The 55,714-nt window shown below is 43.2% G+C and carries 65 protein-coding genes and 4 tRNA genes (1 of these 69 cut by a window edge); 62 read left to right on the forward strand and 7 right to left on the reverse strand.

Translation table 11 applies throughout. The annotated features are described in order from the left end of the window. The coding region (locus tag FVR03_RS03870; RefSeq protein ID WP_147920457.1) for an adenosylhomocysteinase at positions 1-732 on the forward strand (732 nt) is incomplete at its 5' end. 157 nt (positions 733-889) lie between these two features. Here FVR03_RS03870 and FVR03_RS03875 read toward each other — a convergent pair. Together FVR03_RS03875 and FVR03_RS03880 are read right to left on the reverse strand one after the other, a co-directional pair. Then, positions 890-1,633 (reverse strand): LytR/AlgR family response regulator transcription factor, encoded by a 744-nt coding sequence (locus FVR03_RS03875; protein WP_147920458.1) that lies wholly within the window; start codon positions 1,631-1,633, stop codon positions 890-892. Between the two features lie 35 nt (positions 1,634-1,668). Further along, positions 1,669-4,662, reverse strand: a complete 2,994-nt coding sequence (locus FVR03_RS03880; RefSeq protein WP_147920459.1) for a ligand-binding sensor domain-containing protein — start codon at positions 4,660-4,662, stop codon at positions 1,669-1,671. A gap of 922 nt (positions 4,663-5,584) precedes the next feature. On the opposite strand from FVR03_RS03880, the gene FVR03_RS03885 reads away from it, so the two are divergent. The 8 genes from FVR03_RS03885 (at position 5,585) to FVR03_RS03920 (ending at position 11,287) form a co-directional block, all read left to right on the forward strand. Then, positions 5,585-6,346, forward strand: coding sequence for a glycosyltransferase family 2 protein (locus tag FVR03_RS03885; RefSeq protein ID WP_147920460.1), 762 nt, complete (start codon positions 5,585-5,587; stop codon positions 6,344-6,346). Beyond that, on the forward strand, positions 6,346-7,392 hold the full coding sequence (locus FVR03_RS03890) for a glycosyltransferase family 9 protein (RefSeq protein ID WP_147920461.1): 1,047 nt from the start codon (positions 6,346-6,348) through the stop codon (positions 7,390-7,392). Before FVR03_RS03885 ends, FVR03_RS03890 begins: the two co-directional genes overlap by 1 nt. 149 nt (positions 7,393-7,541) lie before the next feature. After that, on the forward strand, positions 7,542-8,135 hold the full coding sequence (locus FVR03_RS03895) for a sigma-70 family RNA polymerase sigma factor (protein ID WP_147920462.1): 594 nt from the start codon (positions 7,542-7,544) through the stop codon (positions 8,133-8,135). A 31-nt stretch (positions 8,136-8,166) separates the two neighbouring features. Then, positions 8,167-8,448, forward strand: a complete 282-nt coding sequence (locus FVR03_RS03900) for a zf-HC2 domain-containing protein (RefSeq protein ID WP_147920463.1) — start codon at positions 8,167-8,169, stop codon at positions 8,446-8,448. Positions 8,449-8,456: 8 nt separating this feature from the next. Next, complete coding sequence (gene gmk, locus FVR03_RS03905; protein ID WP_147920464.1) at positions 8,457-9,035, forward strand: guanylate kinase; 579 nt, start codon at positions 8,457-8,459, stop codon at positions 9,033-9,035. A gap of 1 nt (position 9,036) precedes the next feature. Further along, positions 9,037-9,612, forward strand: a complete 576-nt coding sequence (nadD, locus tag FVR03_RS03910; RefSeq protein ID WP_147920465.1) for a nicotinate (nicotinamide) nucleotide adenylyltransferase — start codon at positions 9,037-9,039, stop codon at positions 9,610-9,612. 463 nt (positions 9,613-10,075) lie between these two features. Then, a complete protein-coding gene (locus FVR03_RS03915) occupies positions 10,076-10,321 on the forward strand; it encodes a hypothetical protein (RefSeq protein WP_147920466.1) in 246 nt (81 codons plus the stop codon). Positions 10,322-10,618: 297 nt separating this feature from the next. After that, on the forward strand, positions 10,619-11,287 hold the full coding sequence (locus tag FVR03_RS03920) for an FkbM family methyltransferase (protein ID WP_147920467.1): 669 nt from the start codon (positions 10,619-10,621) through the stop codon (positions 11,285-11,287). Between the two features lie 66 nt (positions 11,288-11,353). Here FVR03_RS03920 and frr read toward each other — a convergent pair whose 3' ends face one another. The 3 genes from frr to FVR03_RS03935 form a co-directional block, all read right to left on the reverse strand. Continuing rightward, positions 11,354-11,917 (reverse strand): ribosome recycling factor, encoded by a 564-nt coding sequence (frr, locus tag FVR03_RS03925; protein ID WP_147920468.1) that lies wholly within the window; start codon positions 11,915-11,917, stop codon positions 11,354-11,356. Positions 11,918-12,034: 117 nt separating this feature from the next. Continuing rightward, entirely contained in the window at positions 12,035-12,754 is a 720-nt protein-coding gene (gene pyrH / locus FVR03_RS03930; protein WP_147920469.1) for a UMP kinase, read from the reverse strand. An 80-nt stretch (positions 12,755-12,834) separates the two neighbouring features. Beyond that, a complete protein-coding gene (locus FVR03_RS03935) occupies positions 12,835-13,332 on the reverse strand; it encodes an acyl-CoA carboxylase biotin carboxyl carrier protein subunit (RefSeq protein WP_147920470.1) in 498 nt (165 codons plus the stop codon). A gap of 85 nt (positions 13,333-13,417) precedes the next feature. On the opposite strand from FVR03_RS03935, the gene FVR03_RS03940 reads away from it, so the two are divergent. From FVR03_RS03940 to hscA, 52 genes are all read left to right on the forward strand, one after another. Then, positions 13,418-15,961, forward strand: coding sequence for a M1 family aminopeptidase (locus FVR03_RS03940; RefSeq protein WP_147920471.1), 2,544 nt, complete (start codon positions 13,418-13,420; stop codon positions 15,959-15,961). Positions 15,962-16,115: 154 nt separating this feature from the next. Further along, a tRNA-Tyr gene (locus tag FVR03_RS03945) sits at positions 16,116-16,198 on the forward strand. Positions 16,199-16,236: 38 nt separating this feature from the next. Next, positions 16,237-16,309, forward strand: a tRNA-Gly gene (locus FVR03_RS03950). 114 nt (positions 16,310-16,423) lie between these two features. Continuing rightward, positions 16,424-16,495 (forward strand) — tRNA-Thr (locus tag FVR03_RS03955). Positions 16,496-16,564: 69 nt separating this feature from the next. After that, on the forward strand, positions 16,565-17,752 hold the full coding sequence (tuf, locus tag FVR03_RS03960) for an elongation factor Tu (RefSeq protein WP_147920472.1): 1,188 nt from the start codon (positions 16,565-16,567) through the stop codon (positions 17,750-17,752). 104 nt (positions 17,753-17,856) lie between these two features. Continuing rightward, positions 17,857-17,929: transfer RNA gene (locus FVR03_RS03965), tRNA-Trp, on the forward strand. Between the two features lie 28 nt (positions 17,930-17,957). Further along, positions 17,958-18,149: a preprotein translocase subunit SecE gene (secE, locus tag FVR03_RS03970; RefSeq protein WP_147920473.1), complete on the forward strand. Its 192-nt coding sequence runs from the start codon at positions 17,958-17,960 to the stop codon at positions 18,147-18,149. 9 nt (positions 18,150-18,158) lie between these two features. Beyond that, positions 18,159-18,716 carry a transcription termination/antitermination protein NusG gene (gene nusG / locus FVR03_RS03975; RefSeq protein WP_147920474.1) on the forward strand — a complete coding sequence of 186 codons (558 nt, stop codon included), beginning with the start codon at positions 18,159-18,161 and terminating at the stop codon, positions 18,714-18,716. A gap of 13 nt (positions 18,717-18,729) precedes the next feature. Beyond that, the gene (rplK, locus tag FVR03_RS03980; protein WP_147920475.1) at positions 18,730-19,173 is read left to right on the forward strand and encodes a 50S ribosomal protein L11; all 444 of its coding nucleotides are present in this window, start codon (positions 18,730-18,732) and stop codon (positions 19,171-19,173) included. 16 nt (positions 19,174-19,189) lie between these two features. Further along, entirely contained in the window at positions 19,190-19,882 is a 693-nt protein-coding gene (gene rplA, locus FVR03_RS03985) for a 50S ribosomal protein L1 (protein WP_147920476.1), read from the forward strand. A 4-nt stretch (positions 19,883-19,886) separates the two neighbouring features. Beyond that, positions 19,887-20,411 carry a 50S ribosomal protein L10 gene (rplJ, locus tag FVR03_RS03990; protein WP_147920477.1) on the forward strand — a complete coding sequence of 175 codons (525 nt, stop codon included), beginning with the start codon at positions 19,887-19,889 and terminating at the stop codon, positions 20,409-20,411. Between the two features lie 42 nt (positions 20,412-20,453). Then, a complete protein-coding gene (gene rplL / locus FVR03_RS03995; protein ID WP_147920478.1) occupies positions 20,454-20,831 on the forward strand; it encodes a 50S ribosomal protein L7/L12 in 378 nt (125 codons plus the stop codon). A 152-nt stretch (positions 20,832-20,983) separates the two neighbouring features. Then, positions 20,984-24,862: a DNA-directed RNA polymerase subunit beta gene (gene rpoB, locus FVR03_RS04000; protein ID WP_147920479.1), complete on the forward strand. Its 3,879-nt coding sequence runs from the start codon at positions 20,984-20,986 to the stop codon at positions 24,860-24,862. 99 nt (positions 24,863-24,961) lie between these two features. After that, complete coding sequence (rpoC, locus tag FVR03_RS04005; protein ID WP_147920480.1) at positions 24,962-29,278, forward strand: DNA-directed RNA polymerase subunit beta'; 4,317 nt, start codon at positions 24,962-24,964, stop codon at positions 29,276-29,278. Between the two features lie 11 nt (positions 29,279-29,289). Further along, complete coding sequence (locus FVR03_RS04010; RefSeq protein ID WP_147920481.1) at positions 29,290-29,607, forward strand: DUF3467 domain-containing protein; 318 nt, start codon at positions 29,290-29,292, stop codon at positions 29,605-29,607. A 103-nt stretch (positions 29,608-29,710) separates the two neighbouring features. Beyond that, positions 29,711-30,127, forward strand: coding sequence for a 30S ribosomal protein S12 (gene rpsL, locus FVR03_RS04015; RefSeq protein ID WP_115565639.1), 417 nt, complete (start codon positions 29,711-29,713; stop codon positions 30,125-30,127). An 18-nt stretch (positions 30,128-30,145) separates the two neighbouring features. Further along, entirely contained in the window at positions 30,146-30,613 is a 468-nt protein-coding gene (gene rpsG, locus FVR03_RS04020; protein ID WP_147920482.1) for a 30S ribosomal protein S7, read from the forward strand. Between the two features lie 3 nt (positions 30,614-30,616). Continuing rightward, complete coding sequence (gene fusA, locus FVR03_RS04025; RefSeq protein WP_147920483.1) at positions 30,617-32,719, forward strand: elongation factor G; 2,103 nt, start codon at positions 30,617-30,619, stop codon at positions 32,717-32,719. Positions 32,720-32,730: 11 nt separating this feature from the next. Continuing rightward, positions 32,731-33,036: a 30S ribosomal protein S10 gene (gene rpsJ, locus FVR03_RS04030; RefSeq protein ID WP_007654312.1), complete on the forward strand. Its 306-nt coding sequence runs from the start codon at positions 32,731-32,733 to the stop codon at positions 33,034-33,036. Between the two features lie 180 nt (positions 33,037-33,216). After that, complete coding sequence (gene rplC / locus FVR03_RS04035; RefSeq protein WP_147920484.1) at positions 33,217-33,834, forward strand: 50S ribosomal protein L3; 618 nt, start codon at positions 33,217-33,219, stop codon at positions 33,832-33,834. Between the two features lies 1 nt (position 33,835). Further along, positions 33,836-34,465 (forward strand): 50S ribosomal protein L4, encoded by a 630-nt coding sequence (gene rplD / locus FVR03_RS04040; protein ID WP_147920485.1) that lies wholly within the window; start codon positions 33,836-33,838, stop codon positions 34,463-34,465. Then, positions 34,465-34,752 carry a 50S ribosomal protein L23 gene (rplW, locus tag FVR03_RS04045; RefSeq protein ID WP_147920486.1) on the forward strand — a complete coding sequence of 96 codons (288 nt, stop codon included), beginning with the start codon at positions 34,465-34,467 and terminating at the stop codon, positions 34,750-34,752. The genes rplD and rplW overlap by 1 nt, the downstream gene beginning before the upstream one ends. A gap of 12 nt (positions 34,753-34,764) precedes the next feature. Further along, the gene (rplB, locus tag FVR03_RS04050) at positions 34,765-35,592 is read left to right on the forward strand and encodes a 50S ribosomal protein L2 (protein WP_147920487.1); all 828 of its coding nucleotides are present in this window, start codon (positions 34,765-34,767) and stop codon (positions 35,590-35,592) included. Next, complete coding sequence (gene rpsS / locus FVR03_RS04055; protein ID WP_147920488.1) at positions 35,593-35,871, forward strand: 30S ribosomal protein S19; 279 nt, start codon at positions 35,593-35,595, stop codon at positions 35,869-35,871. Positions 35,872-35,873: 2 nt separating this feature from the next. Next, on the forward strand, positions 35,874-36,266 hold the full coding sequence (gene rplV / locus FVR03_RS04060) for a 50S ribosomal protein L22 (protein WP_147920489.1): 393 nt from the start codon (positions 35,874-35,876) through the stop codon (positions 36,264-36,266). A gap of 5 nt (positions 36,267-36,271) precedes the next feature. Further along, the gene (gene rpsC, locus FVR03_RS04065; protein WP_147920490.1) at positions 36,272-37,045 is read left to right on the forward strand and encodes a 30S ribosomal protein S3; all 774 of its coding nucleotides are present in this window, start codon (positions 36,272-36,274) and stop codon (positions 37,043-37,045) included. 29 nt (positions 37,046-37,074) lie between these two features. Beyond that, positions 37,075-37,497, forward strand: coding sequence for a 50S ribosomal protein L16 (rplP, locus tag FVR03_RS04070; RefSeq protein WP_147920491.1), 423 nt, complete (start codon positions 37,075-37,077; stop codon positions 37,495-37,497). A gap of 2 nt (positions 37,498-37,499) precedes the next feature. Further along, positions 37,500-37,700 (forward strand): 50S ribosomal protein L29, encoded by a 201-nt coding sequence (rpmC, locus tag FVR03_RS04075; protein ID WP_147920492.1) that lies wholly within the window; start codon positions 37,500-37,502, stop codon positions 37,698-37,700. A 14-nt stretch (positions 37,701-37,714) separates the two neighbouring features. After that, entirely contained in the window at positions 37,715-37,972 is a 258-nt protein-coding gene (gene rpsQ, locus FVR03_RS04080) for a 30S ribosomal protein S17 (protein WP_147920493.1), read from the forward strand. Position 37,973: 1 nt separating this feature from the next. Continuing rightward, positions 37,974-38,342: a 50S ribosomal protein L14 gene (gene rplN, locus FVR03_RS04085; RefSeq protein ID WP_147920494.1), complete on the forward strand. Its 369-nt coding sequence runs from the start codon at positions 37,974-37,976 to the stop codon at positions 38,340-38,342. A gap of 20 nt (positions 38,343-38,362) precedes the next feature. Beyond that, positions 38,363-38,686 carry a 50S ribosomal protein L24 gene (gene rplX, locus FVR03_RS04090; protein WP_147920495.1) on the forward strand — a complete coding sequence of 108 codons (324 nt, stop codon included), beginning with the start codon at positions 38,363-38,365 and terminating at the stop codon, positions 38,684-38,686. Between the two features lies 1 nt (position 38,687). Continuing rightward, positions 38,688-39,242, forward strand: a complete 555-nt coding sequence (gene rplE, locus FVR03_RS04095) for a 50S ribosomal protein L5 (protein WP_147920496.1) — start codon at positions 38,688-38,690, stop codon at positions 39,240-39,242. A 5-nt stretch (positions 39,243-39,247) separates the two neighbouring features. Further along, a complete protein-coding gene (rpsN, locus tag FVR03_RS04100) occupies positions 39,248-39,517 on the forward strand; it encodes a 30S ribosomal protein S14 (protein WP_147920497.1) in 270 nt (89 codons plus the stop codon). A gap of 79 nt (positions 39,518-39,596) precedes the next feature. Further along, positions 39,597-39,995 carry a 30S ribosomal protein S8 gene (rpsH, locus tag FVR03_RS04105; RefSeq protein ID WP_147920498.1) on the forward strand — a complete coding sequence of 133 codons (399 nt, stop codon included), beginning with the start codon at positions 39,597-39,599 and terminating at the stop codon, positions 39,993-39,995. A 16-nt stretch (positions 39,996-40,011) separates the two neighbouring features. Further along, the gene (gene rplF, locus FVR03_RS04110; RefSeq protein WP_147920499.1) at positions 40,012-40,566 is read left to right on the forward strand and encodes a 50S ribosomal protein L6; all 555 of its coding nucleotides are present in this window, start codon (positions 40,012-40,014) and stop codon (positions 40,564-40,566) included. A gap of 8 nt (positions 40,567-40,574) precedes the next feature. Then, on the forward strand, positions 40,575-40,925 hold the full coding sequence (rplR, locus tag FVR03_RS04115) for a 50S ribosomal protein L18 (RefSeq protein WP_147920500.1): 351 nt from the start codon (positions 40,575-40,577) through the stop codon (positions 40,923-40,925). Positions 40,926-40,931: 6 nt separating this feature from the next. Next, a complete protein-coding gene (gene rpsE, locus FVR03_RS04120) occupies positions 40,932-41,450 on the forward strand; it encodes a 30S ribosomal protein S5 (protein WP_147920501.1) in 519 nt (172 codons plus the stop codon). A 5-nt stretch (positions 41,451-41,455) separates the two neighbouring features. Next, on the forward strand, positions 41,456-41,635 hold the full coding sequence (gene rpmD, locus FVR03_RS04125) for a 50S ribosomal protein L30 (RefSeq protein ID WP_147920502.1): 180 nt from the start codon (positions 41,456-41,458) through the stop codon (positions 41,633-41,635). Between the two features lies 1 nt (position 41,636). Then, positions 41,637-42,083 carry a 50S ribosomal protein L15 gene (gene rplO, locus FVR03_RS04130; RefSeq protein ID WP_147920503.1) on the forward strand — a complete coding sequence of 149 codons (447 nt, stop codon included), beginning with the start codon at positions 41,637-41,639 and terminating at the stop codon, positions 42,081-42,083. Positions 42,084-42,090: 7 nt separating this feature from the next. Beyond that, positions 42,091-43,398 (forward strand): preprotein translocase subunit SecY, encoded by a 1,308-nt coding sequence (gene secY / locus FVR03_RS04135; RefSeq protein ID WP_147920504.1) that lies wholly within the window; start codon positions 42,091-42,093, stop codon positions 43,396-43,398. A gap of 3 nt (positions 43,399-43,401) precedes the next feature. Further along, positions 43,402-44,172 (forward strand): type I methionyl aminopeptidase, encoded by a 771-nt coding sequence (map, locus tag FVR03_RS04140; protein WP_147920505.1) that lies wholly within the window; start codon positions 43,402-43,404, stop codon positions 44,170-44,172. Between the two features lie 3 nt (positions 44,173-44,175). After that, on the forward strand, positions 44,176-44,394 hold the full coding sequence (infA, locus tag FVR03_RS04145; protein WP_025609076.1) for a translation initiation factor IF-1: 219 nt from the start codon (positions 44,176-44,178) through the stop codon (positions 44,392-44,394). 5 nt (positions 44,395-44,399) lie between these two features. Then, positions 44,400-44,516, forward strand: a complete 117-nt coding sequence (gene ykgO, locus FVR03_RS04150) for a type B 50S ribosomal protein L36 (RefSeq protein WP_034256541.1) — start codon at positions 44,400-44,402, stop codon at positions 44,514-44,516. Positions 44,517-44,526: 10 nt separating this feature from the next. After that, complete coding sequence (gene rpsM, locus FVR03_RS04155) at positions 44,527-44,904, forward strand: 30S ribosomal protein S13 (protein ID WP_147920506.1); 378 nt, start codon at positions 44,527-44,529, stop codon at positions 44,902-44,904. 9 nt (positions 44,905-44,913) lie between these two features. Then, complete coding sequence (gene rpsK / locus FVR03_RS04160; protein ID WP_147920507.1) at positions 44,914-45,306, forward strand: 30S ribosomal protein S11; 393 nt, start codon at positions 44,914-44,916, stop codon at positions 45,304-45,306. A 26-nt stretch (positions 45,307-45,332) separates the two neighbouring features. Beyond that, entirely contained in the window at positions 45,333-45,938 is a 606-nt protein-coding gene (gene rpsD, locus FVR03_RS04165; protein WP_147920508.1) for a 30S ribosomal protein S4, read from the forward strand. 37 nt (positions 45,939-45,975) lie between these two features. Then, positions 45,976-46,965, forward strand: a complete 990-nt coding sequence (locus FVR03_RS04170) for a DNA-directed RNA polymerase subunit alpha (RefSeq protein WP_147920509.1) — start codon at positions 45,976-45,978, stop codon at positions 46,963-46,965. Positions 46,966-47,037: 72 nt separating this feature from the next. Further along, positions 47,038-47,559, forward strand: a complete 522-nt coding sequence (gene rplQ, locus FVR03_RS04175) for a 50S ribosomal protein L17 (RefSeq protein ID WP_147920510.1) — start codon at positions 47,038-47,040, stop codon at positions 47,557-47,559. Between the two features lie 75 nt (positions 47,560-47,634). After that, positions 47,635-48,741: a glutamine-hydrolyzing carbamoyl-phosphate synthase small subunit gene (carA, locus tag FVR03_RS04180; protein ID WP_147920511.1), complete on the forward strand. Its 1,107-nt coding sequence runs from the start codon at positions 47,635-47,637 to the stop codon at positions 48,739-48,741. 19 nt (positions 48,742-48,760) lie between these two features. Then, a complete protein-coding gene (eno, locus tag FVR03_RS04185) occupies positions 48,761-50,038 on the forward strand; it encodes a phosphopyruvate hydratase (RefSeq protein ID WP_147920512.1) in 1,278 nt (425 codons plus the stop codon). A gap of 91 nt (positions 50,039-50,129) precedes the next feature. Next, the gene (locus tag FVR03_RS04190) at positions 50,130-50,429 is read left to right on the forward strand and encodes an FtsB family cell division protein (protein ID WP_147920513.1); all 300 of its coding nucleotides are present in this window, start codon (positions 50,130-50,132) and stop codon (positions 50,427-50,429) included. Positions 50,430-50,829: 400 nt separating this feature from the next. Then, positions 50,830-52,692 carry a Fe-S protein assembly chaperone HscA gene (hscA, locus tag FVR03_RS04195; protein WP_147920514.1) on the forward strand — a complete coding sequence of 621 codons (1,863 nt, stop codon included), beginning with the start codon at positions 50,830-50,832 and terminating at the stop codon, positions 52,690-52,692. Between the two features lie 468 nt (positions 52,693-53,160). On the opposite strand, the gene FVR03_RS04200 is transcribed toward hscA, so the two are convergent. Together FVR03_RS04200 and FVR03_RS04205 are read right to left on the reverse strand one after the other, a co-directional pair. Then, entirely contained in the window at positions 53,161-53,499 is a 339-nt protein-coding gene (locus FVR03_RS04200) for a hypothetical protein (RefSeq protein ID WP_147920515.1), read from the reverse strand. 9 nt (positions 53,500-53,508) lie between these two features. Beyond that, complete coding sequence (locus tag FVR03_RS04205; RefSeq protein ID WP_147920516.1) at positions 53,509-54,576, reverse strand: Ldh family oxidoreductase; 1,068 nt, start codon at positions 54,574-54,576, stop codon at positions 53,509-53,511. Positions 54,577-54,884: 308 nt separating this feature from the next. Here FVR03_RS04205 and FVR03_RS04210 point away from each other — a divergent pair, with 308 nt between their 5' ends. Then, positions 54,885-55,714, forward strand: partial view of a hypothetical protein gene (locus FVR03_RS04210; RefSeq protein ID WP_255474049.1) — the 5' end (the start) only. It continues 1,546 nt past the right edge of the window; the window shows 830 of its 2,376 coding nt (coding positions 1-830); its start codon is at positions 54,885-54,887; its stop codon lies off the right edge, out of view.

Below are 55,714 nucleotides of genomic sequence, written 5' to 3' on the forward strand. Positions count from 1 at the left end.
GATAACAAATACGGTTGTAAAGAATCGTTGGTAGATGCGATTCGTCGTGCTACTGATGTAATGATGGCCGGTAAAGTAGCTGTTGTTGCTGGTTACGGCGATGTGGGCAAAGGTTCTGCTGCTTCGCTTCGTGGTGCCGGTGCCCGTGTTATTGTAACCGAAATAGACCCGATTTGTGCTTTGCAAGCTGCTATGGATGGTTTTGCTGTAAAGAAAATGGCAGATGCCATAAAAGAAGCCGACATTGTAGTTACTGCTACCGGCAACTACGGTATTATTGGTGAGCAGCACTTCCGCAGCCTCAAAGACAAAGCCATTGTATGTAACATCGGCCACTTCGACAATGAAATTGATATGGCTTGGTTAAATGGCGCTTACGGTCATACAAAAGACACTGTTAAGCCGCAAGTAGACCTCTACAACATTGATGGCAAAGACGTAATTGTGCTGGCAGAAGGCCGCCTGGTGAACCTGGGTTGCGCTACTGGTCACCCGTCTTTTGTAATGTCTAACTCTTTCTCGAACCAGACACTGGCACAGATCGAACTTTGGACAAACACAGCTGCATACGAAAACAAAGTATACACACTGCCTAAGCACCTCGACGAGAAAGTTGCCCGCCTGCACCTGGCCAAGATTGGTGTTGAATTAGACGAACTTTCTGAAGAGCAAGCAGCTTACATTGGTGTAGAAGTTCAGGGTCCGTTTAAGCCTGAGTACTACCGTTACTAGTTTTTAAGGATACAAGACGCAGGATATAAGACGTAAGACTTTTCCTGATATAAAAAGAGAAACCCGGTGCAACAGCACCGGGTTTCTCTTTTTATATCAGGAATTATGCTAATGATTTAGGCCTTCAGAAGCTTTTAAACAGAAAACAGGTCAAGGGCTAAATGATGTTAAACCTCGACATAAGCGTTTTTTTGTAGGATTTGCCAATCGGAATGTCACCTTTGCCGAAAACAACGGAGTTTTCTTCCAGGGCCTCAATTTTATCGAGGTTGGCGATGTAGGAGCGGTGCACGCGCACAAAGTTTTGCGCCGGTAGCTTATGCTCCATGTCTTTAAGGGTAGAACTTACCAGGTATTTCTGGTCGGCAGTTACAATAAAAGAATAGTTATCGTAGGCCTCAACCCACAAAATATCGTTGTAAAGTACTTTAATAATCCGATGCTTTACTTTTACAAAGATGTAGTCGGTAGCAACCTCCTGCTCTTTATTGTTAACCGGGGCAGGTGTTTCTTCGGCTTCTTCGGCTTTGTGGTCGTGCTTGTACAAGGCAATTTCGATAGCGGAGCGCAGGCTTTTCATATCGAAGGGCTTTACCAGAAAGCCGTCGGGCTCAGTTTTTTTGGCTCTGTCTATAGTAGCTTTGTCGGCATAGGCTGTCAGGAATATAAACGGAATTTTGAATTCATTTTTAATAAGAAGGCCAATGTCTATGCCATCGGCTTTACCGCGCAGGTTTATGTCCAGCAGTACGAGGTCAGGCTTTGTCTCCCGGATCATTTCTATTGTGTCTTCGCCAGAGTCTATGGCGCACGTTTCGTAACCTAACTCTTCTAAACAAGCCGCCAGGTCTTCCGCGATAATGACCTCATCCTCTGAAATAAGAATTTTAGGTTTTGTCATAACAATATGTTCTTACATGTATTTTCAAGGTAAGGTTATATATTAAAATACAAAGTAGATAGTGCACCCTGCTCGTTCTGTAGCTCCAGCCTTCCGTTTAGCTTTTTTATGAGAGAGTTTACCAGGCGCAAGCCAAATGAAGTTGCGCTTTTCGGATCAAAGTCTGCTGGCAGGCCCACCCCGTTGTCTGCAATTACCAGTTTATGCGTTGAGGAGGTGTGTTGCGTTAACCGAATTTTCAGCCACCCTTTACGCTCGTTCGGGAATGCATATTTTAACGTATTGGAAACTAGTTCGTTTACGATAAGCCCTAGTGTTATGGCTGAATCTATGTCAACTTTTAAATGCGGTATTTCCAGTTCCAGCGCTACATGTTCCGGATTAGTGCCGAAAGAAGAGTAAAGGCTCTCGCATATACCCGAAAAGTAGGTGGCCAGGTCTATTTCTGCCAGGTCTTCGTGCTGGTAGAGGCGCTCGTGCAGAATAGCCATGGAGCGTACTCTGTTGCGGAGTGCCTGCATAACCTGTATCGATTCAGGGTCCTGTATATGGCGGGTTTGCAGGTTGAGCAGGCTTATAACAATCTGCAGGTTGTTTTTTACGCGGTGGTGAATCTCCTTCAGGAGTGTTTCCTTCTCCCTGTTTTTTTCTTCGAGCAAGCGCGTGCGGTGCTTTACCCTTTGCTCCAGTAGCGAATTCTGTTTTACAAGGCTTCGCTCGCGCAACCTGATGAGTGAAATAATTGCCATTGCCACTGCCAGCAGCAGCACCCCAATAAACCATTCCCGCTTCCAGACAGGTGGGGCAACAGTAAAAGTATAGCTAGCGGGTTCTGGAGTCCAGAAGCCATCGTTGTTGCGGGCCAGCACCTGGAACGTATAATCGCCGGGGCTCAGGCTGGCGTAGGTGGCGTAGTTGTTAGCTGTTACGCCCGACCAAGCATCCTGGTAGCCCAGCAAGCGGTACCGGTAGCGCACCTGCTCCGGGTTGGTTAACGAAATGCCCTGAAAACCAAAGGTGATGTGGTTCTGGTCGTACCGTAGCCGAAGGTCTGCCGGGAGCCCGGTTACGGTATCGGTATCGAAGCCCAGTGCCTGCCAGTCGGCGGGCTGCATAAAGAGTTCGATAGAGGTTAAGAAGGCATTTGGGTGCACATTGTTTGGGCTAAAGGTGTGATGAGCGTATTGTGTAAGGCCTTGTGCGGTGCCAAACCATACTCTTCCATCGGGTGTCTGGGTTATAGCATTCAGGCTTACCTCTCTGCCCCTGAAGCCTTCGTTAGCCGTGTAGGCTCTAAACTGTAGTTCGTGCTGCTGCTGAAAGGGAGCTAAGTTTGCTTTGAGAACACTACGCCCGGTACCTGCCCAAAGGTAGTTCTGCTTATCTACGTACAGGCTCAGAATACTTTCGTCGGCCACACCATTGGGAGCGTGGTACACACGTGGGTTTTGCAGCGTACGGTCGAGCGTGAGCAGGCCCTGGTCGTAACTCCCGAAAAACAGGTTGCCGAGCGAGTCTTCGGCCATGCTATACACATCTCTGAACTTAAATGGCTTTACCGCCTCCACTTCCTGCCACGTGCTGCCGTTTTGCCTGAAGATGCCATTTTCGGTTGTAGCCCACATGGTTTGCCTGCTATCGAGGTGCAGGTAGTATACTTTGCCCAGCATGCGGGCCTGGTGTGCTGTAAACCTGCCGTTGCTGAACCGTGCAATGCCGTTGGCGGTTGCAAACCAGAAGGTACCCTGTTGGTCTGGTAAGCAGCTGTATACCTCGTTGGCCGGCAAGCCATGGTCGGTAGTGTAGTGTGTGGCGGTTGTAGGCGATATTTTCCAGATGCCGTGGCTGGTGCAGACCCAGGTCTCCTGGTCGCTGGCTACCCAGATGTCGTAAATGGTGGTGCCGGTGGGCCAGAGACCTCTGCGCAGCCATTGCGGCTTGTTCTGCTCCATGTAAGCGGCATGGCCATCTTCGGTGCCGAACCAGAGTCTGCCTTGGGCATCCTGCGAGAGTGCTGTAACACGAAGTTCCTCAATCAGTCCGAAATCGAAGTAATGTGTAAACCAGGGGTTGCGGTATTGCTGTAGCCCCTGCCCATCCGTCCCGATCCAGATATTGCCTTCTGTATCGGAAATAATGGCCGTAATGTGATTGGTTTTTAGGCCGTTTTCTTTTGTGATGTGTTCAAATGCCGTTCCGTTTCCTTTTAAAACGCCTTCCTGCCTCAGGCCCAGCCATACATTATCTTCGGCATCTTGTGCAAAGCAAACTATGTCGGGTTGCGTAACAGTGGCCGGTAGCGTAACTCCCGAAAGCCTGCCTCGCGCGTAAACAGCTACTCCCATGTTAGTACCTACCCAGATGCTGCCGTCTGTGTTCTGGCTTATAAAGTTGACTTTGTTAGCTGGCAAGCTGCTGTTTTGTGTATGGAAGGAGCGTAGGCCAGAGGTGGAGCTATAGAACAGACCAGCTGTTGCGCTGCCTGCCCAAATCTCTCCGGCAGCTGTGCAAAGCACCGCCGTGTAGGCTAGTTCCGGAAAGTTGCCTGCCTTTACAAAAGCATCTTGCTGCGTAACAAAAAGCCCTCCGTCTGTGGCTGCCCATATACGACCTGCCGTATCTTCTGCCAAACTATTAATTCTGTTAGCTCCGGGTACATCGGGCAGCTGGCGCAAACTAATTTTCTGGCCGTTATACACCATAATGCCACGCCTGGCAGTACCAATCCAGATGCGGTTACGCTTATCTTGCAACAAGGCGGTAATGTGGTTGCTGTTAAGGCCCTGCCGACGGGTAAAGGTCGTAAAGGCGGTGCCATTAAAGCGGCTCAGGCCACTGTGGGTGCCTAGCCAAAGCTGGCCTTTGTGGTCCTGCAGCAAAGCGTTTACCTGCGATTGCGGCAGGCCTTGTTCCTGCGTCCAGCTCCGGAAGTTGTACTGTTGCGCATCTACTACTACGGGGTAACCAAGCACCAGCAGCAGGCTGAGGAGCCAATTGAGGTAATGCCCTGTATAGCATTGGTTTTGCATTCTGTAGAATTAAAATGTGATTTATCTAAAGTACGAGTTTTCAGGATAATGTTTAGCATATATGTTAATCTACTTATATAGACAGCGACAGTACTTCCTGGAAATAGTTTTACGAAAATACAAAAGAGGAAAAGTTTTGTGTCGTGATACTTATGTCCTGTTTTTAGGAGAGATACAATTTCAATTTCTGATAAGTTATGACGCAGTCTATATACTCTTGCAATTTATAAAAGCTGACAGTAACAGAAAAGAAGCATAGCAAAGGGTACAGAAACCGAATACTGGCTAATGAGTGGAGAACCCTGTGGGTACTAAGAGTTAAGGATTAAACTAAACTTTTTCTGGTATCTTTTTCTTGCTTATAGCGGCTTTACCACAGCTTCTGGGCGCTTTAAGCCTTTGCAAACGGTAGTAGCTCTTCATGCATGAACGTAGGCTGTTTCTAGGTAGACCCTTGGTGAACTTTTAGCTAAAATCCTTTTGGAGGCAGTTTTTATTAGCATAATTTGAAATGCAAGGTGCCATATTCGGTAACATCCGGATACAGATGAAATTTTTTATTTTTTTTCTGAACCAGTGTAACCTTGGCTATTGTGGCTCCGTATAAAAGAACGGCTAAAAGTTGAAGATTAATTTATTTAAGTAGATTCATTTTCAAAAATAAAAAAAGTCTCTCTGGAAACGGAGGGACTTTTTTGTTTATATCCCTGCCGTTCGAAATAAGGTAATTATAACTCTCTTACAGGTTAGGATACAGCTCTTAACAATTGGTAGAAACGGGCAGAATTTGTTCCTTTGCTCTAAAACCATCATCTTAGGTTGCTTTACCTGCAGGTCTGGTGTGGCCGTTTTATGTTTTAGCGGGCCATCTAACACCTTCGTAATGTACTGTCAGATTATGGTAAAAAAGCCTGTTATCAGCATGAATAGAAAGCTATCAGTAGTCATTATAACTTATAACGAAGAAGAGAGCATCGGGCGTTGTCTTGAATCGGTGGCAGGTATAGCAGATGAGATTGTGGTGGTCGATTCTTTTTCTACAGACAGAACAAAAGAGATTTGCGAGGCGCATGGTGTTACTTTTTCTGCTAACCCTTTTAAAGGCCACATAGAACAGAAGAATTACGCTTTGAACCTGGCTAGCCACGATTATGTGCTCTCGCTTGATGCCGATGAAGCGCTGACTCCTGAACTGCGCCAGGCAGTGGCAGCAGCCAAAGCCAACTGGACTGCAGATGCCTACAAACTGGCACGCCTTACCAACTACTGCGGCAGCTGGATAAAACACGGCGGCTGGTACCCCGACTGGAAAGTAAGACTCTTTGATAAACGAAAAGCGCATTGGGGCGGCCAAAACCCACACGACCGGATAATTTTAACCGGAGAGGCTACCTTAGGAGTTTTAAAAGGCGATTTGCTGCACTACTCTTATTTCAGTATAAAGCAACATCTGGATCAGGTTAACTTTTTTACGGAAATAGCCTATCAGGAAATGAGGAGCAGAAATAAAAGTACTTCAGTTATGGCTTTGCTCCTGAAGCCTCCCTTTAAATTTATAAAGATGTATTTTATTCAGTTGGGTTTCCTGGATGGTTTTGCCGGATTCTGTATAGCTGTTATCTCGTCTTATGCGGTGTTTGTGAAGTACGCAAAGCTTTATCTTTTTAACAAGAACAGAGCCTGATGAAGACAATTCTTATAAGCAGGCCAGATGCAATTGGTGATGTGGTGCTCACGTTACCTATGTGCGGTTGGCTGAAGCATGTGCTCCCGGGCTGCCGTATTATTTTTCTGGGCTCAACCTACACGGCTCCTGTAGTTGCCTGCTGCGAACATGTAGATAGTTTTATAAATGCCGATACACTGCTTGCCCTGCCATACCAGGAGCAGGTAAATTTCCTGAAGGCGCAGTCTGTTGATATTATACTGCATGTGCTGCCACACAAAGCTATTGCCAGGCTGGCATACAAAGCCAGAATTCCGCTGCGTGTAGGTACCCGCAACAGGTGGTTTCATTGGCGCACCTGCAATAAATTAGTAGCCCTGAGTCGTAAAAACTCCGACTTACACGAAAGCCAGTTGAACCTGCAACTACTCCAGGGAATTGGCATAAACCATTTCCCGGCCTTTGCAGAGATGCACCGCTATACAGGCTTTACCAGAGTTGCTCCCTTACCTGCCTGGGCACAGGAGCTGTTAAATCAGAAGCAGCCAGGAAAGTTGAATATTATTCTGCACCCTAAATCGAGAGGCAGCGCCCGCGAGTGGAGTTTGCAGCACTATGGCGCGTTGGCCCGCCTGCTGCACGGGCAGGGCCACCAGGTGTTTGTAACCGGAACTGCCAAAGAGGGCGATTTAATAAGAGATTGGCTGCAAGAGCACTCAGAGTTCGTATTAGATATGACAGGCCGTTTCGAGTTAGCTGAATTTATAAGTTTTACAAGCGCAGCAGATGGTATAGTGGCAGCCAGCACCGGCTCGCTGCACCTGGTGGCAGTAGCAGGGGGAAATGCCCTGGGAATTTATGTGCCTATGCGGCCCCTACACCCTGGGCGTTGGGCTCCAATTGGGGAACATGCCGATTTTCTGGTAAAGCCAATAGACTGCAACGCCTGCCGGAAAGCACCCGCAACCTGCAGCTGCATAAACGAAGTAAGTCCGGATATGGCTCTGGGCCGTATATTAAACTGGAGACCTCCTGCAAAACAGGATATAGAGAAACCTGTATAGAGTTATAGCCACAACAGGTAACTTTTTTACGCCAATTTTGTATGTAGTCCTATATAGTTGCCCTTTGTTAAGGATAAATAAAGATAGGGGCCTATCTTTGTGACATTAGACAGGCCTGATTCACTTTCGTAAGTACAAACTCCAATTAAATGAGCGAGCAAACAGGTAAACAACTTAGTAAAGAGGAAAAAGATGCACGGTTTGAGGCCGAGCTACTTCCTGTACTGGCCCCTCTGTACAACTTTGCCTACAGACTGACCTTAGATGAAGATGATGCCAACGATCTGGTACAGGAAACATATCTTAAGGCATATCGCTTTTTTGATTACTTCGAACAAGGAACTAATGCAAAAGCATGGCTGTTCCGAATCCTGAAGAACTCCTTCATAAACGAGTTCAGGAAAAAAAGCAAACAACCCGCTAAAGTAGACTATAGCGAGGTAGAAGGGTATTACAACACCGACGACGTAGAGGGAGAGGGAGGCGTTGCCACCACCACCGATATGCGCACCGAAAGCGTGCAGGACCTGATTGGAGACGAAGTGGCAAGCGCCTTGAATGCATTGCCTGTCGATTTCAGAACTGTCATAATCTTGTGCGACCTGGAAGGATTTACTTACGAGGAAATGGCCAAGATTTTAGACATACCGATAGGAACGGTCCGATCGAGGCTGCACCGCGCCAGAAACTCCCTGAAAGAGAAGTTGGAAGAGTATGCAAAAAGCATGGGATATAACAGTTAATCACAAAAAGTATTAAGAGTTTGAAGTTAAGATGGAAACAGAATTTACAGAAGCGTATCAGAGAACGTCTGCGGAAGGCAGGGAGACAGAGTGTGAGAAGGTAGCTAATATCTTAGACCTGGTAATAGATGGAGAAGCCAGTACTGATGAGCAGCATTTTTTTAATTCTCATATTGAGGAGTGCGTGTCCTGCTTCGAAAGCCATCAAAAGCAAAAGCTTCTGAAAAGCATAATCAGTGGCCATTTAAAGCGTGTTATTGTTCCCGATCGACTCGCTACATCTATAAAGGCTAGAATCCAAGAAACCGTATAACACCCCTGATGCAAGGAAAAATCATCATATTCTCGGCTCCATCCGGTGCCGGCAAAACTACAATCGTTAAACACCTGCTACAGGTGAACCCTACATTAGACTTCTCCATCTCGGCCTGCACCCGCGATAAGCGCGGAAGAACCGAAGAAAACGGGAAAGACTATTATTTTATCACCCCGGAAGACTTTAAGAAAAGAATAGAGAACGATGAGTTTGTGGAGTGGGAAGAAGTGTATGAAGGCGCTTTTTACGGCACTCTGAAATCTGAAATAGAGCGTATTTGGGCAACAGGTAAATATCCTATACTGGATGTTGATGTTAAAGGAGGACTGAGTATAAAGGAATTTTACAAAGACAAAGCACTGGCTATTTTCGTAAAGCCACCCTCAATAGATGAACTGGCCAAACGCCTGACCGCCCGCAACACCGACTCTACGTCCAGTATATCGAGCAGGGTGTTTAAGGCAGAGTTTGAGCTTCGGTTCGAAAACAAGTTCGACCAGGTAATTGTGAACGATAACCTGGAAGAAGCCTTTGCCAAAGCAGAGAAACTGGTAGGCGATTTCCTGAACCCGGAGCAGGCGTAGCATGAAGGTAGGGCTCCTTTTCGGCTCTTTTAACCCGATCCACGTCGGGCACCTGCTGCTGGCAAACTACATGGCTACGAACACCGACCTCAACACAGTTTGGTTTGTAGTATCGCCGCAGAATCCGTTTAAGCAAAGCAACACGCTGCTGCACGAGTTCGACCGGCTGCACATGGTGTCGCTGGCCATCGGCGATAATCCTGACCTGGGTGTGTCTAACATAGAGTTTCAGATGCCTAAGCCGAGCTACACCATCGATACCCTGACCTACCTGCAGGAGAAGTACCCAAGCTATGAGTTTGTATTGATCATGGGGGAGGACAATTTAGCGGGTTTTCCGAAGTGGAAAAACTACGAGAGCATTCTGAACTACCACCGGGTGTATGTGTACCCGCGTTCAGGCTCCGCCACCACCGATCTTACCACCAGACTGCCTAATGTTACCTTTGTGAAAGCCCCTGTGCTCGACATATCGGCTACCTTTATCAGAGACTGTATCAGGCAAGGCAAATCGGTCAGGTATATGCTACCCGATGAGGTAGCTGCTTATATTAAAGTGCACAAGCTTTACCTATAGCCCTACAAAAAAACCAGAAGCCCCGACTGCTTGATTTAAGCTGCCGGGGCTTCTGGTTTCCGGGGCGTTTCATTAAGCCCGCTAACCCTTGAGCTACTTTAGGGCAAAACTCCTTCTGAAGGCTATTTTCATTTAAATAATTGCTCGTTGGCCAAAGCGAACTCTTATATGGGTAAGGTTAAACTAAACTTAACTAAATTGGATAAAGGAGAAAACAAAAACGGAGTAGCCCAACCCTTGAACTGAATAAGCCTGAAATCCTTTGGAAGGCCATTTTCATTAGAATAATTGCTGTTTACAGGAGATACATATGATAAAGGGTGCTACAGGAGGTCATAGTTAATGTGCCAAATTTTAAGGGCGGTAAGCCGTATTGGCCAAAAGTCCGTTTAAGGGTAATGGTTTTAGTATGTCAAACTAAATCAGTATGTTAATTTAACTAACACCCAAACAGAAGAACACCATGAAAACCTATAAAGTAGTAAAAGTAACAGCTGCAGAGACTTTCGAAACAAGTCTGAATGAGCTCTCACAAGCAGGCTGGAAAGTGGTAAACGCTAACCTCGTCTTCGCCAACGACACCAATAACACGCCTACCTATTTTGCCCTGCTCGAGAATACTCCTTTAGAAGATGAACTAAAACAAATGGTAGAAGAAAACCCTGAGGAGTTACTGAACGACATGGGCCTGAGCCCTTCGTCTAATTAAGCAGCCTGAAGGAGGTACTGCTTCTAGTTATTCATAAAGCTGCTGCTCCTGCCGTCCATCTTCAGTTAGAAAGCTTTTGGGGCAGCAGCAAAATTTAACACATGTTAGCTTTGGAAGTAGTATATTTAAACAAAACTAAAATGTAAGGTAGCAACAAACATGCGCCAGCTGTTGATTCTGCTTAAGGCTGTGTTTATGGTTTGCTGTGTACCGGCAATGGTTTCGGTAAAGCAATTTTTAGGTAGCCAACTAGCCGCGCTACCTAAGAATTTGAACATGGTCTAAAAACCTCTTTGTATGACGGAAATATTTAACAAGCTTAAAAGTAAGAATTTAACGTTCCAGCATGTTTGCGAAGTTGGTGTGTATTTGCCGGAAGTCTCAAACGTGATTGATTTTATCAGAAGTGGCGTAAGAACGTCGTTGGTAGAGGCTGACCTTGGTATTGTTGAGAAAATTAAACAGGTTTTTAAGGATTATAATATTACAGTTTATCCTTTTGCTGTCTGGGATTATACCGGAACAGTTAACTTCTCTAAAGCGCATGCGTCTTCTTTTGTAACGCAGCTAAAAGGCAGCCCGGCCCTGATAAACGACAAATTTGTGGTAACCGAAGACAACACACAGGAAGTAACCTGCAAAGTTTTTTCGGAGATAGACGACGGCACCATCGATTTGCTGAGCATTGATATTGAAGGCAGCGAATGGTATGTTATTAAGCATATGGTGAGCAGGCCAAAGGTGATCTCCATAGAAACGCACGGCAAGAAATATGTGAATCCGTTTATACAGGAAATATTAGCCTGGATGGAGAAAAACAACTACCAGATCTGGTATAAAGATGTAAGCGATACAGTGTTCGTTAAAAAAGGCACTTTTGAGATTACAGCCTTAGAGAAGTTGCAGCTAAAGCTAATAAACCTTCGGGTTAATTTAAGAAGAGCCAGAAAGAACCTGATGGGTTAACAGAAAAGCCCTTTTAGCATCGCAGCTAAAAGGGCTTTTCTGTTATTACTGATACAGCGTAAGAGCTTATACTGTCATAATCTCTGCTTCTTTCTTCACCAGCAGTTCATCAATTTTTACAATATAGCTGTCTGTTAGTTTTTGCACTTTGGCTTCTGCGTCGCGCACATCGTCTTCGGCAGTGCCTTCTTTCTGGAGCTTGCGCAGCGAGTCGTTCACATCTTTACGAATGTTACGGATGCTGATCTTGCCGGCTTCTGTCTCGTTTTTTACCTGCTTTACCAGGTCACGGCGTCTTTCCTCTGTAAGAGGTGGTATGCTCAGCCTGATGCTATCGGCATCGTGCATGGGGTTCAGGTTCAGGTCGCTGTTTTTAATGGCTTTGCCAATTTCAGCCACCATGCTTTTTTCCCAGGGCTTGATTATAAGTGTGCGGGCATCTGGTGTAGAGATATTGGCTACCTGCGATACGGGGGTAGGAGCGCCATAATAATCTACCCGAAGATCTTCTACCATAGCCGGAGAAGCTTTGCCGGCTCTTATTTTGGTAAGTTCAGCACCAGTATGCTGAACAGCCTTTTGCATAGATTCCTCTGCTTCGCTGAGGTAAAACTGAATTTCTTCCGTCATATCAATTTTATCTTAAAGTTCTTCTGCTGAAACTAAATTGTCTGTGTTAAACGATAGTACTATTTTTTGCAAGATCTGTTTTAGGCAACAAATTACCGGAGGGTAATGCAGCTTTTTTTACAAAACCTCATCCATGCTAACAAGGGTACCTATTTGCTCTCCCTGCACCAGGCGCTTCAGGTTGCCGCCTTTGTTCATGTCGAAAACAATTATGGGCAGGTCGTTTTCTTTGCAGAGCGTAAAAGCTGTCATGTCCATCACGTTCAGTCCTTTTTCGAACACTTCTTTAAAAGAAATGTTTGAGTAAAAAATCGCATTCGGGTCTTTTTCAGGGTCGGCTGAGTAAATACCGTCTACACGCGTACCTTTCAGTACCACATCGGCCTCTACCTCAATAGCTCGTAAACTGGCAGCTGAGTCGGTTGTGAAGTAAGGGTTACCTGTACCGGCACCGAAAATAACCACGCGTCCTTTCTCTAAGTGTCGTACCGCTCTTCGCCGGATGTAGGGCTCGCACACCTGCTGTATGCTTAGGCCGGAAAGTAAGCGGGTGAACACACCCAGCTTCTCGAGGGCGCTTTGTAAGGCCATGCTATTAATAACCGTGGCGAGCATACCCATATAGTCTCCCTGCACGCGATCAAGGCCTACCTGCTCTGCCTGCACCCCCCTGAATATGTTGCCACCTCCTATAACGACCGCCACTTGTACTCCAAGCGCCGAAACTTCTTTTATTTCCTGGGCATACTGCATTAATCTGTTAGAATCTATGCCGTACTGTTGTTCACCCATCAGCGCCTCACCGCTAAGCTTTAGCAATATCCGTTTATACTTCACGATTATAAGTTGTATGTATGATTTCCAAAAGATCGAGCTGTGGACGGGCTTTCTGCTGCCCGGCTGGCAACATCAAAAAACTAAAATAAAATCAGCACCTGATTTTTCTCCACGTTCTGGCGCACGGCCACTTTAATTTCCTTTACCACCCCATCGCCTGGCGACTTCAGAATGTTTTCCATTTTCATGGCTTCCAGAATCATAATCGCCTCTCCCTTTTTCACCTCCTGCCCTGGCTGCACCTTAATTTCAAGAATCAGGCCAGGCATGGGCGCTTTCACATCGTTAATTTTCTGCATGTTGGCGTTCGCCATGCCGAGCTTGTCGAGCAGGAGGTCGAACTGGTCTTTTACACTAACCGTTTGCACCATGCCGTTTATCTTTAGCGTAAAGGTTTTGGCCTGATAGTCTGCCTCTACGAGTTCGGCAGTATAGGACCTGTTGTCTTTTAAGATATGAAAAGTATTGGGTCCGATAGGGGAGATGTCCCAGTTGAAAGGTAATCCGTTAAGAAGTACCGCATCTTTCTGTATCGTAACCTGCCATGTTTTGTCGTTAGCGGTTTTTACCTGGAGCATCGTGTAAATCTGGTTTCGGAGCTTAAAGATAATTGAATTATCAGAGTATTTTCAGAAATTGAACCCAAAATTAAATCAATCCACTATGAATCATAGATTTTTGAGCACTGTTGGCCTGGCCGCAATGGTCGCTGTTTCGGCTGGATGCAGTAGCTCTAAAAGTGCAGTAAACACCTCTGAAAGCAGCTTAGTGATAACCGATACGGCTCCAGACACAGCATCTGTTCCTGTGTGGGCCCCCAAAAAGCACAGCTTTAACCCATCGCGTACCAGGCACCACGACCTGCTGCACACCAAGTTGCGCCTGCGCTTCGACTGGGAGAAGCAGCACGTGCTGGGTTTGGCCGAACTTACCCTGAAACCATATTTCTATCCACAGCAGCAGTTAGTGCTCGATGCCAAGGGCTTCGATATTCATAGCATCCACCTGATGAAAGGTTTTGACGGCACGCCGCTGAAGTATGCTTACGATGGCATGAAGCTTACTGTTGAGCTGGGCCGCACCTTTACCCGCGACGAAAAATATGTAATTGAAATTAATTATACGGCCAAGCCTAATGAACTGGCCGCTGGTGGGAGCGATGCCATTACCGACGATAAAGGGCTCTATTTCATAAACCCGCTTGGCACCGAACCAGACAAGCCGCGCCAGATCTGGACCCAGGGCGAAACGGAGGCCAGCTCTGCCTGGTTCCCAACTATCGATTCGCCAAACGAACGCATGACACAGGATGTGTACCTGACCGTAGAGAAAAATTTTACCACACTCTCGAACGGTACCTTTGTGTACTCCCGCCAAAACCCCGATGGTACCAAAACCGACTACTGGAAAATGGAGCAGCCGCACGCGCCTTACCTGGCCATGGTAGCTATAGGCGAGTTTGCAGTTGTAAAAGACAAATGGCGCGACAAAGAAGTTAACTATTATGTAGAGCCTGCCTATGCTCCAACTGCAAAAAAGATATTTGGGCATACCCCAGAAATGATGGAGTTCTTCTCGAAAAAGCTGGGAGTTGATTTTCCGTGGGCCAAGTATGCGCAGGTGGTGGTGCGGGACTTTGTATCAGGCGCCATGGAGAACACTACGGCATCGGTGTTTATGGAAGATCTGCAACTTACGGAGCGGGAACTGATAGATAAGAATTGGGACGGCATTATAGCCCATGAACTTTTTCACCAATGGTTCGGCGATTACGTTACCACCGAATCTTGGGCGAACCTGCCACTAAACGAATCTTTCGCAAATTATTCAGAGTTTCTGTGGTCGGAGCATAAATATGGAGCCGATGAAGCCGCTTATCTGCAGATGGAGGAACTGAGCCAGTACTTAGCAGAGGCAGAGACAAAACGTGAGCCTATGATCAGGTACCGCTATGGCAACCGCGAAGAAATGTTCGACAGCCACTCGTATGCCAAAGGCGGCCGCGTGCTGCACATGCTGCGGAAGTACGTAGGCGATGATGCCTTTTTTACCTCACTTAACCATTATCTTACCAAGCATAAGTTTTCGGATGTGGAGATAGCTGAACTACGCATGGCTTTCGAAGACGTGACAGGTGAAGATATGATGTGGTTTTTTGACCAGTGGTTTATGAACGCTGGCCACCCCGAGTTAAGAGTAACCCATACCTATGAAAACGGGCAGCTATCGCTGCAGGTGGAGCAGCAGCAGGATACCGTATATGCACCTGTTTACCGGTTGCCGCTTAAGGTTGGCGTATGGCTTAACGGCAAGCGCACCGATTATCCTATTGAAATTAGTAAAGCCATCCAGACATTTCAGTTCCCGGTGGCGGCCCAGCCACAGGCAGTGGTGTTCGATAGTGAGCAGCAACTACTTGGAACAATAGACCATGCAAAATCAGATGAGGAGCTAATCTATCAATACAGTAACGTGCCGGAAATGGGCGCCAGGTACGAGGCGCTGACAAAGCTGGAAGATAAGCTACAGAGTCCGGATGTTCGGAATGTGATGCAGGCAGCTTTAAAAGACGATTTTTGGTACATCAGAAGTTTAGCTGTTAATGCATTGGTAAGTTTAGAGGCAGAGGAAGCCGCAGCATACGCAAATGAAATTAAGCAGCTAGCCACTTCCGATAAAAAGAGTTCGGTTCGCGCCGATGCTATATTGGCGCTTGCAGCCTGGGGAGGCAAAGATCTGGTGCCGCTATATGAACAAGCCATGCAAGATAGCTCATACCAGGTAACAGCTGCCGGTATTTTAGGCTATGCCGGCACAGGAGCTGCCGATACAAAAATAAAACTGGCACACTTCGACAAAGAAAAGAATGAAGATGTGGTGCTTTCGTTGGCAGCCTATTATGCGGTGCAGGGAGGGATGGAGAAAAATGATTGGTTTGTGAGGCAGGTAAAACAGGCCCGGGGAAGCGGTCTGTACTACTTGTTGCAGAGTTATGGAGCCTTTTTAGCAGGAAACGAGCAGGCAAATACACCTGAAGCAATAAATTTATTAGGCGATTTAGCCATGAACCATAATTTGTACTATATACGGTTAGGTGCTTATCAGGCTTTGGGCGTAATGTCTGACCGTCAGGAGGTAAAGGAGCTACAGGAAAAAATAAAACAGAACGAAAAAGATGAGAGGCTGCTAAATTTGTACAGCAGGTAATGGGCAGGTTGAAAAAAAAATAAGTTTTTTTTACCCGAATAGTTGACTCTAAAATAAAAGTAGTTAATTTTGCATCTCCTTAGAACGAACAGCGGGAATGAAGCTGGGAAAACTAAGGAGATGTTCTGCTAAATTTTGTATTGAATTAGCAATTGGGGAGATTCCAGAGTGGCCAAATGGGACGGACTGTAACTCCGTTAGCGCGAGCTTTCGAAGGTTCGAATCCTTCTCTCCCCACATTTTGAAAGTCAGGTAATGGCTTGTTTGGTTTTGAAGCGGGAGTAGCTCAGTTGGTAGAGCGATAGCCTTCCAAGCTATAGGTCGCGAGTTCGAACCTCGTCTCCCGCTCAACTCAGGAAAGAATGACCGGTTGGATTTATGGAAATCAACGAAAAAGGAATTTCATGTAAATGGATTTCCTTTTTACTATAGGTTCGATTTGTATTTCTGCAGGAGTTGAAGGCCGACGTAGCTCAGGGGTAGAGTACTTCCTTGGTAAGGAAGGGGTCGTGGGTTCAATTCCCATCGTTGGCTCAAAGTCCGTTACGTGTACATTTAAAACACAAAACACTTAAACGTTTTAACCTTAATTTAAATCATACAATGGCTAAAGAAACATTTGACCGTTCCAAACCGCACGTAAATATCGGTACTATTGGTCACGTTGACCACGGCAAAACAACTTTGACTGCTGCCATTACTACAGTATTGGCTAAGAAAGGTCTGGCTACTCTACGTGACTTCTCTTCAATCGATAACGCTCCTGAAGAAAAAGAAAGAGGTATTACTATCAATACTTCACACGTAGAATATGCAACTGTAAACCGTCACTATGCACACGTTGACTGCCCTGGTCACGCTGACTACGTGAAAAACATGGTTACAGGTGCTGCTCAGATGGACGGTGCTATTCTTGTGGTTGCGGCTACAGATGGTCCTATGCCACAAACTCGTGAGCATATCCTTCTTGCTCGTCAGGTAGGTGTTCCTCAACTTGTTGTGTTCATGAACAAAGTGGACATGGTGGACGATCCAGAGCTTCTTGAGCTTGTTGAGATGGAAATCAGAGAACTGCTTTCTTTCTATGAGTTCGATGGTGATAACATTCCGGTTATTCAAGGTTCTGCTCTTGGTGGTCTGAACGGAGATGAGAAATGGGTGAAAACTATCGAAGAGCTGATGGATGCTGTTGATAGCTTCATTCCAATTCCTGCTCGTTTAACAGATCTTCCATTCCTGATGCCAGTAGAGGACGTGTTCTCAATCACAGGTCGTGGTACTGTTGCTACAGGCCGTATCGAGCGTGGCGTAATCAACTCTGGTGAGCCAGTTGAGATCCTGGGTATGGGTGCTGAGAACTTAAAGTCAACTGTTACAGGTGTTGAGATGTTCCGTAAGATTCTTGACAGAGGTGAAGCTGGTGACAACGTAGGTCTGTTACTTCGTGGTATTGAGAAATCTGATATCCGTCGTGGTATGGTAATCTGTAAGCCAGGTTCTGTTAAGCCACACGAAGAGTTCAAAGCAGAGGTTTACGTACTTTCCAAAGAAGAAGGTGGCCGTCACACGCCATTCTTTAACAAATACCGTCCTCAGTTCTACTTCAGAACAACAGACGTTACAGGTGAAATTATCCTTCCTGAAGGAGTAGAAATGGTTATGCCAGGTGACAACATCACTATTACTGTGAAGTTGATCAACAAAGTAGCCATGGAGAAAGGCTTACGTTTCGCTATCCGTGAGGGTGGTAGAACTGTAGGTGCCGGTCAGGTAACAGAAGTACTTGTTTAAATAAAATAAAACCCGTTCCTGAGATATTTTTTAGGAACGGGTTTGTTTTTTTAAATATTATAAATAACTTTGCACTCCATTTTAAAAGTGGCGTGCATTTTTTTACGGGTGTAGCTCAATTGGTAGAGTAGTGGTCTCCAAAACCATTGGCTGGGAGTTCGAGTCTCTCCACCCGTGCAACTTAAAATTTAGTAAATCGAAAGCGATGAGCAACATTAAAAGCTACCTAAGCGAAACAGTGGAGGAGATGAGGGATAAAGTCTCTTGGCCTTCTTATTCTGAGTTGCAGAATAGTTCTGTACTTGTTTTAATAGGCTCATTGATGTTTGCGCTCGTAGTTGGTGCTATAGATTTTGTTTTTGACGGCTCGCTGGAGTGGTTTTACAACCAATTTTAATAACAAGCTATGGCTGATTTAAAATGGTATGTAGTACGCGCGGTTAGTGGCCAGGAGAAGAAAGCGAAGGCTTACCTGGAGAATGAAATTATCAGGCAACACCTGGAAGAGTATGTGCCACAAGTTCTGATACCAGCAGAAAAGGTATACGAGATGCGTGGTGGTAAGAAACGGATAAGAGAAAGGAATTTCTTTCCAGGTTATGTTCTTGTGAATGCAGATTTATCTCATGGAGAGGCAGAACACATCATTATAAGTACACCAGGTGTTATTGGTTTTCTGGGTTCAAATGAAGGAGCTTTGAACAAAAAGCCGGTTCCATTGCGTCAGTCGGAGGTAAACAGGATTTTGGGTACCGTTGACGAGGCAGAAGAACAAACAGAAGTGCTGGATACGCCATTTATTGTAGGTGAACTAGTGAAGGTAATGGATGGTCCTTTCAGTGGTTTCTCAGGAACAGTAGAAGAGGTGTTTGAAGAGCGCAAAAAACTGAACGTGATGGTGAAGATCTTCGGACGTAATACTCCTGTTGAACTGAACTACATGCAAGTAGAAAAAGAATCGTAGTTTAATTTAAATAATGGCAAAGGAAATAAAAGGTTACCTGAAAATTCAGGTAAAGGGAGGTGCCGCGAACCCATCGCCACCGATTGGACCTGCACTTGGTTCTAAAGGTCTTAACATCATGGAATTCTGTAAGCAGTTTAACGCTAGAACCCAGGATAAGCCAGGACAAGTGTTACCAGTATTGATTACAATTTATGCAGACAAGTCCTTCGACTTCGTTATTAAAACGCCACCTGCACCTATATTGTTAATGGATGCTGCTAAAATTAAGGTAGGTTCAAAAGAGCCTAATCGTAACAAAGTAGGTTCAGTTACATGGGATCAGGTTAGAGAGATTGCAGAAATCAAAATGCCCGATTTAAATGCATTCAAACTGGACTCAGCCATGAAAATGGTAGCTGGTACAGCTCGTAGCATGGGTATCACTGTTTCTGGTAAGGCTCCTTGGAACGAATAATAACAGTTAAAGGATAATGGCGAAGATTTCAAAAAACAGGAAAGCAGCTTTAGCTAAGGCTGACTTAACAAAAGAGTATTCTTTAACAGATGCGGCTTCAGTTGTAAAGGATATCACTTTTACAAAATTTGATGCCTCTGTTGATATAGATGTACGCTTAGGCGTAGACCCCCGCAAAGCAGATCAAATGGTTCGAGGAATTGTTACACTTCCTCATGGTACTGGTAAAGAAGTTAAAGTACTTGCCTTGGTTACACCTGATAAAGAGCAGGAAGCTAAGGATGCAGGTGCTGACTTTGTAGGACTTGATGACTACATCCAGAAAATAGAAAAAGGTTGGACTGATGTAGATGTTATCATTACAATGCCAGCTGTTATGGCTAAAGTTGGTCGACTAGGTAGAATTTTAGGTCCCCGCAACCTGATGCCTAACCCTAAGTCTGGCACTGTAACCCAGGATGTTGCTAAAGCAGTGAAAGAAGTGAAAGCCGGTAAAATTGACTTTAAAGTTGATAAGACTGGTATTATTCACACAAGCGTTGGCAAAGTATCGTTTACGCCTGAACAACTTGCTGCAAATGCTGCTGAAGTGATCTCCACGCTTAACCGTTTGAAACCATCTTCAGCTAAGGGTACTTACATTAGAAGTATAACATTGTCTAGCACAATGAGCCCGGCTGTAATTGTTGACAAGAACGCAACTATCTAAGAACATGACCAGGGAAGAAAAAGAAATAATTGTACAGGATCTGAGCGAGAAGTTAGCGAACACTAACTATTTCTATATCACAGATGCTTCTACTATGTCAGTAGCTAGCACAAACCAGTTCAGAAGACTTGCTTTTGAAAGAGGATTGGAATACAAGGTTTACAAAAATTCTCTCATCAAGAAAGCATTAGATACTTTAGAAGCAGATACTTCATCTTTAGAAGGTGTGTTAAAAGGTTTTTCAGGTATCGTGTTTTCTACAGAAGCAGGAAATGCCCCAGCAAAGCTGATAAAAGACTTTAGAAAAAAAGGAAATCAGCTTCCATTGTTGAAGGGAGCCTACATCGATGCAGGAATTTATGTTGGAGATGACCAATTAGATGCTCTCACCAATGTTAAGTCTAAATTTGAACTCATTGGAGATGTTATCGGTTTACTTCAATCACCAGCTAAAAATGTTGTTTCAGCACTTCAAAGCGGTGGAAGCAAGTTGGCAGGTATACTGAAAACCTTATCAGAAAAAGAATAATTTAAAAACGTAATCAATAAGTAACTTTTAATTTCAATAAAAATGGCAGATTTAAAAGCATTCGCTGAGCAGTTAGTAAACTTAACTGTGAAAGAAGTTAATGAACTAGCTACAATCCTTAAGGACGAATACGGTATCGAGCCAGCTGCTGCTGCTCCAGTAATGGTTGCTGGTGGTGCTGCAGAAGGTGGAGCTGCTGTAGAAGAAAAAACTTCTTTTGACGTAATTCTTAAGTCAGCAGGTGCATCTAAACTAGCAGTTGTTAAACTGGTAAAAGAACTTACTGGTCTTGGTCTTAAAGAGGCGAAAGAACTGGTAGACGGCGCACCTAAAGCTTTAAAAGAAGGTGTTGCTAAGGACGAAGCAGAATCACTGAAAAAATCTTTGGAAGAAGCTGGTGCTGAAGTAGAGGTTAAATAATCTCACTGTATCAACATACCGAAAACAGGTAGACCTGGCAAGTTCGTCAGGTCTTTTCCTGTTTGTATATGGGTTCAATTTTTGAATCCTTTTTTTGCACATAATGTTTTAACATTTATGTGTCTAAGTCAAAATGTAAACGTTAAAATTCAATGTCTTTGGCTAAGAATAAAACGAAAGAGCGAATCAATTTTGCTTCTATAAAGCATGTTATCGACTATCCTGACTTTTTAGATGTTCAGCTTCAGTCATTTCAGGACTTTTTCCAGTTGGAGACTCCAGCTGAAAATAGAGCTCAGGAAGGTTTGTTCAAGGTGTTTGCTGAGAACTTTCCAATATCTGATTCAAGAGAAAACTTCGTTCTGGAGTTTATCGATTATCATATAGATCCTCCAAAGTACTCTGTTGATGAATGTATCGATAGAGGATTAACGTATTCTGTGCCACTCAAGGCTAAGCTTCGCCTTATCTGTAACGACGAAGATAATGAAGATTTTGAGACAATTGAGCAGGAAGTTTTCTTAGGGAATATCCCATATATGACTGAAAGAGGCTCATTTGTTATCAATGGAGCTGAGCGGGTAATTGTTTCTCAATTGCACAGATCACCGGGTGTATTCTTCGCACAAAGTAAGCATACAAACGGAACAAAACTATATTCTGCCAGAATAATTCCTTTTAAAGGTTCTTGGGTTGAATTTGCGACAGACGTAAATAACGTAATGTATGCCTATATCGACCGTAAGAAGAAATTCCCAGTTACTACTTTATTACGTGCTATCGGTTACGGAACAGATAAGGATATTCTCGATTTGTTTGGCCTTTCTGAAGAAATGCCTGCAACAAAGGAGAACCTCAAGAATGCTGCCGGTAGAAGACTTGCTGCAAGGGTTTTAAGAACCTGGACAGAAGACTTTGTAGATGAAGATACAGGTGAAGTTGTATCTATTGATAGAAATGAAGTGCTTTTAGAGCGGGACTCTGAAATTACTGCCGAAGATATCAATATCATTTTAGATTCAGGCGTTCAGTCAGTTATTCTGCACCGTGAAAATGTGAACATCGCGGATTATGCCATCATTTATAACACGCTTCAAAAAGATAATTCAAATTCTGAAAAGGAGGCAGTAGAGCAAATCTACCGTCAGCTTCGAAATACTGAAGCGCCTGATGAAGAAACAGCTCGTGATATTATACAGAAATTGTTCTTCTCAGACAAGCGTTACGATTTAGGTGAAGTTGGCCGTTATAGAATCAATAAGAAGCTAGGGTTAGATACCAATTGGGACGCAAAAGTACTGACAAACGAAGACATTGTTCTTATTGTTAAGTACCTGATTGGTCTGATCAACTCTAAAGCTGTTGTAGATGATATTGACCACTTAAGCAACCGCCGTGTAAGAACAGTAGGTGAGCAGCTTTACGCCCAGTTTGGCGTAGGTCTTGCCCGTATGGCTCGTACTATTAAGGAGCGTATGAACGTACGTGACAACGAAGACTTTAAACCAGTTGATTTGATCAATGCACGTACATTGTCTTCCGTGATCAACTCCTTCTTCGGTACAAACCAGCTTTCTCAATTCATGGACCAGACTAACCCTCTGGCAGAAGTAACACACAAACGTCGTGTTTCCGCTCTGGGGCCAGGTGGTCTTTCAAGAGAGCGTGCAGGTTTTGAGGTACGTGACGTTCATTATACTCACTATGGTCGCTTATGTACAATTGAAACACCAGAAGGACCAAACATCGGTTTGATCTCTTCATTGTGCGTGCACGCACGGGTAAACCACATGGGCTTTATCGAGACTCCTTACCGTAAGGTGGCAGAAGGTAAAGTTAATATAGATGGAACCGTAGAGTACCTTACTGCTGAAGAAGAGGATACGCACCATATTGCACAGGCAAATGCCATAATCGATGAGAATGGAAATTTTGTTAACGACAGAGTAAAAGGCCGTTTCGAAGGTGACTTCCCGGTTGAAGAGCCAAGCACATATTCTTATATGGATGTTGCGCCAAACCAGATTGTATCTGTGGCCGCTTCTCTGATACCATTCCTGGAACATGATGATGCAAACCGTGCCCTGATGGGATCTAACATGCAGCGCCAGGCAGTACCATTGCTGAAGCCTCAGGCTCCAATTGTTGGTACAGGTCTGGAAAGACGCTCAGCTATTGACTCAAGAGCATTGGTTATTGCAGAAGGTGATGGGATAATTGATTTTGTAGATTCTACTAAGATTGTAGTAAAGTACGATCTAACGGAAGAAGAGAAATTAGTTGCCTTTGATGCAGAGTACGTTACTTATAAACTGATCAAGTTCAGAAGAACTAACCAGGATACCTGTATTAACCTTACTCCAATTGTCTACACTGGCCAGCGTGTAACTAAAGGACAACCACTGTGTGAGGGCTACGCCACAAATAATGGTGAATTGGCATTAGGAAGAAACTTGCAGGTTGCTTTTATGCCGTGGCAAGGTTACAATTTTGAGGATGCTATTGTAATTTCAGAAAAAGTTGTACGTGATGATGTGTTCACCTCCATTCACATTGAGGAGTTTGAGTTGGAAGTTCGTGAAACGAAACGTGGTGAAGAAGAACTTACTTCTGAAATACCCAACGTAAGCGAGGAAGCAGTACGAAACCTGGATGAGAATGGTATCATCAGAATTGGTGCTGAAGTAACCGAAGGCGATATTCTAATTGGTAAGATTACTCCTAAAGGTGAGACTGATCCAACGCCAGAGGAAAAATTACTTCGCGCAATATTCGGTGACAAAGCAGGTGATGTGAAAGATGCCTCTCTTAAGGCGCCGCCATCACTTAACGGAGTTGTTATTGAAACAAAACTTTTCTCAAGACCTAAGAAAGATAAGAACCTCCGGGCTAAATCTAAGAAAGAGGTTGAAGAGCTGAAAGTAAAATATTCAAAGGATTTAACAGCTATCAAAAATGTGATGGTTGACAAGTTAGTGGCTTTACTAGAAGGTAAAACAACTAATGGCATCAAGCACAAGTTTGGTGATGAAATTCTTACGAAGGGCTCAAAATTCTCTAGAAAAAATATTATAGAGGCTCTCTTCCCTGAAAAGAACCCATACAAGGATGAAAGCAATTATGCTGTTCCGGAAGAGGTTAACATGTTCAAGGACTTAATTCTGGAGAATTGGACAGAGGATGAGAAAGCAAACAATATGCTGGTGGAACTTGTTAAAAATTATAACAAGCGTCGCAACATCACCTCTGCACATTTCAAGCGTGAGCGTTTCACATTAGAAGTTGGAGACGAATTACCTGCTGGTATCGTGCAGTTGGCCAAAGTATACATCGCTAAAAAGCGTAAGCTGAAGGTAGGTGATAAGATGGCTGGCCGACATGGTAACAAAGGTGTAGTAGCCAGAATTGTGCGTGAGGAAGACATGCCGTTCTTGGAGACTGGTGAGCCAATGGATATAGTCCTTAACCCATTAGGTGTACCTTCCAGGATGAACATCGGTCAGATTTACGAAACGGTACTAGGATGGGCAGGAAAGAAATTAGGTAGAACATATGCTACTCCAATTTTTGACGGCGCTACAGAGGAGCAGGTTTCGGCAGAATTAGCTGAGGCTGGTCTGCCACACTTCGGACGCTCTTACCTGTTTGATGGTTTATCTGGTGATCGTTTTGACCAGCCTGTTACAGTAGGTGTAATTTACATGCTGAAACTAGGACACTTGGTAGATGATAAGATGCACGCTCGTTCTATCGGACCATACTCCCTCATCACGCAGCAGCCACTTGGTGGTAAAGCGCAGTTTGGTGGTCAGCGTTTCGGTGAAATGGAAGTGTGGGCACTTGAGGCATTCGGTGCATCAAATGTTCTTCAGGAAATCCTAACTGTTAAATCGGATGATGTGATTGGTCGTGCGAAAGCATATGAGGCCATTGTGAAGGGTGATGTTCTGCCTAAACCAAATATACCGGAATCATTTAATGTATTGATTCATGAGTTAAGGGGTCTGGCATTAGAAATCACATTGGAATAAAAAGATGCACTAAGCGCTGCGGCAAATGCCAAAGCGCTTCGTGCACTTTATACTGTAGAGCTGTGTAGCATATCATTGTATCGACATTATTATAATAATATGGCATTTGCAAAAAATAAAAAATTAACTCAGGACTTCTCGAAAGTAACGATAAGCTTAGCTTCACCAGAGTCGATTCTGGAACGTTCTAACGGAGAGGTAACAAAGCCTGAGACCATCAACTATAGAACCTACAAGCCTGAGATGGGTGGATTATTCTGCGAAAGAATATTCGGACCAGTAAAGGACTGGGAATGCCACTGCGGAAAGTACAAAAGGATCAGATACAAAGGCATTATCTGCGACCGTTGCGGTGTAGAGGTGACTGAGAAGAAAGTTCGTCGAGAGCGCATGGGCCACATAGAGCTTGTTGTGCCTGTAGCGCATATCTGGTATTTTAAATCTCTACCAAATAAAATTGGTTATCTATTAGGCTTGCCAACTAAAAAGCTTGATCAGATAATTTACTATGAGAGATATGTAGTTATTCAACCAGGTATTCTGGCAGAAGATGGAGTTAATTTACTTGACTTCCTGACAGAAGATGAATACTTGGATATGATTGACAAGCTTCCCCGCGAGAACCAAATTCTGGATAATAATGATCCGAATAAGTTCATCGCTAAAATGGGAGCTGAAGCATTGCAGATGTTATTGGAGCGTACGAACCTGGATGACTTATCATACGAGCTTCGTCACGCAGCAGCACACGAAACATCGCAGCAACGTAAGGCAGAAGCCTTAAAGCGCCTTAGAGTAGTGGAAGCATTCCGGGATGCAACAACACGTATCGAAAACAGGCCTGAGTGGATGATCATCCGCATGGTTCCTGTTATACCGCCAGAATTACGCCCACTTGTTCCTTTAGATGGTGGTCGTTTTGCGACTTCCGACTTGAATGACCTTTACCGACGAGTTATCATTCGTAACAACCGTCTGAAGCGTTTGATCGAAATTAAAGCACCTGAAGTTATCCTTCGTAATGAGAAGCGTATGCTGCAGGAAGCAGTTGACTCATTGTTCGACAACTCACGTAAAGTGAATGCTGTTCGTGCAGAAGGAAACCGCGCACTGAAATCTCTTTCTGATATGCTGAAGGGTAAGCAAGGTCGTTTCCGTCAGAACTTACTTGGAAAGCGTGTTGACTATTCTGGTCGTTCAGTAATTGTTGTTGGTCCTGAACTTAAGCTTCATGAGTGTGGTCTGCCAAAAAATATGGCAGCTGAACTTTTCAAGCCGTTCATCATCCGAAAGCTGATTGAAAGGGGAATTGTAAAAACAGTAAAGTCTGCTAAGAAGATAGTAGATCGTAAAGATCCTGTTGTTTGGGATATTCTGGAGAATGTGCTGAAAGGCCATCCAGTGCTCCTTAACCGTGCCCCTACACTCCACAGATTAGGTATTCAGGCATTCCAGCCAAAACTAATCGAAGGTAAAGCGATTCAGCTCCACCCATTGGTGTGTACAGCATTTAACGCTGACTTTGACGGTGACCAGATGGCAGTGCATGTTCCACTTGGACCTGCTGCTGTACTGGAAGCGTCTATGCTCATGCTTGCCTCACATAACATCCTGAACCCTGCGAACGGTGCTCCTATTGCAGTACCTTCTCAGGACATGGTACTTGGTCTATACTATGTTTCTAAAGGAAAGCGTAGTACAGAACACGAGAAAATTGCTGGTGAAGGCATGAGTTTTTACTCAGCTGAGGAAGTAATTATTGCTATAAATGAAGGCAGACTTTCTAAACAAGCCTACATTAAAGTAAGAACAAAAGTTAAAGATGAAAAAGGCGAGTTAGTGACTAAGTCAATTGAGACAGTTGCTGGTCGTGTTATCTTTAACCAGTTTGTGCCTGAAGAAGTAGGTTTCGTAGACGAACTGCTTACTAAGAAGAAATTACAGCAGATTATCTCCAGAGTGTTCAAGGAAACAGGCATGGCCCGCACAGCTCACTTCCTGGATGATATTAAAACGTTAGGTTTCCAGTCGGCTTACAAAGGCGGTTTGTCCATGGGACTTGGCGATATCCAGATTCCTGCTGAAAAAGATAAATTAGTTAATCAGGCTAAAAAAGAAGTAGATGCTGTTTGGGCTAACTACTCTATGGGTCTGATTACAGATAATGAGCGTTACAATCAGGTAATTGATATCTGGACTCGTATCAACAACCAGATTACGGAAACGTTGATGCGTCGTCTCGAAAATGATGACCAAGGTTTCAACTCCATCTTTATGATGATGCACTCCGGCGCACGTGGTTCTAGAGAGCAGATTCGTCAGTTAGGTGGTATGAGAGGTCTGATGGCTAAGCCACAGAAATCGCTTCAAGGTTCAGTAGGTGAAATTATCGAAAACCCTATTCTATCTAACTTTAAGGAAGGTCTGGATGTAATCGAGTATTTCATCTCTACACACGGTGCACGTAAAGGTCTGGCAGATACAGCTCTTAAAACAGCGGATGCTGGTTACTTGACACGTCGTCTGGTAGATGTATCGCAAGACGTAATTGTGAATGAGGAAGATTGCGGTACTCTGAGAGGTCTGGAAGTAAGCGCACTGAAAGACAATGAAGATATTGTTGAATCATTATCTGAGCGTATCCTTGGTCGTGTAACCGTTCACGATGTATATGATCCGATCACAAACGATTTAATTGTTGAATCAGGCTCTGAAGTAACAGAAGAAGTTGCACGTGCGATTGAGAACACTGCGATTGAAACTGTAGAGATACGTTCAGTACTTACTTGTGAATCTAAGCGTGGTATTTGTGCTAAGTGCTATGGCCGTAACCTGGCGACAGGCTTTATGGTGCAGAAAGGCGAGGCAGTTGGTGTAATTGCTGCACAGTCTATTGGTGAGCCAGGTACTCAGCTAACTCTGCGTACATTCCACGTAGGTGGTACTGCGTCAAACATTGCAGTAGATGCTACAATCAAAGCTAAATTTGCTGGTAAAATTGAGTTTGAAGATGTTCGTACAATCGATACGATCAACAACGAAGGAGATTCTGTGAAAGTGGTGATGGGCCGTTCTGGTGAAGTTAAGATTGTTGATCCGACTACTGGAAAACTGTTCATCAGCAACCACGTGCCCTATGGTTCATTTATAGTGGTGAACGATGGCCAGATGGTAGAGAAAGGTGATCAGATTTGTAGCTGGGATCCTTATAATGCTGTTATCCTTTCAGAGTTTGACGGTGTTATCACTTATGAGTCCATTATTGAAGGTATTACTTATCGTGAGGAATCAGATGAGCAGACAGGATATCGCGAAAAGGTAATTGTTGATACCAAAGACAAAACCCAAAACCCTGCTATCATTGTTAATCCTGCAAACGGAGAGGCTAAAGGATACAACATACCGGTAGGCGCTCACTTAACAGTTGAAGACGGTGAGAAAATAAAAGCAGGTCAGATTCTTGTTAAAATTCCCCGTGCGATTGGTAAAACAAGAGACATCACTGGTGGTCTGCCTCGTGTGACGGAACTATTTGAAGCTCGTAATCCTTCTAACCCGGCTGTTGTTTCTGAGATAGACGGTGTGGTAACCTACGGAAGTGTGAAAAGAGGTAACCGTGAAATTTATATTGAATCGAAAGATGGTGTGAAGAAGAAGTACATGGTGCCTTTGTCGAAGCATATCCTGGTTCAGGATAATGACTTTATCCGTGCTGGTATGCCATTATCAGATGGTGCTATTACTCCTAATGATATACTCAGTATTCAGGGACCAGGGGCTGTACAGGAATATCTTGTAAATGAGATTCAGGAAGTATACCGCTTGCAAGGGGTTAAGATTAACGATAAGCACATTGAGGTCGTAGTACGCCAAATGATGCAGAAGGTGGTAGTATTGGAGGCTGGAGACACTAGCTTCCTGGAGCACCAAGTAGTGGACAAAATTACATTCATGGAAGAAAATGATAGAATCATTGACATGAAAGTAGTTGAAGATGCTGGTGATTCTCCAAATCTTAAACCTGGCCAAATTGTTTCGGCCAGGAGACTACGTGATGAAAATTCCAGCTTGAAACGCAGGGATTTGAAACTGGTAACGGTAAGAGATGCTCAACCATCTGTATCTAGACCAACACTACAAGGTATTACACAAGCGTCATTAGGTACACAAAGCTTTATTTCTGCAGCGTCTTTCCAGGAAACAACGAAGGTGCTTAGCGAAGCTGCCATTAAGGGAAAAGCAGATGAACTATTAGGTCTGAAAGAGAACGTAATAGTTGGACATCTGATACCAGCTGGTACAGGTCTGCGTGAATATCAAAGACTGATAGTTGGAAATAATGACGAGTATGAATCATTAGTAGAATCAAAAAAGTCCGCCTCTCGCTCTAAACAGCAGGAACTACAAAATAGATAAGCAAGCAGCCAATGGCAGAAGAAATTCAAAATCAGAACCAAATAAACATTGAGCTGACGGAAGAAATTGCGGAAGGCCAGTATGCAAATCTAGCCATGATCGCGCATTCGAGCAGTGAATTTGTGATTGATTTTATTAAGCTGATGCCTGGTTTGCCTAAAGCAAAAGTTAAATCAAGAATAATTATCACACCAGAGCATGCCAAAAGACTTTTGGCGGCTCTGGCAGATAATATTCAAAAATTTGAGGCGAGCTTTGGAGAGATAAAACAGGGAAATGATGCTCCGTCTTTCCCAATGAATTTTGGAGGAACCATAGGCGAGGCCTAAGGTGCTAAGAATTAATGAATTAAAATTTGAATTTGCAATCAGAAATTAATACCTTTGCAAACCAAATTTTTGAGTAGAAAAATCGATAATTAACAGATTGTAAATGCCTACTATACAGCAATTAGTAAGAAAGGGAAGAGAGAAGTTAACATCAAAATCTAAATCTCCTGCCTTAGATTCATGTCCTCAAAGACGTGGCGTATGTACTAGAGTATATACAACTACTCCTAAGAAGCCTAACTCCGCTATGCGTAAAGTAGCCAGGGTAAGACTTACAAACGGAAAGGAAGTAAATGCTTACATACCCGGTGAAGGACACAACCTTCAGGAACACTCAATAGTGTTGATCAGAGGAGGTAGAGTTAAAGACCTTCCAGGTGTACGTTACCACATTGTACGTGGCGCTCTGGACACTGCCGGTGTAAGCGGCCGTCTGCAAAGCCGTTCCAAGTATGGTGCTAAGAGACCTAAACCAGGTCAACCAGCTGCAGCAGCAGGTAAAGGTGGTAAGAAAAAATAATTAATAGTTTTTAATACAATGAGAAAAGCAAAGCCTAAAAGTAGAGTTCTCCTTCCAGATCCAAAATATAAAGAGACCTTAATAACACGTTTCGTTAACTATTTAATGGAAGACGGGAAAAAAAGTGTTGCATATGGTATCTTCTATGATGCTGTAGATCTAGTAGAGCAAAGAACAAAAGAAAGCGGAGTTGAAACCTGGAAGAAAGCATTGAATAACATCATGCCGAGCGTTGAGGTTAAAAGCCGCAGAGTTGGAGGAGCTACATTCCAAGTGCCGACTGAGGTTCGTCCGGACCGCAGAGTATCTCTGGGTATTAAGTGGATGATTTCTTACTCTCGCAAAAGAGGTGAGAAGACCATGAAAGATAAGTTAGCAGGTGAAATCATTGCTGCTGCTAAAGGTGAAGGTGCTGCCGTTAAAAAGAAAGACGATACGCACAGAATGGCCGAGGCAAACAAAGCATTCTCACACTTTAGATTCTAATTAATGGCAAGAGACTTAAAATATACAAGGAATATTGGTATAGCGGCTCACATTGATGCTGGTAAAACAACCACAACAGAGCGAATACTATACTATACTGGTAAATCTCACAAGTTAGGGGAAGTTCACGAAGGTGGTGCCACAACAGACTGGATGGAGCAGGAGCAGGAGAGAGGTATTACTATTACTTCTGCTGCCGTAACTGTTGCCTGGAACTATAGAGGAAATCCTTACCACATCAACATCATTGATACACCAGGACACGTGGACTTTACAGTAGAGGTAAACCGTTCATTACGTGTACTTGATGGTCTTGTGTTCCTTTTCAGTGCGGTAGATGGGGTAGAGCCACAGTCAGAAACAAACTGGCGCCTTGCTGATAACTATAAAGTAGCACGTATCGGTTTCGTTAACAAAATGGACCGATCTGGGGCTGACTTCTTAGCAGTGTGTAAGCAAGTGAAAGAAATGCTAGGTAGCAATGCGGTTGCACTTCAATTACCAATAGGTTCTGAAGATAACTTTAAAGGTGTTGTTGACCTGGTAAACTTTAGAGGCATTGTTTGGAATGAAGAAGATAAAGGAATGACTTTTACTGAAGTTCCGATTCCAGATGATATGTTGGAAGAAGCAGAGGAATACAGAGAAAAGCTTCTTGAAGCGGTAGCTGAATATGATGAGTCTTTGATGGAAAAATACTTCGAAGATCCTGCATCAATCACTGAGGATGAAATACTGGCAGCTCTTCGTGCTGCAACAATTGACCTGGCAATTGTTCCTATGCTTTGCGGTTCTTCATTCAAGAACAAGGGAGTCCAGACAATGCTTGATTATGTGATGGCTCTTTGTCCTTCGCCTTTAGACAAAGAAAGCATTAAAGGTATAGATCCTGACACAGGTAATGAAATAGCTCGTAAGCCTAGTGTGACGGAGCCTTTCGCCGGCCTTGGATTTAAAATTGCGACAGACCCTTATGTAGGCCGTCTTTGTTTCGTGAGAGCTTACTCAGGTGTACTAGAGTCAGGGTCTTATGTATACAACACAAGGTCTAATAACAAGGAGCGTATTTCTCGTATCTTCCAAATGCACGCTAATAAGCAGAACCAGATCGATAGGCTGGAAGCGGGAGATATTGGCGCTGTAGTAGGTTTTAAAGATATTAAGACAGGCGATACACTTTGCGATCAGAATGCGAAAATCGTTCTGGAATCAATGGAGTTCCCAGAGCCAGTTATCGGATATGCTATAGAGCCAAAAACTCAGGCTGACTCAGATAAAATGGGTATGGCAATCGCTAAATTGATTGAAGAAGATCCAACACTACAGGTGAATACTGATGAGGAAACTGGTCAGACAATCCTTAGAGGTATGGGCGAGCTTCACCTGGAGATCATTATCGACAGGATGAAGAGAGAGTTCAAAGTTGAACTGAACCAGGGTGCTCCTCAGGTAGCTTACAAAGAGACAATAACCAAGTCTGTTGAGCATAGGGAAGTATTCAAGAAACAATCTGGTGGTCGCGGTAAATTCGCAGACATTGTATTTGAAATGGGACCGCGAGAAGATGGTAAGCAAGGTCTGGAGTTTGTGAATGCAATTGTTGGTGGTGTTATTCCGAAAGAATTCATTCCTGCTGTACAGAAAGGATTTGAGGAAGCCATGAAAAATGGTATTCTGGCAGGTTTCCCAATAGATTCTATGAAAGTTCGTTTATTCCACGGTTCTTTCCACGATGTAGACTCTGATGCTCTTTCTTTTGAATTAGCAGGTCGCCAAGGCTTTAAAGAGGCCGGTAAACAATGTGCGCCAAAACTTCTCGAACCAATTATGGCTGTTGATGTAGTTACTCCTGATGAATACACAGGTCCGGTAACTGGTGACTTAAACAGAAGAAGAGGTCTGATGAAAGGTATGGATACGAAAGGAACTGCAACGGTAGTTAAAGCTGATGTTCCACTTTCAGAACTGTTCGGATATGTAACAGATTTAAGAACCATTACTTCAGGAAGAGCTACTGCATCACTTACTTTCTCTCATTATGAGCAAGTACCACAAAACCTGGCAGATGGGATCATTGCAAAATTAAAAGGAACTGCAGCTAAATAGTAGTAGAAATAATGAATCAGAAAATTAGAATAAAACTTAAATCTTACGATCATAACCTGGTTGATAAATCTTCTGAGAAGATTGTTAAAGCTGTTAAAGCTACAGGTGCTATTGTAAGCGGACCCATTCCACTTCCGACAGAGAAAGATAAGTTCACTGTTTTACGTTCACCACACGTGAATAAGAAATCTCGTGAGCAGTTTCAACTTTGCACTTATAAAAGATTAGTAGATATTTACTCTACCAGCTCAAAAACAGTTGATGCCTTAATGAAATTAGAGCTTCCTAGCGGTGTTGATGTTGAAATTAAAGTTTGATAAGTAAAGCATCTGATTAAAAAGAGAACCGCGAAATCGGTTCTCTTTTTTTTAGTACCTAATTGATAATAAATATTTTAAGTAAAGGTTGCAAAGGAAAATAAAAATTCACTATCTTTGCACTCCCTTAGCGAAACTGAGGGGAACAAAATATCATTTCCATCTAAACAAAAAAGTCGAATGCCTGGAATTATCGGTAAAAAAATCGGAATGACAAGCCTCTTCACTGCAGATGGTAAATACACGCCAGTAACGCTTATTCAAGCAGGCCCGTGTGTAGTTACTCAAGTGAAGACAGTAGAGACTGACGGCTATCAAGCTGTACAGTTAGGCTATGGCGAGAAGAAGCTGAAGAGAGTAACTAAAGCGGAAGCAGGTCATTTTAAGAAAGCTAACACAGCTCCAAAGAAAAAAGTAGCAGAATTTGACGCTGAAGGCATTTCATTAAGCCTTGGTGATCAAGTAGATGTTAATCTTTTCGTTGAAGGTGAATTTGTTGATGTTATTGGGACATCAAAAGGTAAAGGGTTTCAGGGCGTTGTGAAACGTCACAATTTTGCCGGTGTTGGCGGGCAGACTCACGGTCAGCACAACAGAGCAAGACACCCTGGTTCAATTGGAGCCTGTTCTTGGCCATCACGTGTGTTTAAAGGTATGCGTATGGCAGGTAGAATGGGTGGTAACAGGGTTACAATCCAAAACTTAACTGTGTTGCGAGTTATTGCAGATAAAAATCTGTTAGTTGTTAGTGGCTCTATACCAGGTGCCAAAAATTCTTACGTGTTAATTGAGAAATAAAATGGAGCTTTCTGTATTGAATATCAAAGGTGAAGATACAGGTAGAAAGGTAACTCTTTCTGATGCTGTATTTGGTGTTGAGCCAAATCAGCATGCAATGTATCTTGACGTGAAGCAGTATCTGGCAAACCAGAGACAAGGGACACATAAAGCCAAAGAGCGAAACGAAGTTGCTGGTTCTACCAAAAAGATTAAGAAACAAAAGGGTACGGGTGGAGCTCGTGCAGGTAGCATTAAAGCACCTCATTTTGTAGGTGGGGGTAGAGTATTCGGTCCGCGGCCAAGAAACTATTCTTTTAAACTTAATAAGAAGTTAAAGTCAGTTGCTCGTCTTTCTGCGCTGTCTCTTTTAGCACGTGATAATAAAGTAGCTTTAGTTGAGTCCTTTACTTTCGAAGCACCTAAAACTAAAGAACTTAGAGGTATCTTAAATAACCTACAGGCAACAGGTAAAACCCTTCTTGTAGCTTCTTCAATAGATGCTAACGTTCTGCTTTCAAGCAGAAATTTGCCTAAGTTTAAGATTTCATCTGTAAACAATATCAACACTTACGATTTGTTGAATACAGAGAAACTTCTTCTGGTAGAAGATTCAGTAAATAATTTGGAAAACCTCTTTAGCGCAAAATAATGAACGTTCTTAAAAGACCGCTTGTAACAGAAAAATACGCTGCCATGAACGAGGTTGGTAAATATGCTTTTGAAGTGGTGAAAACTGCTAATAAAGTTGAGATCAAGAAGGCAGTAGAAAAGCTTTATGGTGTTACTGTAGAAAAGGTAGCTACTATGAAAACGCTTGGGAAGTTAAAAACAAAGCACACAAAATCTGGTGCTGTAACTGGCCGAACGGCTTCTATAAAAAAAGCAATCGTGACCGTGAAAGAAGGTGATATCATTGACTTTTACAGCGGCATATAATTTAAAAACACAATGGCTTTAAAAAAATTAAGACCGACAACACCAGGTCAAAGGTTTAGAGTAGCCCCAGCGTTTGATGAAATCACAACAGCTACTCCAGAGAAATCTTTGTTGGCACCTATTAAAAAATCTGGTGGACGAAATAATTCTGGTAGAATGACAATGCGCTACCTTGGTGGTGGCCATAAGCAGAAGTACAGAATAATCGACTTCAAGAGAACGAAACATGGCGTTCCAGCTACAGTAAAAACAGTAGAGTACGATCCAAATAGAACTGCTCGCATTGCTCTTTTGCATTATGCGGATGGTGAGAAAAGTTATATCATTGCTCCTGCGGGCATACAAGTAGGTACCACTGTTATTTCTGGATCAGGTATTGCTCCAGAAGTAGGTAACTGCCTTCCTTTATCTGAGATTCCTCTAGGTACAATCATTCACAATATTGAGCTTCAGCCAGGTAATGGTGCTGTTCTAGCTAGAAGTGCGGGTTCTTATGCTCAGTTAGTAGCTAGAGAAGGTCGCTATGCTACTATTAAACTTCCTTCTGGTGAATTACGCATGGTATTAGTCACGTGCCAGGCTACTGTAGGTACTGTGTCAAACTCTGATCACATGAATGTGAACTTAGGTAAGGCAGGCCGTAACAGATGGTTAGGTAAGCGTCCGAGAGTACGTGGTGTTGCTATGAACCCAGTAGATCACCCTATGGGTGGTGGTGAAGGTAAGTCTTCTGGTGGTCATCCGCGTTCACGTAAAGGCTTATACGCAAAAGGTTTGAAAACAAGAAAGCCTAAGAAGTATTCAGAACAGTTTATAGTTAGTAGAGGAAAGAAAAAATAAATGGCTAGATCATTAAAAAAAGGGCCTTATATTGACTTTAGGCTTGAGAAAAAAGTTGAAGTGTTGAACGAGTCTGGCAAAAAGTCAGTTATTAAAACCTGGTCAAGAAGATCAATGATCTCTCCGGATTTTGTAGGTCACACTTTCGCAGTACATAACGGAAATAAATTTATACCGGTTTATGTAACTGAAAACATGGTAGGACATAAATTAGGTGAATTCGCCCCTACCAGGAACTTTAGAGGTCACGTTGCTAAAAAAGATAAAGGCAGGAGATAATAATGGAAGCAGTAGCAAAATTAAATAATGTGCCTACTTCTCCTCGCAAAATGAGATTAGTGGCAGGTTTGATACGTGGTAAGAGCGTATCTAAAGCACTTGGATTACTTAAATTTGAACCCAATTCTGGTGCAGAAAGAGTTGAAAAACTTTTATTGTCAGCTTTATCTAACTGGCAGTTGAAAAATGAAGATGTTCGTGTTGAAGATGCAAATCTTTATGTAAAAGAGATCTTTGTTAATGAAGGTAAAATGCTGAAGCGTCTGCGTCCCGCGCCTCAAGGCCGTGGTCACAGAATCAGAAAAAGGTCAAATCATGTGACAGTTATCATCGACAGCTTAACAGATGAGCAACTGGAGCAGCAGTCAAAGAAATCTAAAAAAGCCACTAAGTAAGAATTATGGGACAGAAAGTAAATCCTATCGGTTTTCGACTCGGAGTTATCAAAGGTTGGGATTCAAACTGGTATGGCGGTAAAGATTTCGCTGAGAAACTAGTTGAAGACGAGAAAATCAGAAAGTATATTTTAGCACGTATCCCTAAAGGAGGTATCTCTAAAATCATTATTGAAAGAACGCTTAAGCGTATTACCATCACTATTAATACGGCTCGTCCTGGTGTCGTTATTGGTAAAGGAGGTCAGGAAGTAGATAAAATCAAGGAAGAACTTAAGAAGCTTACAAACAAAGATGTTCAAATTAACATTTTTGAAATTAAGCGTCCTGAGTTAGATGCGAAATTAGTTGGAGAGTCTATAGCTCAACAATTACAAGCGCGTATTTCTTTCCGTCGTGCTATGAAGCAGGCAATAGCCTCTGCTCTTCGTGTAGGCGCTGAAGGTATCAAAGTTCAGGTTTCAGGCCGCTTAGGTGGTGCTGAAATGGCAAGAACCGAACACTACAAAGAAGGAAGGACTCCACTTCATACACTTCGTGCTGATATTGATTATGCTCTTTCTGAAGCGCAGACTGTTTACGGAAAACTTGGGATCAAAGTATGGATCTTTAGAGGTGAAGTTTACGGTAAGAAAGACCTAACACCAAACGCTGGAATTGAGAGCAAAGGTGGGCCTAGCGCACCAGGTAATGAACGTGGTGGTGACCGCCGTGGTGGTAACCGCAACAAGAAAGAGGGTGCTGGCGCTCCTAAGCGTAATAATAAGCGTCGTCAATAATTGATTGCTAACATTAATTAAGTACAGAGATGTTACAGCCTAAAAGGACTAAATATAGAAAAATGCATAAAGGCCGCGTGAATGGTCTGGCTCATAGAGGCAGTACTATTTCATTTGGTTCCTTTGCAATCAAATCACTTGAAGCTTCCTGGATAACAAGTCGTCAGATTGAGTCTGCGCGTATTGCTATGACCAGAGCTATGAAACGAGAAGGCCAGGTTTGGATTAGAATTTTTCCTGATAAGCCTATTACCAAGAAGCCTGCTGAAGTTCGTATGGGTAAAGGTAAAGGTTCCCCTGAGTATTGGGTAGCAGTTGTTAAACCTGGAACTATCATGTTCGAATCTGACGGAGTTTCATTAGAAGTAGCGAAAGAGTCTTTAAGACTTGCTGCACAGAAGCTTCCGGTAAAAACAAAATTTGTAGTACGTAGAGATTACGTTGAGAAATAGTTATGAAAAATTCAGAGATAAAGGCTTTATCTTTAGACGAGCTAAAAGAGAAGCTAAGCGCTGAGAGCTCTAATATGCAAAACCTGCGTTTTGCACATGCCATATCTCCACTGGAGAACCCAATGAGAATACGTGAGACTAAGCGTGTAATTGCCAGACTGAATACAGAGATTCGTCGTCGTGAATTAGAAGCTAAATCTTAATTACTTAAAAGATCATGGAAGAGAGAAATCTTAGAAAAGAAAGAAGTGGTAAGGTTGTTAGCAACAAGATGGACAAATCTATCACTGTACTTGTGGAAAGCAAAATGAAACATCCGATGTACGGAAAATTCGTTAACAAATCCACAAAATTCATGGCGCACGATGAAAAAAATGAATGCAACATTGGAGACACTGTTCGTATTCAGGAAACTCGTCCGCTTAGCAAGAACAAAAACTGGCGTTTAGTTGAAATAATAGAAAGGGCGAAATAAAATGATACAACAGGAATCAAGATTAACTGTGGCTGACAATAGCGGCGCAAAAGAGGTTCTGTGCATTCGTGTGTTAGGTGGTACTGGTAAAAAGTATGCCTCTATCGGAGATAGAATAGTTGTAACTGTTAAATCAGCTCTTTCTTCTGGTAACGTAAAAAAAGGAACTGTTTCTAAGGCAGTTATTGTAAGAACAAAGAAAGAAGTCAGGAGAAAAGACGGGTCTTATATCCGTTTTGATGATAACGCAGCCGTATTACTTAATGCGAACAATGAACCACGTGGTACGCGGATTTTCGGACCGGTTGCTCGTGAACTGCGTGAAAAACAGTTTATGAAAATTGTTTCGTTGGCACCTGAAGTTCTTTAATCCCTAATTCAGAATTAATAATGAATAAGAATAAACTTCATGTAAAAACTGGCGATACAGTTAAAGTAATTGCTGGTGACGAGCGTGGCAAAACAGGCCGCATTGTTTCTGTAAATATTGAGAAGCAAAAAGTAGTAATTGAGGGTTTAAACTTAGTTACTAAACACACTAAACCTAGTGCTAAAAATCCACAAGGTGGTATTTCAAAGGTAGAAGCTCCCATTCATGTGAGCAACGTTGCAATTGTGGATCCTAAATCGGGTGAAATAACAAAAACTGCCAGAAGAACAAATAGCGAAGGTAAAACAGAGCGTTATTCTAAAAAGACAGGAGAAGTAATTTAATATGGCTACTGCAAGATTTAAAGAAATATATCAAAAGGATGTAGTTCCTGCCCTGAAAGAGAAGTTCCAGTACAAGAACATCATGCAGGTGCCAAAGCTTACTAAAATCTCCATCAACAAAGGTATTGGTGCTGCTGTTGCGGATAAGAAGTTAGTTGATATTGGTGTTGAAGAGTTGTCTACTATTACGGGTCAGAAGGCTGTTGCTACCATAGCTAAAAAATCTGTCTCGAACTTTAAACTTCGTGAAGGAATGCCAATCGGTGCCCGTGTTACATTAAGAGGCGAGAAGATGTACGAATTCCTCGATCGTTTATTAACGATTGCACTACCTAGGGTTCGTGATTTTAGAGGCGTTAGTGACAAAGGATTTGATGGCCGTGGCAACTATACACTCGGTGTTAAAGAGCAGATCATTTTCCCGGAAATTAGCATTGACAAGATCAAAGCAATAAGTGGTATGGACATAACATTTGTAACGACAGCTCAGACTGACGAAGAAAGCTATGAACTTCTTAAAGCATTTGGTATGCCTTTCACTAATATTAATAAATAAACAAAATGGCGAAAGAAGCAATAAAAGCAAGAGAGCTTAAGAGACAGAAGTTGGTAGCTAAGTATGCCACTAAAAGAGCTGAGCTGAAAGCAAAAGGAGATTACGAAGGTTTAGATAAATTACCGAAAAATTCTTCTCCTGTAAGACTACATAATCGTTGCAAACTTACCGGAAGACCAAGAGGATATATGAGAAAGTTTGGTATCTCTCGTGTTACTTTCAGAGAGCTTGCTTCTGCTGGTAAAATTCCTGGTGTAACTAAAGCTAGCTGGTAAAATTTGCGAACAGGTTGCAAAAGTTGAAAATATTTTTGTATCTTTGCGGCTCGCTTATAAAAAAGCAATTATTAAAAGTATGAACTCAGATCCAATAGCAGATTATTTAACTAGACTCAGAAACGCAATTAAAGCGAATCACAGGGTTGTTGAAATACCATCTAGCAATATCAAAAAAGAGATTACGAAAGTATTATACGACAAAGGATATATTCAAAGTTACAAATTTGATGATTCCGGAGTTCAAGGTACCATCAAGGTCGCTCTGAAATACAATCCTAGCACTAAGCAGTCTGCTATTGTGAAATTAGAGAGGATAAGTAAGCCAGGGCTACGTAAGTACACTGGTCATGATAACCTACCTAGAGTGTTAAATGGTCTCGGTATCTCAATTCTTTCAACATCAAAAGGTGTAATGACAGAAAAAGAAGCTAGAGATCAAAACATCGGCGGCGAAGTTTTATGTTACGTTTATTAATATAGGAGGGTAGACAATGTCACGTATAGGAAAATTGCCAATCAACCTGTCCACTGGTATCGAAGTTTCAGTTTCTGATCAAAATTTAGTTACTGTAAAAGGACCAAAAGGCTCTTTATCAACTCAGGTTGATAAAGACATTATTATAAAACAAGAGGAAAATCAACTTATTGTAGATCGTCCTACTGAGCAGAAACGTCATAAAGCTATGCACGGTTTATACCGTTCGCTTATCTTTAATATGATCGAAGGTGTTACTAAGGGGTATCAGGAAAAACTTGAACTTGTTGGTGTAGGTTACAAAGCTGCTATGCAAGGTAAAGTTCTTGAACTGTCGTTAGGATATTCTCATAATATCTTTATGACAATGCCTGAAGAAGTAACTGCAACTGCTGTTACTGAAAAAGGTAAAGCACCTGTTATTACTCTTGAAAGCAATGACAAGCAACTTATCGGTCAGGTTGCTGCTAAAATCAGATCACTCCGCAAGGTAGAGCCTTACAAAGGTAAAGGTATTCGTTTTGTCGGTGAAGTTGTAAGAAGAAAAGCTGGTAAGACAGCATCTAAATAATCATCATCATGTCTGCTAAGAAAGTACAAAGAAGACTCAGAATTAAGCAAGGTATCAGGAATAAAATCGCTGGTACCCCTGAAAGGCCACGATTATCTGTATTTAGAAGTAATAAATTTATTTACGCACAGATAATTGATGATACTACTGGTGTGACACTAGCGGCAGCCTCTTCAGCTAAACTTGATGATGTTGCTAAAGCAAATGTTGAAACATCTGGCAAAGTAGGTAAAGCAATTGCTGAAATAGCCTTAGGTAAGGGTATTACTCAAGTTGTTTTTGACCGTTCTGGTTATTTATACCATGGCAAAGTAAAATCATTGGCAGAAGGTGCTCGCGAAGCAGGTCTTAAATTCTAGAAAGTTATGTTAAAGAATAATATTCGTAGTGTAAAGGCTAGCGAAATCGAGCTTAAAGAGAAAGTTGTAGCTATCAATCGCGTTGCCAAAGTTGTTAAAGGTGGTAGAAGATTTAGCTTTGCTGCTATTGTTGTAGTTGGCGATGGTAATGGGGTTGTTGGCTACGGTTTGGGGAAAGCAAATGAAGTAACTGATGCCATTGCTAAAGGTATAGATGATGCTAAGAAGAATCTTGTAAAGGTACCTTTGTACCATCATACAGTTCCTCATGCTATGGAGGGTAAATATTCTGGAGGATTTGTGTTAGTTAAGCCGGCAGCGGCTGGTACAGGAGTAATTGCCGGTGGTGCTATGCGTGCCGTTTTAGAAAGCGCTGGTATTAAAGACGTACTTTGCAAATCTAAAGGCTCGTCTAACCCACATAACGTGGTGAAAGCTACTTTTGATGCGCTCTCTAAAATGCGTGACCCATTAGCAGTTGCTCAACAACGTGGTGTTAATTTACAAAAAGTTTTTAACGGATAAGGGAAATGGCTAAGGTTACTATTACACAAGTTAAAAGCATTATAGATAAACCCAAGAATCAAAAGCTTACTATTCAAGCTTTGGGTCTTGGTAAAATTAGCAAATCAGTAACTGTTGAATTAACTCCACAGATTGCTGGTATGGTTAATAAGGTTCAACATTTGGTAGAAGTAAAAGACATATAAGATGTATTTAAGTTCATTACAACCTGCAGAAGGATCTGTTAAGACCAGAAAGAGAATCGGTAGAGGTACTGGTTCAGGTAGAGGAGGAACTTCTACCAGAGGTCACAAAGGTGCAAAATCACGATCAGGTTATTCTCAAAAATCTGGCTTTGAAGGTGGTCAGATGCCATTACAGAGGCGCGTGCCTAAGTTTGGCTTCAAAAACATTAACAGAGTTGAATACAAAGCTATCAATCTAGATATTCTTCAGTCATTAATTGAGTCTTCTGAAGTCACTGTTCTGAACTTTGACTTTTTTAAAGCTAATGGATTAGTATCTAAAAATGACAGAGTTAAGATTTTAGGTAGAGGCGAGATAACTAAAGGTGTTGAAGTACACGCTCATGCGTTTTCTAAAACAGCTACAGAATCTATAGAAAAAGCAGGCGGTAAAACAGTAGCTCTATAATATTTGTATGAAGAAGTTTATAACAACATTAAAGAACATTTTTGCTATTGAAGATTTAAGGATTAGAATTCTTAACACCTTAGGTTTTATAGCTATATTCAGATTAGGTTCTTTTGTTGTTTTACCTGGCATTGACCCTAACCAACTAAAAGCGAATACAGGTGGTTTATTTGGCCTGTTAGATACTTTCTTAGGTGGCGCATTTAGCAATGCGTCCATCTTTGCGTTAGGTATCATGCCGTACATATCAGCTTCTATCGTATTACAGCTTCTTACAATAGCCGTTCCGTATTTTCAAAAAATGCAGAAGGAGGGTGAGTCTGGTCGAAAGAAAATCAATCAGATTACCCGAGTTCTTACCATATTTATTACGCTTGCACAAGCTGTTGGATTTGTAGCCACTATTAATAGTGAAGCTATTGCCATTAACACCACGCTCTTTACCATTTTATCTATGATTGTGCTTACATCTGGTACCATATTCTGTATGTGGTTAGGTGAGCGGATTACAGATAAAGGGATCGGTAATGGTATATCAATGCTGATTATGATCGGCATTATCTCCAGATTCCCGGGAGCATTAGTAGCAGAATTTATTTCTAACCAAGCATTTGTATTCTTAATTGAACTTGCTGTTCTTTTCTTTGTGGTTATGTCGGTTGTAATGTTAACTCAAGCAATCAGACGTATCCCTGTTCAGTATGCTAAACAAGTAGGAGGCAGTTCTTTATATTCTGGTCAGCGCCAGTTTATTCCTATGAAAGTTAATGCTGCAGGTGTAATGCCAATTATATTCGCTCAGTCTCTCATGTTCCTGCCTTCTATGATTGCATCTATATGGGCTGATACAAATGATACTGCGAATTACATAGGATCTACATTCTCTGACTTTACTTCTTGGCAGTACAATCTAGTGTTTGGTTTAATGATTCTGATTTTTACCTACTTTTATACTGCTATTAGTGTAAATCCAAACCAAATTGCTGATGATTTGAAAAGAAGTGGTGGTTTTGTACCGGGTATTAAGCCTGGTAAAGCAACATCGGAATATATTGATGCTATTCTTACCAGAATTACACTACCAGGAGCAATTTACTTAGCTTTAGTAGCGATATTTCCTGCCATTGCTATGTTATTAGGTGTTACCAGAGAGTTTTCCCAATTCTTTGGAGGGACTTCACTTATCATTATGGTAGGTGTAGTTTTAGATACCCTACAGCAAATTGAAAGTTATTTATTAATGAAACATTACGATGGCATGATGAAATCTGGTAAGCTAAGAGGCCGTACAGAGAATATCGCCATGGTATCCTGATAAATGGTTTTTTACAAAAACGAAGAAGAAATTGAGCTACTTCGCCAGAGTGCTTTGATTTTAAGCAAAGCTCATGGCGAAATAGCTCTTCTTATAAAGGAAGGTGTCACTACCGCAGTACTTGATCGTCGTGCGGAAGAGTTTATTAAAGATAATGGCGGTCAACCATCTTTTTTGAACTATAATGGTTTTCCATATAGTTTATGTATATCAGTAAACTCTACTGTTGTGCATGGCATGCCAAGTAAGTATGCTTTACAAGACGGTGATATAATTTCTGTTGATTGTGGTGTTTTCTATAATGGGTTTCATAGTGATTGTGCCTATACCCACGCAGTTGGAAATGTTTCAGACGACGTAAGGAAACTTTTAACAGTCACTGAAGAATCTTTGTACAAAGGTATTGAGAAAGCAGTTATTGGTTCGCGGATCGGTGATGTCAGTTATGCGGTTCAACAACATGCTGAAAGTCATGGCTACACAGTTGTTCGGGAATTAGTTGGCCATGGTTTAGGCCGTAATTTACACGAAGGACCTGAAGTCCCTAATTATGGGAAACGTGGGCAAGGCTTGAAATTGCAAAATGGTCTCGTTATCGCCATTGAACCTATGATTAACCTAGGAACAAGACAGATTGTTCAGGAAGACGATGGTTGGACAATCCGAACTAAAGATAATAAACCATCTGCGCATTTTGAACACACTGTGGTGGTAAGAAAAGATGCAGCAGAAATTTTAACAACTTTTGATTATATACAAAAAGCTAATAATTAATAAATGGCGAAACAATCCTCTATCGAACAAGACGGTACTATTGTAGAAGCATTATCTAATGCAATGTTCCGGGTAGAGCTCGAAAATGGTCATCAGGTTGTTGCACATATTTCCGGTAAGATGAGAATGAATTACATAAAAATCTTACCTGGTGATAGGGTTAAACTGGAGATGTCTCCATATGATCTTACTAAAGGCAGAATTGTTTATCGATATAAATAAATACAATGAAAGTTAAAGCATCAGTTAAGAAAAGAAGCGCTGATTGTAAAGTTATCCGCCGTAAGGGGAAGCTTTATGTAATCAACAAAAAGAATCCAAGATATAAACAAAGACAAGGATAATTAAAGAAGTATGGCTAGAATAGCAGGAGTAGATATTCCGGATAACAAAAGAGGCGAGATTTCATTGACTTATATTTTTGGTATAGGTCGTAAGTTGTCTCAGGCAATTCTTACTAAGGCCGGGGTGGATCTTGACAAAAAAGTAAAAGACTGGACTGAGGATGAAGCCAGCGAGATCAGAAATATTATAGCAGCAGAGCACAAAACTGAAGGTGTGCTTCGTTCTGAGGTGCAACTGCACATCAAGCGTCTGATGGATATTGGTTGTTACAGAGGTTTAAGACACCGTAAAGGTCTGCCTGTTCGCGGTCAGCGTACCAAGAACAACACCAGAACTAGAAAAGGTAAGCGTAAGACAGTTGCTAACAAGAAGAAAGCTTCTAAATAATATTTGATCATGGCTCAGAAAAGAAAAGATAAAGCTAAGAAACGTGTAGTAGTTGTTGAATCAACTGGCCAGGTACACATTAAAGCTTCTTTTAACAATATCATTATCTCAATAACCAATAATGCAGGACAAGTAATATCTTGGGCTTCTGCTGGTAAAATGGGTTTTAAAGGTTCTAAAAAGAACACTCCTTACGCTGCACAAATGGCAGCTTCAGATTGCGCTAAAGTTGCCCATGATTTGGGTATGCGCAAAGCTGAAGTTTTTGTTAAAGGACCTGGTGCAGGTAGAGAGTCCGCTATCCGTACTGTGCAAAATGCAGGTATTGAAGTAACAACTATTAAAGATGTTACGCCTTTACCACACAACGGATGTCGTCCTCCAAAACGCAGAAGAGTTTAATTTATCTCATTACGATTTAATTAATTATGGCAAGATATACTGGTCCTAAAAGCAAAATCTCCCGAAAATTCAATGAGGAGATTTTTGGCCCAAGCAAAGCACTTAAGAAAAAAAGCTACCCTCCTGGCCAACATGGTCGCGGACGTCGCAAAAAGCAATCTGAGTATGCTGTACAGTTAGCAGAGAAGCAGAAAGCTAAATATATATATGGGATGCTTGAAAAACAGTTTGCTAACTTGTTTGACAAAGCTCATAGAAAAGGTGGCATCACTGGTGAAAACTTATTGATCTTACTTGAATCAAGGTTAGATAACACTGTTTACCGTTTCGGTATTGCTCCAACAAGGCGTTCTGCCCGTCAGCTTGTATTGCACAAGCACATTACAGTAAACGGTGAAATTGTAAACATTCCATCTTATAGTTTAAAAGTTGGTGATGTAGTAGCTGTAAGAGAGAAATCTAAGTCTCTTGAGGCAATTACTACCAGCCTTACAGTACGTAATGCACGTGCATTTAGCTGGTTAGAATGGGACGGTGCACAAATGGCTGGAAAGTTTGTGACTGCTCCTCAGCGTGATCAAATCCCTGAGAAAATTCAGGAACAGCTGATTGTCGAGCTTTACTCTAAGTAAGCAGCTTAATCAATTTTTAACCTTTAACACTGCAAGTATGTCAATATTAGCATTTCAAATGCCAGAGAAAGTTGTAATGGAAAAAGCCGACGACTTTCATGGTTTATTTGAATTCAAGCCGCTTGAAAAAGGTTACGGTGTAACCATCGGTAATGCTTTGCGAAGAATCCTGCTCTCTTCCTTAGAAGGGTATGCAGTTACGAGCATCCGCATACCTGGTGTACTGCATGAGTTCTCTTCTGTTGAAGGCGTTGTTGAGGATGTATCTGACATCATCCTTAATATGAAAATGGTTCGCTTCAAGAAAGTAGGCGAAATAGTAGACGATAAAATTACTATAACCATTAGTGGCAAAGACACTTTCACAGCTGGTGATATCGATAAGTTCTCTACCAGCTTTGAAGTTCTTAATCCTGAGCTTGTAATTTGCAATCTCGATAAAAACATGACCTTAGAGGTTGAGCTTACTATTCAGAAAGGACGTGGTTACGTACCTGCTGATGAGAACAAGCCAGCTGATCAGGTTTTCGGATTAATTGCCATTGACGCTATTTTTACTCCTATTAAGAACGTCAAGTTCAGCGTTGAGAATACGCGTGTGGAGCAGAAAACTGACTACGAAAAACTCGTGCTCGATATCCAGACTGATGGATCTATTCATCCGGAAGATGCATTAAAAGGCGCTGCGAACATTTTGATCCAGCACTTCATGCTCTTCTCTGATAATACAATGACATTCGAGACTGCCAAACCTGAGGAAGAAGAGGTAGTTGATGAAGAACTGCTGCATATGCGCAAAGTTCTTAAAACTTCTCTTCAGGATATGGATTTGTCTGTTAGAGCTTACAACTGCCTGAAAGCTGCGGATATCAAAACCCTCGGTGATCTGGTAACGCTTGATATCTCTGACATGATGAAATTCCGTAACTTTGGTAAGAAGTCATTAACTGAATTAGAGAACCTTGTTCAGGAGAAGGGCTTGACTTTTGGAATGGACCTTTCTAAGTACAAATTAGACGAAGATTAATAATCATACGGCATAATTCCCGATCCCTTTATGTAGGTCGATCGACGGTATGCCCGTGCACAACTTATAACAATGAGACACGGTAAAAAAATAAATCACTTAGGAAGAACCGCTTCACACCGTAAGGCAATGTTGTCTAATATGGCAGCCTCCCTTATTCTGCACAAGCGTGTATCTACTACAGTAGCTAAAGCCAAGGCGCTTCGTAAATATGTGGAGCCTTTGCTTACTAAATCTAAAAACGATACCACTCACTCTCGTAGAACTGTTTTTGCTTACCTGCAAGACAAAGAGTCGGTGAAAGAACTTTTTGATATAGTAGCTGAGAAAATTGCAACCAGACCTGGTGGGTATACCCGCATCCTTAAAACAGGCTACAGATTAGGTGATAATGCAGAAATGTGTGTGATCGAATTAGTAGACTTCAACGAGGATATGTTAGCTGCTTCTGCTGCAGCTGCTGGTGGAGCCAAGAAAACTCGTCGTCGTGGTGGTAAGAAAAAAGAGGCTGATGCAACAGCGCCTGCTGCTGACGCTACTTCTACACCAGAAGTTGATTCTCCTACTACTGATGAAACTAAAAATGCTGAATAAGCATTTTTATAAATAATTTGAAAGGGACACGGCGTAAGTCGTGTCCCTTTTTTATTTTTGCATTAAATATTTAAGATGAAGAAACAAACAACCACCGATGCAATTCTTCTTTTAGAAGACGGAACCGTATTTAACGGCAAAAGCCTGGGACTTATAGGAACAACTGGAGGCGAGTTGTGCTTTAATACCGGAATGACCGGTTATCAGGAAATTTTCACTGACCCCTCTTATTATGGGCAAATAGTTATCACCACGGTTTCGCATGTGGGTAATTATGGTGTTCAACCGCAGGAAGTGGAATCTGATAATATTCAAATCAAAGGTCTCGTCTGCAAAGATTTTTCTCACTTCTTTTCGCGCAATACCGCTGAAGGCTCCTTGCAAGAGTATTTTGAAAAGGCTGGTATAGTTGGTATTTGCGAAATTGATACACGGGCACTTGTGCGGTACATTCGTGACAAGGGGGCGATGAACGCCATTATTTCTTCCGACACCACCGATATAGAAGTTCTGAAAGAAAAGCTTTCGGCGGTGCCTAATATGGAGGGTTTGGAGCTTTCGTCTCATGTAAGTACTACTGAGAATTATGAGATGAAGCCTGAGAATGCAAAATATAGAGTTGCGGTTCTGGACTTAGGTATAAAAAAGAATATTATTAATAACTTAGTATCTCGGGGCTGTGAGATAAAGGTTTTCCCTTACAACACGCCTTTCGACGAAATGGAAAAGTGGAATCCGGATGGTTATTTTATTTCAAACGGCCCCGGTGATCCTGCTGCTACCACAGAAGCTGTCTTGAGTGTAAAGCGTATGCTACAGGACGAGAAACCTTTATTCGGGATTTGTTTAGGACACCAGGTACTGGCGCAGGCAAACGATATTCCGACTTACAAAATGCATAATGGGCACCGTGGTCTTAACCACCCGGTCAAAAACCTGATTACAGGCCGTTGTGAAGTTACTTCTCAGAACCACGGGTTTGTGGTAGATGGCGAGGCGCTTAAAAACCACCCGCTGGTAGAAGTTACGCATATCAACCTGAATGATAATACCATCGAGGGTATCCGTATGAAAGGCAAACCTGCCTTTTCGGTGCAGTATCACCCTGAGTCATCTCCTGGTCCGCACGACTCAGAATATCTTTTCGATGACTTTGTTGAATTACTCAAACAAAATAAGTAAAACTAAAACAACGTAAACCATGAGCTTAATCACTGACATCAAAGCGAGACAGATATTTGATTCAAGAGGTAATCCTACGGTAGAAGTAGATGTAATAACAGAAACAGGTGCGCTCGGGCGTGCCGCTGTTCCTTCTGGTGCATCTACGGGCGTGCACGAAGCCGTTGAGCTTCGCGACAACGACAAAAGCAAGTACATGGGCAAAGGTGTGCTGCAGGCTGTTAAGAATGTAAACGATAAAATTGCCGAAGAACTTGTAGGATTCTCAGTATATGAGCAAAACCTGCTCGACAAGATCATGATCGAGCTGGATGGTACTGCCAACAAAGGTAATTTAGGTGCTAATGCTATTTTAGGTGTTTCGCTTGCGGCTGCACGTGCTGCTGCGCAAGAGCTTAACATGCCGCTGTACCGTTATGTAGGTGGTGTTAATGCCAACACCCTTCCTGTACCGATGATGAACATCCTGAATGGCGGTAGCCACGCAGACAACTCGATCGATTTCCAGGAATTCATGATCATGCCTGTGGGGGCTCCTTCTTTCTCCGAAGCACTTCGTATGGGCACAGAGGTATTCCATCACCTTAAAAACGTATTGAAGAAGCAAGGGCTTTCTACAAACGTAGGAGACGAAGGTGGTTTTGCACCTAACATTGCTTCTAATGAAGATGCCATTAAAGTAGTTATCCAGGCAATTGAGACTGCTGGTTATAAGCCAGGAGACGATTTCATGATTGCCATGGATGCTGCCAGCTCTGAGTTCTACAACGCTGAAACAGGCCATTACCACTTTAAGAAATCTACAGGCGATAAGCTTACTTCTTCTGAAATGGTGAGCTTCTGGGCCGATTGGGTGAAGAAATACCCGATTATCTCGATAGAAGACGGTATGGCAGAAGACGACTGGGCAGGCTGGAAAGAGCAGACAGAAGCCATCGGTGATAAGTGCCAGCTGGTAGGCGACGACCTTTTTGTAACAAACGTTACGCGTCTGCAGCAAGGTATCGATCAGAAAATTGCCAACTCTATTCTGATTAAAGTTAATCAGATCGGTTCGCTTACCGAAACCATAAACGCCATTAACCTGGGTGTGCGCCATGGTTACAAGAGCGTAATGAGCCACCGTTCCGGCGAAACAGAAGACAATACCATTGCTGACTTAGCTGTGGCACTGAACACTGGTCAGATCAAAACCGGTTCAGCTTCCCGTTCAGACAGAATGGCGAAATACAACCAATTGCTTCGCATTGAGGAAGAACTGGGCGAAAATGCTTATTTCCCTGGAAAGAAGTTCTAAGCGCTACTTCTTAAAAATAAATATGGGTAAGGCTGTGGGTTATATAACGCACAGCCTTATTTTTGTATAAGTATCAACTGAAGAGCGAGCTATGAAGAGGCACATCCCAAAATTTTTCCGGAATTTCTATTTTGTAACCACGGCACTGTTTCTGATTTGGATGTTCTTTTTTGATTCAAACGATTTTATTACCCAGTACCGCATGAGCAAACAGCTGAGCGAGAAAGAGGAGGAGAAGCAGTATTACCTCGATAAAATAGAAGAGGTTGAAAAAGACCGGCGGGAGCTTATGAGCAATCCGGAGCTGCTCGAAAAATTTGCCCGCGAAAATTACCTGATGAAGCGCCCAGGTGAAGACGTGTTTATTATTGTGCCTAAGAAAAAGGAGTAGCATCCTAAGCCAACCCTGGACAGTTTTAACTCCAAATCCCTTTGGAAGGCCATTTTCATTTGAATAATTTGGTTGCTGATGATTGGTAGCTTATAGTTTGCAAGTAATATTGTTATCCTGAAGCGGGCAAAATGTTGATGGAGAGAACTAAACGTTTTCAACCTGGCAATCCTGATGCAGCCACCCATCTACCCTTGGATACCCAGACGCTAAAATGTTTTGGAAGGCTGTTTTCATTAGAAGAATTTAAAGTTCGCAAGTTCTATTACCTATCAGCTGGTGTGGGGAAGTCCCATATTTCTGGCAGTAATCCTACCCAATACCACTTCCCAAATTATTCGTAACTTTATGCCTTAGCACTGCTGCTTTTATAGCGGCGGTTAACGATATATTCAAAACTATGGCAAAAGTAGCAATAAACCTTTCTACAGGAGCGCTTCAGCAGGAAGAGGTAATTGTAGGAATAGATTTAGGTACCACCAACAGCCTGGTAGCCTACATACATCCCGAAGATAAAAAAGCAATCGCCATTAACGACCAGGGCCGTGGTACCATCGTGCCATCGGTAGTGCACTTCCCGAAAAGCGGAGAGGTGTTAGTGGGCAACGAGGCAAAAGATTATCTTATAACAGATCCGGCCAACACTATTTATTCCGTAAAGCGTTTGCTCGGAAAATCGTACAAAGACCTTGGGGAGCACAAAAACTACTTCGGCTACAAAATTATCGACGACGATAGCGAGGGCCTGGTAAAGATCAGGGTAGGAGACAGGTTCTATTCACCGATAGAGCTTTCGGCTGAAATACTGAAAGAGCTGCGCGAGCGGGCGGAGCATTCGCTTAAAACCCCTGTAAACCGTGCCGTAATTACGGTGCCTGCTTATTTTAACGACTCGCAGCGCCAGGCAACCCGCGATGCCGGCAAGCTGGCAGGCCTGGAGGTACTGCGCATCGTAAATGAGCCCACAGCGGCGGCACTGGCCTACGGCATCGGCATAGACCCAACCGAAGAAAAGACAATAGCAGTGTACGACCTTGGAGGCGGCACCTTCGATATCTCCATTCTTAGCATTCATCAGGGCATTTTTGAAGTGCTCTCCACCCACGGCGACACCTACCTGGGCGGCGACGACATGGATCGCGCCATTATAAACCACTGGATTCAGGAAAACCAGTTGCTGGCCGATACCGTGAATGAAGACAAGAACCTCTCGCAGGAGCTGCGCCTGAAAGCCGAAGAAGCCAAAAAAGCCCTAAGCTCGCAGGAGGTATACATTGGTACCATTGCAGGCAAGATCAATTGCCATCTGGAGCGCCACACCTTCGAGACGATGATTGCTCCCATTATAGCGCGTACCATCGAGAGTTGCCGCCAGGCTATGGCCGATGCAAAGCTAACGCTGGAGCAGATAAACGCCGTGATTATGGTTGGAGGCTCTACGCGTGTGCCGCTGGTGTACGAGTCGGTTTCTGAGTTTTTCGGTAAGGCTGCCAACAACTCCCTAAACCCCGATGAAGTTGTAGCACTTGGAGCAGCCATACAAGCCGATATTCTGGCTGGTAACCGCAAAGATGTTCTGCTGCTCGACGTTACACCTTTAACCCTCGGCATCGAGACTATGGGTGGCCTCATGGATTCCATCATTCCGCGTAATTCTAAAATACCCACCAAAGCAGGCCGCCAATACACTACTTCTATAGATGGGCAGGTGAACATGAAAATTTCGGTGTACCAGGGCGAACGCGACCTGGTAAAGGAAAACCGTAAACTGGCCGAGTTCGACCTGAAAGGTATACCCGCCATGCCCGCTGGTTTCCCTAAGGTAGATGTAAACTTTATTCTGAATGCAGATGGTATTCTGAAAGTAGAAGCAGTAGAGCTACGGTCTGGTACACGGCAGGAAGTAGAGGTGAAACCGCAGTACGGCCTCACCGATGAGCAGGTAGAGCAGATGCTGATGGACTCCATTACCCACGCCCGCGACGACGTATCGGCACGTATGGTAATAGAGGCACGCACAACAGCCGAGCAGATGCTGTACCAGGTGGAGCGGTTCCTGGAGAAAAATGGCGAGCACCTGACAGAAGAGGAAATCAGCCTGACCAGAACCAACGTGCAGAACTTAAGAGACGCGCTCCCTACAAACGACAAAGACACCATTTTACGCGCCGTAGATGTGCTGGAAGAGCAGACAAGCCCGTTTGCAGAACGCGTAATGCAAATCTCCATTAAAAAAGCAATGGCAGGTAAAAAAATTGAATAGCATTTACTGAAGTTGTAGTGCCGCCACACAGGCAGCAGAAAACGAAATGCAGTAAAAAGAGATCAGCCCTGCTCGGTACATCCAGGCAGGGCTGATCTCTTTTTACTGTTCCTGACAAATTATGCGAATGAAAATGGCCTTCAGAAGGATTTTAGCCAGAAAATAGTCAAGGGTAGCTGCTGCTTTACTGGGCGTAGACCAAAACTTAATGCTTCGCCAAATGAAAATTAGAAATTGGAGATTAGAAATTATGCTGGCGAGAGCGGCTTCGCTCGTGCCGATTATTCCTTGGCCTCTGGCCGCTTTAAAGCACTATTGCAGGTAGCGTAATTTCTAAAACTTAAATTGGAGTATCACTAGGCTCAGTGGGAGGAGGCACTCTGGTAATTCATTTCCAAATCTTCACATCTTCAAATTTCCAAATTTCCAAATTAATTAAAAAGCAGGGCAGCAATTTAAGCATTAAACTCAAAACAGCGCCAGCACATACTGCAGGAGGTTCACGTTAAAGTACAGAAGCGTGATGGCTACAATAACGCCTACCAGCACACCTGAATACGGAGCATCCTGCTCGCGCACCTGTTTCAGGCCCCAGTACACATAGGCAACCAGCGCCATAGCACCGTATACCAACAATAAAATTTGCACCCCCACCAGTACCTGCAGCGAGGCAATGCGCCAGAAATAATTAATGCCCAGCCAGGCGACGTTCAGGAGCCATACCAGCACGAGCATAAAAATGCTGCGATTTGTTGAATTTAGCCCGAGCCCGCGCAGGAGTTTAGCTGTTGTTGTGCCTGTTGCCATCCGTGTAGCTTAAAATTGCACACTGAACCTTTTCCCCAGTTCTTCCAGGTCGCGCTGCACAGGGGCCAGTAATGGTATACCTTTTTTCAGGCGAGTAGCTGTAATTTCGCGTTCCGGGTCGCCTGGTATCAAAACTGCTTTCTGGCCCTTTTTCACTTTGGCGTTCCGGAAAGTGGCGATCCAGTTATCCATGTGCTGCTTAAATTCGTCGGCAGGCCGGAAAGCATCTACCCGCATAGCACCCATAAAATGGCCTATTCCTTCCCCAACCAGGTTTTCTGCCACTGGCAGGAAGCTTACAAATGGCGGCACCCATGGCCCATAATTCGCCCCCGATAAAACTGCCGAAAATATATCGACCACCGACGACAAGGCGTAACCCTTGTGGCTGCCATGTAGCCTGTCGCTGCCGAGCGGTAATAGGGCGCCACCTTCCTTTAAAGCGTGTGCGTCTCTGGTGCCTTCTCCTGTGCTCGTCTGAATCCAGCCGGTAGGCGCTTTCTTTTCTTTGCGTTGCAAAATCTCGAGTTTACCATTAGCGGCCGCTGCTGTGGCAAGGTCGGCAACAAACGGTGGTTGATGCCCTGTAGGTATGGCCACGGCAATAGGGTTCGTACCCAGCATGCGTTCCGTAGAAAAAGTAGGTGCCACCAGCGGCGAGGCATTTGTCATCGATATGCCAATCATATCGCGGGCAAGGGCCTGCATGGCGTGGTAGCCGGCAATGCCGTAGTGGTTCGAGTTCTTAACCGATACCCAGCCAGTACCTACACGTTCTGCTTTTGCAATGGCAATGTCCATGGCACGCGGGGCCACTACCAGCCCAAGTCCTGCATCGCCATCTATGGTGGCAGTGCTTGGCGTTTCATGTACAATCCGGATGTTAGGCTTTACATTAATGCGGCCAGCCTCCCACAACCTTACATAGCCGCTGAGTCGTGCTACGCCATGTGAGTCAACGCCTCTCAGGTCAGCCTCTAATAGCACTTCGGTGGCTAGTTTTGCATCATCAGGCGGGCAGCCCATCTTTATAAATACTTCCTGAGTAAAATCGAATAATTGTCGGTATGAAAACATAGAGCGTAAATCGGTGTATTTCGGTTTGCAAATTAAGAATTATTCCCACCCATTCTGCAGGTGCAGCAAGATCTTCGGGTTAGTCGATGGAAATTGCCTGTTCCTCTAATAATATCTGCTTTCTACTATGCTTTTAAAGAAGGCGTCGAATCTGGAACAGATTTTGTCTTTGGCTACATACTTTAAGTTCAAAAACTAAATGGCCGGTACGGGAGGAATTATTTAAATGAAAATGCCCTCCAAAAGCTATTAGCCCATTTTACGGTCAAGGCTTGAGTATGGCAGATTTACCTTCAAACTCCACTACCATGAAACAAATACTACTCCTGACCTGGCTATTTCTGGTTGCACTGCTGGTGCAGGCACAGACCAAACTGGCCTTCGATGAAACATTGCCGGAAGCCTACCTCATTAAGAAAGGAACCACCGGCATTCCAAGCCAGCAAAACATCAATAGCATTATCAGCCTTCTGCAAGGCAATGTAACCACCCAAACCGGCGGCAGGCCAAACCGCTCGCCAGAGTTTGTGGTGCGCTTCGTGCAGCAGGCACGCATTTCGCAACAGGGCGATAAGCTACAGCTAAAGGTGGTGCTCAATAAGTTTTCTGTAACGGGAGATATACTTTACAAAGGGTTCGATCTGGAAGAAGTGCTGCATCCTGAAAAACTTAGCTATAACATAAAGCTGCTGCAGGGGCAACAGGTGCTGAAAACGTACAGCGAAAGTGCGAGCCTGAACAAAAAGGAAGTTGTGCTGCTCGATGTAATGGTTCCGGATACCATAGCAGATGGCAACTACAAACTGGTGGTAGAAGGAAAGGAATTGCACTACACTGGCTCCAACCTGATGCGTGTGCAGGAGCGGCTAAACCTGATTAACGAGTATTATACCGCAGACGTGACCATCAGTGCTGCTATTCAAAACCTGGGTCGTATTCAGCCAAACGATGTGGACCGCATTATGCACCACGACCGCAACCTGAAGGAGGTAGAGCAGACATTTGCGAAGCTGAAGGCAGCTCCGTTTTACAAAGACCTCATCCTGAAAAAGAACGATCCGCAACGCCTGGGCTCCCGCCTGAACCAGCTGGAGCGACAGATGCAGGACTTCAGGAAAGCCGTCGCCTTTGCCATCGC

Origin of the sequence: Pontibacter qinzhouensis, assembly GCF_008017455.1 — a bacterium.
Lineage (GTDB): Bacteria > Bacteroidota > Bacteroidia > Cytophagales > Hymenobacteraceae > Pontibacter > Pontibacter qinzhouensis.

What these genes read in the sequence shown, in the direction of transcription:
- carA (WP_147920511.1), top strand. Translation starts at nt 47,635, where the DNA reads ATGAAGAAACAAACAACCACCGATGCAATTCTTCTTTTAGAAGACGGA.
- rplX (WP_147920495.1), top strand. Translation starts at nt 38,363, where the DNA reads ATGAATAAGAATAAACTTCATGTAAAAACTGGCGATACAGTTAAAGTA.
- rplV (WP_147920489.1), top strand. Translation starts at nt 35,874, where the DNA reads ATGGAAGCAGTAGCAAAATTAAATAATGTGCCTACTTCTCCTCGCAAA.
- rplR (WP_147920500.1), top strand. Translation starts at nt 40,575, where the DNA reads ATGTCTGCTAAGAAAGTACAAAGAAGACTCAGAATTAAGCAAGGTATC.
- FVR03_RS03935 (WP_147920470.1), bottom strand. Translation starts at nt 13,332, where the DNA reads ATGCTCCAGGTAAAAACCGCTAACGACAAAACATGGCAGGTTACGATA.
- FVR03_RS04205 (WP_147920516.1), bottom strand. Translation starts at nt 54,576, where the DNA reads ATGTTTTCATACCGACAATTATTCGATTTTACTCAGGAAGTATTTATA.
- rplF (WP_147920499.1), top strand. Translation starts at nt 40,012, where the DNA reads ATGTCACGTATAGGAAAATTGCCAATCAACCTGTCCACTGGTATCGAA.
- FVR03_RS04200 (WP_147920515.1), bottom strand. Translation starts at nt 53,499, where the DNA reads ATGGCAACAGGCACAACAACAGCTAAACTCCTGCGCGGGCTCGGGCTA.
- rpsC (WP_147920490.1), top strand. Translation starts at nt 36,272, where the DNA reads ATGGGACAGAAAGTAAATCCTATCGGTTTTCGACTCGGAGTTATCAAA.
- FVR03_RS03920 (WP_147920467.1), top strand. Translation starts at nt 10,619, where the DNA reads ATGACGGAAATATTTAACAAGCTTAAAAGTAAGAATTTAACGTTCCAG.
- FVR03_RS03885 (WP_147920460.1), top strand. Translation starts at nt 5,585, where the DNA reads ATGAATAGAAAGCTATCAGTAGTCATTATAACTTATAACGAAGAAGAG.
- FVR03_RS03880 (WP_147920459.1), bottom strand. Translation starts at nt 4,662, where the DNA reads ATGCAAAACCAATGCTATACAGGGCATTACCTCAATTGGCTCCTCAGC.
- rplJ (WP_147920477.1), top strand. Translation starts at nt 19,887, where the DNA reads ATGACCAGGGAAGAAAAAGAAATAATTGTACAGGATCTGAGCGAGAAG.
- rplD (WP_147920485.1), top strand. Translation starts at nt 33,836, where the DNA reads ATGGAGCTTTCTGTATTGAATATCAAAGGTGAAGATACAGGTAGAAAG.
- rplC (WP_147920484.1), top strand. Translation starts at nt 33,217, where the DNA reads ATGCCTGGAATTATCGGTAAAAAAATCGGAATGACAAGCCTCTTCACT.
- ykgO (WP_034256541.1), top strand. Translation starts at nt 44,400, where the DNA reads ATGAAAGTTAAAGCATCAGTTAAGAAAAGAAGCGCTGATTGTAAAGTT.
- rpmD (WP_147920502.1), top strand. Translation starts at nt 41,456, where the DNA reads ATGGCTAAGGTTACTATTACACAAGTTAAAAGCATTATAGATAAACCC.
- FVR03_RS03940 (WP_147920471.1), top strand. Translation starts at nt 13,418, where the DNA reads ATGAATCATAGATTTTTGAGCACTGTTGGCCTGGCCGCAATGGTCGCT.
- rplP (WP_147920491.1), top strand. Translation starts at nt 37,075, where the DNA reads ATGTTACAGCCTAAAAGGACTAAATATAGAAAAATGCATAAAGGCCGC.
- rpsM (WP_147920506.1), top strand. Translation starts at nt 44,527, where the DNA reads ATGGCTAGAATAGCAGGAGTAGATATTCCGGATAACAAAAGAGGCGAG.
- tuf (WP_147920472.1), top strand. Translation starts at nt 16,565, where the DNA reads ATGGCTAAAGAAACATTTGACCGTTCCAAACCGCACGTAAATATCGGT.
- rplL (WP_147920478.1), top strand. Translation starts at nt 20,454, where the DNA reads ATGGCAGATTTAAAAGCATTCGCTGAGCAGTTAGTAAACTTAACTGTG.
- secY (WP_147920504.1), top strand. Translation starts at nt 42,091, where the DNA reads ATGAAGAAGTTTATAACAACATTAAAGAACATTTTTGCTATTGAAGAT.
- rpmC (WP_147920492.1), top strand. Translation starts at nt 37,500, where the DNA reads ATGAAAAATTCAGAGATAAAGGCTTTATCTTTAGACGAGCTAAAAGAG.
- rpsE (WP_147920501.1), top strand. Translation starts at nt 40,932, where the DNA reads ATGTTAAAGAATAATATTCGTAGTGTAAAGGCTAGCGAAATCGAGCTT.
- FVR03_RS03900 (WP_147920463.1), top strand. Translation starts at nt 8,167, where the DNA reads ATGGAAACAGAATTTACAGAAGCGTATCAGAGAACGTCTGCGGAAGGC.
- nusG (WP_147920474.1), top strand. Translation starts at nt 18,159, where the DNA reads ATGGCTGATTTAAAATGGTATGTAGTACGCGCGGTTAGTGGCCAGGAG.
- fusA (WP_147920483.1), top strand. Translation starts at nt 30,617, where the DNA reads ATGGCAAGAGACTTAAAATATACAAGGAATATTGGTATAGCGGCTCAC.
- rplA (WP_147920476.1), top strand. Translation starts at nt 19,190, where the DNA reads ATGGCGAAGATTTCAAAAAACAGGAAAGCAGCTTTAGCTAAGGCTGAC.
- rpsD (WP_147920508.1), top strand. Translation starts at nt 45,333, where the DNA reads ATGGCAAGATATACTGGTCCTAAAAGCAAAATCTCCCGAAAATTCAAT.
- hscA (WP_147920514.1), top strand. Translation starts at nt 50,830, where the DNA reads ATGGCAAAAGTAGCAATAAACCTTTCTACAGGAGCGCTTCAGCAGGAA.
- rpsL (WP_115565639.1), top strand. Translation starts at nt 29,711, where the DNA reads ATGCCTACTATACAGCAATTAGTAAGAAAGGGAAGAGAGAAGTTAACA.
- frr (WP_147920468.1), bottom strand. Translation starts at nt 11,917, where the DNA reads ATGACGGAAGAAATTCAGTTTTACCTCAGCGAAGCAGAGGAATCTATG.
- infA (WP_025609076.1), top strand. Translation starts at nt 44,176, where the DNA reads ATGGCGAAACAATCCTCTATCGAACAAGACGGTACTATTGTAGAAGCA.
- rplQ (WP_147920510.1), top strand. Translation starts at nt 47,038, where the DNA reads ATGAGACACGGTAAAAAAATAAATCACTTAGGAAGAACCGCTTCACAC.
- rpsJ (WP_007654312.1), top strand. Translation starts at nt 32,731, where the DNA reads ATGAATCAGAAAATTAGAATAAAACTTAAATCTTACGATCATAACCTG.
- rpoB (WP_147920479.1), top strand. Translation starts at nt 20,984, where the DNA reads ATGTCTTTGGCTAAGAATAAAACGAAAGAGCGAATCAATTTTGCTTCT.
- FVR03_RS04170 (WP_147920509.1), top strand. Translation starts at nt 45,976, where the DNA reads ATGTCAATATTAGCATTTCAAATGCCAGAGAAAGTTGTAATGGAAAAA.
- rplK (WP_147920475.1), top strand. Translation starts at nt 18,730, where the DNA reads ATGGCAAAGGAAATAAAAGGTTACCTGAAAATTCAGGTAAAGGGAGGT.
- rplW (WP_147920486.1), top strand. Translation starts at nt 34,465, where the DNA reads ATGAACGTTCTTAAAAGACCGCTTGTAACAGAAAAATACGCTGCCATG.
- secE (WP_147920473.1), top strand. Translation starts at nt 17,958, where the DNA reads ATGAGCAACATTAAAAGCTACCTAAGCGAAACAGTGGAGGAGATGAGG.
- rplN (WP_147920494.1), top strand. Translation starts at nt 37,974, where the DNA reads ATGATACAACAGGAATCAAGATTAACTGTGGCTGACAATAGCGGCGCA.
- FVR03_RS03875 (WP_147920458.1), bottom strand. Translation starts at nt 1,633, where the DNA reads ATGACAAAACCTAAAATTCTTATTTCAGAGGATGAGGTCATTATCGCG.
- FVR03_RS03890 (WP_147920461.1), top strand. Translation starts at nt 6,346, where the DNA reads ATGAAGACAATTCTTATAAGCAGGCCAGATGCAATTGGTGATGTGGTG.
- rpoC (WP_147920480.1), top strand. Translation starts at nt 24,962, where the DNA reads ATGGCATTTGCAAAAAATAAAAAATTAACTCAGGACTTCTCGAAAGTA.
- FVR03_RS03915 (WP_147920466.1), top strand. Translation starts at nt 10,076, where the DNA reads ATGAAAACCTATAAAGTAGTAAAAGTAACAGCTGCAGAGACTTTCGAA.
- FVR03_RS03895 (WP_147920462.1), top strand. Translation starts at nt 7,542, where the DNA reads ATGAGCGAGCAAACAGGTAAACAACTTAGTAAAGAGGAAAAAGATGCA.
- rpsN (WP_147920497.1), top strand. Translation starts at nt 39,248, where the DNA reads ATGGCGAAAGAAGCAATAAAAGCAAGAGAGCTTAAGAGACAGAAGTTG.
- gmk (WP_147920464.1), top strand. Translation starts at nt 8,457, where the DNA reads ATGCAAGGAAAAATCATCATATTCTCGGCTCCATCCGGTGCCGGCAAA.
- rplB (WP_147920487.1), top strand. Translation starts at nt 34,765, where the DNA reads ATGGCTTTAAAAAAATTAAGACCGACAACACCAGGTCAAAGGTTTAGA.
- rplE (WP_147920496.1), top strand. Translation starts at nt 38,688, where the DNA reads ATGGCTACTGCAAGATTTAAAGAAATATATCAAAAGGATGTAGTTCCT.
- rplO (WP_147920503.1), top strand. Translation starts at nt 41,637, where the DNA reads ATGTATTTAAGTTCATTACAACCTGCAGAAGGATCTGTTAAGACCAGA.
- rpsH (WP_147920498.1), top strand. Translation starts at nt 39,597, where the DNA reads ATGAACTCAGATCCAATAGCAGATTATTTAACTAGACTCAGAAACGCA.
- rpsG (WP_147920482.1), top strand. Translation starts at nt 30,146, where the DNA reads ATGAGAAAAGCAAAGCCTAAAAGTAGAGTTCTCCTTCCAGATCCAAAA.
- FVR03_RS04190 (WP_147920513.1), top strand. Translation starts at nt 50,130, where the DNA reads ATGAAGAGGCACATCCCAAAATTTTTCCGGAATTTCTATTTTGTAACC.
- nadD (WP_147920465.1), top strand. Translation starts at nt 9,037, where the DNA reads ATGAAGGTAGGGCTCCTTTTCGGCTCTTTTAACCCGATCCACGTCGGG.
- rpsQ (WP_147920493.1), top strand. Translation starts at nt 37,715, where the DNA reads ATGGAAGAGAGAAATCTTAGAAAAGAAAGAAGTGGTAAGGTTGTTAGC.
- rpsS (WP_147920488.1), top strand. Translation starts at nt 35,593, where the DNA reads ATGGCTAGATCATTAAAAAAAGGGCCTTATATTGACTTTAGGCTTGAG.
- eno (WP_147920512.1), top strand. Translation starts at nt 48,761, where the DNA reads ATGAGCTTAATCACTGACATCAAAGCGAGACAGATATTTGATTCAAGA.
- FVR03_RS04010 (WP_147920481.1), top strand. Translation starts at nt 29,290, where the DNA reads ATGGCAGAAGAAATTCAAAATCAGAACCAAATAAACATTGAGCTGACG.
- map (WP_147920505.1), top strand. Translation starts at nt 43,402, where the DNA reads ATGGTTTTTTACAAAAACGAAGAAGAAATTGAGCTACTTCGCCAGAGT.
- rpsK (WP_147920507.1), top strand. Translation starts at nt 44,914, where the DNA reads ATGGCTCAGAAAAGAAAAGATAAAGCTAAGAAACGTGTAGTAGTTGTT.